Source organism: Rhodococcus sp. T9N (assembly GCF_024436645.1).
In the GTDB taxonomy this organism is placed as follows: domain Bacteria; phylum Actinomycetota; class Actinomycetes; order Mycobacteriales; family Mycobacteriaceae; genus Rhodococcus_F; species Rhodococcus_F qingshengii.
The window spans coordinates 1-57671 of the sequence record NZ_JAMSKS010000022.1 but is presented as its reverse complement, the minus strand read 5'-3'; the positions used below and the strand labels follow the sequence as shown (position 1 = coordinate 57671).

Here is a 57671-nt window from a genome sequence, read left to right as displayed (position 1 = left end):
TCTCGAGAATAGGTGAAGTTTTCGCTGGCGGCGGTGATCACCGGGGCCATAGGCTCGTACGAGACTCGGTTTTCTTCGTGAGTTTTCCCAGGCAGGAGTTCGAGTGTTATGACCGCCACTTCGGAATCTCGTTCGACGACCATCTGGCCGACGCTGCGCTACCTCGACGCCCGTGCGGCAATCCACTTTCTGGTGAGCACCTTCGGTTTCGTGGAGAAGGCCGTCTACGGAGAGGGAGACGTGGTGGACCACGCCCAACTCGACTGGCCGGGCGGTGGCGGCATCATGTTGGGTTCGCCGCGCACCGATTCGGCGATCGCCGGCCTGCCGCCTGGAATCGGTTCGGTGTACATCGTCGTGGACGACGCGGACGCCGCCGATGCACTCCACGAACGCGCTGTCGCGGCGGGCGCCACGATCACGCAGGGATTGCGCGACGAGGACTACGGTTCGCGGGGGTTCACCTGCCGTGATCCCGAAGGTGTGTACTGGAGTTTCGGCACGTACGCAGGGGAGTAGCCCCCCGCGACCTACCTGGTGGCCCAGTGCTCTGCCGGAACCACTTCCGACGGGATGGGCGGATGAGGTGGTGTGCCGTCCCCGAACGGTCGGCCACCCAACTGTTCGCGTCCGTGCGGTTCGAGCCAGTGTGTCAATTCCGGTCCCTTGGGCACGATTCCGGAGGGATTGATCTCGGAATGCACGATGTAGTAGTGCGCTTTGATCTGTGTGAAGTCGATGGTGTCACCGAATCCGGGGGTTTGGAACAGATCGCGCGCGTAGTCCCACAGCACCGGCATCTCGCTGAGTTTGCTTCTGTTGCACTTGAAGTGGCCGTGATAGACGGGATCGAACCGCGCCAGCGTGGTGAACAGGCGCACATCGGCTTCGGTGATGGTGTCGCCCACCAGGAAACGTTGCCGGGCAAGACGTTCGGTGAGCCAGTCGAGGCGGGCGAACAGCGTGTCGTATGCCTCGTCGTACGCCTGCTGTGAACCGGCGAAACCGCAGCGGTAGACGCCGTTGTTGACGTCGCGAAAAACGTACTCGGCCACTTCGTCGATTTCGTTTCGCAGAGGCTCCGGGTACAGATCCGGTGCGCCTTCGCGGTGGTACTTCTTCCATTGCGTCGAGAAGTCGAGGGTGATCTGTGGGTAGTCGTTCGTGATCACCTTGCCCGTGGCGATCTCCACCATGGCGGGCACCGTGATTCCCCTGGGGTAGTGGGGATCTCGGGCGAAGTATGCGTCCTGCAGTCGCGGGATCTTCAGTACGGGATCGACGCCGCCCGGGTCGAGATCGAAAGTCCAGCTTCGCTTGTCGTGAACCGGACCGCAGATGCCCATCGACAGTACGTCTTCGAGGCCGAGTAGGCGGCGGACGATGATGGCGCGGTTTGCCCACGGGCAGGCACGTGCCACGATCAACCGGTATCGCCCGGGTTCGACGGGGTAACCGTCGCGGCCGTCCTCGGTGATCCGGGTCGGGATGTAGTTGGTGTCGCGTTTGAATTCACGACCCTCTTCGACGAATGTCGGTTCGCTCGCGCCGTCTTCCGTACTCATCTGCGGTCCCTCTCGTTCGAGTGTCAACTGGGCAGGTGCACGTGTACCCGAGCGTATGCCCCCAGAACGTCGAATTTGGCTTTACGTGGAAGCGTCGCGCCGATCGCACTGCCGCGACTTGTGCGTAGCTGCGGGATCAAGCCGGAATCGAGAGCGTCCTCCGCAGCGAGAAGCGTTACTGCGCAGCCGATTCCGTGACGGCGATGCGCTGGAGCAGTCAGGGTCGTGAGATCTGCCACGAATCCCTGAAATTCGGAGTACGCCGCGCATCCGAGCACCTCGGTGGAATCGGTGAGGGCGGTGAACCACCGCGTCCGGTTCCCGAGGTCGGCTGTGGTGCTGTCGTCGGGTGGGCAGAGCGCAGCGACGGCGAGGGCATCGTCGATGTCGTGGGAAATCAGTAGTTGCTCGTCGGGTGGCGCGTCCGTGTAGTCGCCGAGGAAAGCGAGATCGACGGGGCCGGTGATTCGGCCGCCGTGATCGCCGGCGATCTCGAGCAGACGCGCCGGTTGCAGCAGGGCGTCGACGGAGATGTCCTCGGTGCGCTCGATGAACCACTGCGGCCCGACGATCGCACCTGAGCCTGCCAGATCGAGAACGTGGATGTCGTCGCCGACGACGCGGGCCGTGTGTGCCGGCCGAAGTGCCGAGTCGCCGAGGCCCAGTTCACGTGCCCAAGCGAGTCGGATGATGTCGAGGTGATGTTCGTCCACTCGCTACAGGCTAGTCCGATTCGAACGGGTTGATCGAGATGGACAGAGGTCGTATATTCCATGTGGACTATTTCAGGTGGAATAGTCAAGAAATAGTCAATTGCGGCTTGTCAGGGAGGGGGACTCATGGGTGACGTGTCTTTGACGCCTCTGGGAATCACCGTTCTGGGCCTGCTGTCCGAGCGTTCGATGCATCCGTACGAGATGTATCAACTGGCCTCGGTTCGCCGGGGCGATCAGTTGGTGAAGATCAAGCCGGGATCGCTCTATCACACGGTTTCCCGGTTGGAGAAGCAGGAACTTCTGGCTTCGATCGGGACCGATCGTGAGGGCAACCGGCCCGAACGGACGACGTACGAGATCACCGCCCGGGGCCGTGAGGCCCTCGAGCATCAACTACGTGAGATGTTGGCGGTTCCGGTGCGGGAGTATCCGCGGTTGCCGCTCGCGCTCGCCGAAATGCACAACCTCTCCGCGTCCACCGCGTGTCAGATGCTTCGAATTCGTCTCGCGCACCTCGACAAGACGATCGCGAAATTCGAGGCCGACTACGAAGCGCTGAAGGCGGCGGAAAAACCACGAATCTTCACGGTGGGCGCGGACTACGCCCACGCACTGACCGTCGCCGAAAGAGAGTGGATCGGCGCGTTGGTGACAGACATCGAGAGCGGCGAAATGCCCTGGCTCTCACAAGAACTTCTCGACCGGCTGGCCGGCTCCGCAGGCTCGTCCGCACTACCTAAGGACTGAAGATGGAAAAGCAGGTCAATCCCTGGCACGCGCTGTGGGCGCTGTGTATCGGGTTCTTCATGATTCTGGTGGACAGCACCATCGTCGCTGTCGCCAACCCTGCGATCATGGAGGACCTCGGCACCGACATCAACAAGGTCGTCTGGGTCACCAGCGCGTACCTGCTGGCGTACGCGGTGCCGCTGCTCGTCACCGGCCGGCTCGGTGACAGGTTCGGACCGAAGAACCTGTACATGATCGGCCTCGTACTGTTCACCGGCGCTTCACTGTGGTGTGGTCTGTCCGGCAGCGTCGAGATGCTCATCTTGGCAAGAGCTTTCCAGGGTCTGGGCGCCGCAATGATGACGCCTCAGACGATGGCCGTCATCACACGCACGTTCGCGCCGAACAAGCGTGGCGCCGCAATGGGCCTGTGGGGCGCGGTTGCCGGTGTTGCGACGCTGGTCGGTCCGCTTGCCGGTGGTGTGTTGGTCGACAATCTCGGCTGGGAATGGATCTTCATCGTCAACGTCCCGGTCGGTGTCATCGCATTCCTCCTCGCGTGGAAGCTTGTTCCGTCGTTGCCGACCAGCGAGCACAAGTTCGACATCCCCGGCGTGATTCTCAGCGCCGCAGGCATGTTCCTGCTCGTGTTCGGAATCCAGGAAGGCAGTTCGTACGACTGGAACGGATTCGTCTGGAGCCTGATCGGCGCCGGTGTGGTGTTGCTCGCGGTGTTCGTGTTCTACCAGTCACGCAACAAGAACGAGCCCTTGCTCCCACTCGAACTCTTCAAGGACCGCAACTTCTCGCTCGCCAACGTCGCCATCACCGCGATGGGCTTCGCGATCACGTCGATGGTCCTTCCGCTGATGTTCTACACCCAGGCAGTTCGCGGACTCTCCCCGACGCAGTCGGCGCTCCTCCTCGTTCCGATGGCCGTGCTGACCGGCATTTTTGCGCCGATCATCGGCAAGCTCGTCGACAAGACGCATCCGCGCTACATTGCGGGCACCGGCTTCCTGCTGTTCGCGATCGCCCTGGGCTGGCTGGCATTGGTGATGTCTCCCGACGTCGCGATCTGGGAACTGCTCCTGCCGATCGGCCTGATCGGCTTCGCCAACGCATGCATCTGGTCGCCGCTCGCGGCCACCGCCACACACAACCTGCCTCCGATGCAGGCCGGCGCCGGCGCCGGCGTCTACAACACCACCCGGCAGGTGGGTGCGGTTCTCGGCAGTGCCGCGATCGGAGCACTGATCACCGCACGATTGGCGGCTCAGGGTCTGACCGGCGGCAGTTCCGAAGCCGGAGTGGGTCACCTACCCGAGTTCGTCCGTGAACCGTTCAGCACGGCGATGTCGGAGTCGATCTGGCTGCCCGCCGGCGTGCTGCTCATCGGCTTCGTCGCTTCGGTGTGCTTCGCTCGGCCTCTGCGCGGCGACGCACACGACGACGCGATGGCCGTCAGTGCCGAAGCGCGTCGGGAAACATCACTGCACGATTGAGATAGTCGCTCGGGTCCAGGGCTCGCTTGATCGCCCACATCGTGGCTATGTCCTCCGCAGAGAGGGCCAGGTTCAGATAGTTGCGTTTGAGCGAGCCCACCCCGTGTTCGGAACTGACGTTTCCGCCGTGATCGCGAACCAGTTCGAGGACGCTGCGGTACACGGTGTCGGCGTTCGGGCAGTTCAGGACGTTGAGGTGGATATTTCCCTCGGCGACGTGTCCGAAGAGGATCGGAATTGCCGCGGGGGCACGACTCGCGATCACCGCCGCGGCGTCCTCGGCGAAGGTGGCAAGCGAGTCCAGCGGCAGCGCCGCGTCGAATTTCAGTGGGGGGCCGAACAGTCCGACCACTTCGGCGAAACACTCCCGCGCCGCCCACAAACGCGTCGAGCCGGGATCGTCGACCGCCACGGCCGGGGTCTGCGGTGGGTCGATGCGTTCGAGCAGCTCGGCCAGGTCTTCCAGCGGATCGTGGGCCGCGGACACCTCGGCGAGGAGGTACCACGGTCGCCCCGTCGGAACCGCGGCGTTCAAATGGTGGGCGGCCAGTTCGAGACCGCGCCCGTCCAACAACTCCAGTGCGTCGACGCCGTCGAGAGTGCGCAACACTCGCCCCGCCTCGACGACGTCTTGGAGTGTGTCGAAACCGGTCAGCGATGTGACGCGGTGAGTCGGTATCTTCCGTAATTTCAGGTCGACGGAAGTGACCACCCCTAGAGTTCCCTCGCTGCCCACCCACAGTGCGGGCAGGTTGTATCCGGAATTGTCGGACAACACTTTCGGTGACCGGCGCACCGTGGTCCCGTCGGGGAGCACCACCTCGAGGCCGAGCACCTGTTCGGCCATGTTCCCGTATCGAACCGTGTGCAGCCCACCGGCATTGGTGGAGACCATGCCGCCGATCGTCGCTGTATCCCGAGAAGCTATGTCCACCCCGAATTTCAGGCGGGCGGCGGCGGCCGCCGAATGTACCTGCGCGAGTGTCGCTCCCGCACCGACGGTGATCCGACCGGCGGCAACATCGACTTCGCCGATCGCCTCGAGGCGTTCGGTGGAGAGCAGGACGTCGTCGTGCTCGGGCACCGTCCCGGCGACCAGACCGGTTCGCCCGCCCTGAACGGTGACCGGTACGCCGCGCGAGCGGCACACGTTCAGCACTGCCGAGACTTCGGCGGTATTTCCGGGTCGGACCAGAGCGCTGGCGCGCCCGCTGTAGCGCCCTGTCTGGTCGGTGGAACGGGTCGCCAACACGTCGGCGTCGTCGACGACGAACCGGTGTCCCACAACGTCCGCGAGTGCATTTCTCAGACCGTCCACCCGACGATCGTAGGCCGGTTCGATGTGGCAGTGTGGCGGCATGACTGCTCCCGAATCGCATCCCACCCGTCTCGAGCGCTTCACCACCGATGGTGGTGCCGAGGTGGCTGTCCTGACGTTCGCGCACGGACCACTCAATCTGTTCGATCAGGCCATGTTCGACGCCGTCATCGCCGATGTTGCAGCGCTGACCGAAAACCCACCGCGCGCTGTGCTTCTGCGCGCCGAGGGCAAGGTCAACTCGGCCGGCGTCGACGTCCATGTGTTCGACGGACTGAACCCGGAGCAGGGAGCGGAATTGTGGCGCGAACTGTTCGCCCAGATCTGCCATCCGCTCGAGGCGTTGCCGTGCCCGGTCATCTACGCGGCGCACGGGCTGACGCTGACTGCTGCCTTCGAGATCTCCTTGGCCTGCGACATCATCCTCGCGGCGCCGAAGGCGAAGTTCGGACTGGTCGAGACAGTGGTCGGTCTGACGCCGTCCATGGGTGGACCGCAGCGTTTGGCCGAGCGCGCCGGTTCCGGACGGGCTCGGGAGTTGGTCATGACCGGCGATCTCTACGACGCCGCAACTCTGCACTCGTGGGGCGTCGTCAATGCCGTTCACGACGATGTCGATGCTGCGGCGCGTGCCCTGGCGGCCCGGTTGGCGGACGGGCCCACGCGAGCCCACGACGCCACCAAGCAGATCGTGGCGGCCTGGCGTTCCGGCGGGATCGCCCACGCTGATTCGGTGACTCCCGGGGTGTCCGGTGCGCTGTTCGCCACCGATGACCTACGCGGCGCTGTCCGCAGTTTCCTCGAGGTCGGACCGGGCAAAGCGGTCTACTCCGGAAAGTAAGTTTGCGACGATTATCGCCAGAGACCTCCACGAACTGTGATCCACGTCATATAGTCGAATGGCCGGTGGGTTGTCAGTGACGTGGAGGTATCGATGCGGTCGACGCTTGTGGAATACCCGTGTTCGACTCAGCTCCTCGCCGACGCCCGTGTCACCCGTGCGGGTGACGGGGTGCTTCGGTACAGCCAACTCGACCCGTCGCTGTCCGAACTCCTCGATATCGCCGTTCATCGATTCTCCTCACGCATCGCGGTGGAGGAGGTCGACGGCGAGCAGGTCACCTTCGCGGAGTTGTGGGCCGAGGCGTCGCGGGTCGCAGGCGGGCTGAAGTCGCGAGGCGTCGAGATCGGTGACCGTGTGGCCATTCGTGTCGCCGCCGGGGTGAGGTGGATGGAGGCGTGCCTCGGCGTCATTCTCGCCGGCGGTGTTCCAGTCTCCGTGGGTGTTCATCTGAGCGACGACGCGGCGGACTTCGTCATCGCGGACAGTGGCTCGGTGTTGGTGCTCGACGGGGAACTCCCACACGGTGTTCCGTTCATCGACGACGGTGCCGCCCCGGAGGAGATGGCGATCCTCGCGTACACCGCCGATTCTTCGGGTGAAATGCTGGGCGTCGAGTTGAGCAACGAGAACGTGCTCTCCGCCATCGTCGGCATTCTGCACTCGCGCGATTACGGCGTCGAAGGTGTGCGCAATCTGTTGGTGGACAATGACTTCAAGTCGGTACGGCAATTCGTGCACGTGCTCGCGACGTTGGTGGTCGGTGGAACGGTGGTCCTCGCCGGCGACTTCTGGCGTGAGAGTGTGCATACCGTCGACATCGTGACCGGGCGGCCCGAGGACCTGCTCGAGCCACGGTTGCTCACCCTTGGGCCGGCGGCGCGTGCCGGTTCGAGGTCGGTTCAGTGGATCGATTGCAGCGGGTCGCCGATCACGGCCGAACAGGAATCCAAGCTGCTGACCCTGTTCCCGGCCGCTCGGCATGTGATCGGGTGGGGCAAAACCGAGACCTGTGGGGCTGGTCTCATTCTGCCAACCGAGTCGGCACCCACCCACCTCGGAAGCGTCGGAATCGCTTTCGGTGGAATGGAAGTGGCGTTGTACGGCCCGGATGCTCCAGGTGGTTTCGGTGAGTTGCTGTGCCGTGGACCGAGTGTCACGCGTCGGTATTGGAACTCGCCGCAAGCGACCTCGACGAGGTTCACCCAGGGGTGGTTCTGCACTCACGACACCGCGCAGATCGACCCCGATGGCTTCGTCCGTATTGTCGAACGCAACGTCGCGTAGTCACGCGAGCGTGGTCGACAAACGAGAGGGACATCATGGCGGACGAGGTTCTCACCGAGCGGCGCGGGCGGACACTGATCATCACCATCAACCGGCCCGAGGCGCGTAACGCCATCAACTCGGCGGTCAGTCACGCATTGGCCGCTGCGGTCGAAGAGCTCGATGCGGACGACGATCTGTCCTTGGCGGTGCTGACAGGAGCCGGCGGAAACTTCTGTGCCGGTATGGATCTGAAGGCATTCGTGGCCGGCGAGAACGTACTCGTGCCGGGACGCGGTCTCGGATTCACGGAAGGGCCGCCGCGTAAGCCGATCATTTCGGCGGTCGAGGGCTTCGCGTTGGCAGGCGGCACGGAACTCGTGCTTGCCACCGACCTGGTGGTCGCGTCGTCCGAAGCGAAGTTCGGTATCCCGGAGGTCAAGCGAGGGCTGGTCGCAGGTGGAGGCGGATTGTTGCGCCTGCCCAAGCGGATTCCGTACCAGAAGGCATTGGAACTGGCCCTGACCGGTGACAGTTTCACAGCCGAGGAGGCCTACCGCTACGGCTTCGTGAACACGTTGACCGAGCCAGGTAAGGCGCTCGAAGGCGCGCTGGAGCTGGCTGATCGCATCACCCGCAACGGACCGCTCGCGGTTGCGGTCACCAAGGAGATCATCGTCAAGGCCGGCGGTTGGTCCGACGACGAAGCTTTCGCGAAGCAGTTGCAGGTCATGGCGCCGGTGTTCGCGTCCGAAGATGCACGCGAGGGCGCGACGGCGTTCGCCGAGAAGCGCGCCCCGGTCTGGAAGGGGCGGTAACACCGACATGGCTACACCTGTCGCAGAGCTGCACATGCACATCGAGGGTTCTCTGGAACCCGAACAGATTTACCGACTTGCCGAGCGCAATCGAATGGACTTGCCGTACAAGGACATCGACGATCTGAAGTCGAGGTACGAGTTCACCGATCTGCAGTCGTTCCTCGATCTCTACTTCGCCAACATGGCCGTCCTGCGCACCGCGGAGGATTTTGCCGACCTGACGCGAGCGTACTTCCGCCGCGCGGCTGCCGCCGGCGTCGCGCATGCCGAGTTCTTCTTCAATCCACAGGCGCACGTGGTCCGTGGTGTTCCGCTGACCGAGGTCCTGGACGGGATCATGGATGCGGTGGCATCGAGTGAGCGCGAGTTCGGGCTCAGCAGCGCGGCAATCGCCGCCATCCTCCGAGATCAGCCCGTCAAGGACGCCGAGGAGATCTTCTCCGAGATAATTCGCCTGCAGGCTCCGATCGTCGGGCTCGGACTCGACTCCGCGGAGGTCGGCAACCCGCCGTCACTGTTCGAGGACGTGTTCGCCCGCGCGCGTGCCGAGGGTTTGCACGTTGTGGCTCACGCCGGTGAAGAGGGACCGCCCGAGTACATCTGGCAGGCGCTCGACATTCTCGGCGCCGAGCGGATCGACCACGGAGTCCGGGCACTCGAGGATCCTGCCCTGATCGAGCGTCTGGTCGACGAGGAGATTCCACTGACGGTCTGCCCGTTGTCGAACGTTCGTCTGCGGGTGTTCGATTCGCTGTCGGATCATCCGCTTCGATCGATGCTCGAGATGGGTTTGATCGTCACGGTCAACTCCGACGACCCGGCCTACTTCGGGGGATATGTCGACGACAATTTCACCGAACTGGGCCGAGCCCTGGGTCTGACGGAGGCCGAGCGAGACACCCTCGCCCGGAACTCGATCAAGGCCTCGTTTGCGAGCGATGCGCGAAAAGCGGAACTACTGCGGCACTGACCGTCAGTCGCCGAGCACCTGACGCAAGTATTCGTTGTCGAACACACGATTCGCGTCGTACTTGTCTCGAACGGCGACAAAGTCGTCGAGTCGGTCGTACGTCGGACGCAGGTCGTCGACGGTCCGGTTGTGCATTTTTCCCCAATGCGGCCGGCCGTCGACGGCGCGCGCGATGGCTTCCACCGCGGCGAAGTACTCCGTTTCGGGTCGGCGGTGGTACTGGTGTACCGCGATGTATGCGGTGTCGCGTCCGTGAGCAGTGGAGAGCCAGAGGTCGTCGGCGGCAGCAAAACGTACTTCGACGGGGAAAGCGACGTTGGTTCCGGACTTCTTCATCCAGCGATCGATTTCGTGAAGTGTCTCGGTGACGTGTTCGCGGGGAATCGCGTATTCCATCTCCTTGAACTTCACCCGGCGCGAAGACGCGAATACCCGGTAGCTGCGATCGGTGAACTCGCGGGCGCCGAGCAATCGGGACGACACGTTGTTGATTCTCGGGATCGCGGCCGGTGCCAGGGTGGCAACGCGGTTGACACCTTCGAAGAGTGTGTTCGAGAGGAGTTCGTCGTCGACGAACGCGCGGACCTTGCCCACCGGATCGGGTTCGGTATCTCCGGGGAGTCGCGTATTGCTCTTCGTCAGGACACGATCGGTGTGCGGGAACCAATAGAACTCGAAGTGATCCAGGCCCAGACGATCGCTCTCGAGGATGTCCAGTATGTGAGACAGCGTGTCGGGTTCCTCGATTGCGCGAAGTGTGAATCGCGGAACGCAGGCGAGAGTGATCTTCGAAATGATGCCGATTGCGCCCAACCCGAGGCGGCCCGCTTCGAACAACTCGACGTTTTCGTCGGCGCTTGCGGAAACGACGGATCCGTCGGCGAGAACGACCTCGATTCCGCGAATCTGTGTGGCGATGCCGCCGAATCGTGCGCCGGTGCCGTGCGTGCCGGTGGACGTCGCGCCGGCCAGTGACTGGACGTCGATGTCACCGAGATTTGCCATCGCATATCCGCGTTGCCACAAGGCGTCGTTGAGAGCATGAAGGCGAGTGCCTGCAAAAACAGTGACCAGCGCACCGTCGTCGGTCGGTGTGATCGAGTCGATTCCGCTCAAGTTGTCCAGGCTGACGAGGACACCGTCAGTGACCGCGACACCGGTGAACGAGTGGCCGGCGCCGACGGCCTTCACACGTTGGCCACGCGAGGCGGCCTCGGCGACCAACGACGAAAGTTCACGGGTATTTGTCGGCGTCGCAAAGCGACGCGGCGCGGCGCTTTGAGTGCCCGCCCAGTTCTGCCAAGTGTCCGAAGCCATTACGCAATAATGTACTTGGACGGTCGTCCAGGCAAGTATTGCGCGAAGATTTTGTCATTTGCGTTCTACGATCATTGGATGCTGAACAGGCTCCCGGCGGACGAACGCCGCACACAATTGGTCGAGTCCGCCTTGTCTATTGCGGAACAGCGCGGTGTCAGTTCTGTGACGGTAAGGGCGGTGGCAGAGGAGGCCGGGGTATCGCTCGGCGTCGTTCATTACTGCTTCGAGAGCAAGGAAGCGCTGATCGCGGCAATGGGTGAAACGCTCATTCTGCAGCTCAGTGCGTCGATGCAGTATGCGTTCGCGCAGGTCCGCCATGCGCCGGATCTCAGTGGCGTGCAGGGGCTCAGGGAATTGCTGCACATCGGCCTGACCGGAATGTGGCCGACCATCGAGGCAACCCCGGATCGCCAGTTGTTGACCTACGAAATTACCGCGCAAGCACTGCGTAGTCGCAATCTCGGAGCCGAACGTGCTGGGGCGGTTGCATTTGAGCAGTACCGAATCATGGATGAGCTCGCGGTGTCGTTTCTCGAAGAGTGCGCCAAGATATCGGGCACGGTGTGGACGGAGCCGTTGAGTTCGATTGCGCGACTGAGTCTTGCAATGATCGACGGCCTTGTTCTGCGATGGCTGGTCGATCGTGACTCCGACGCGACTATTGCCGAGTTCGGAGAAATGGTTCAGGTAATCGCCAACAAAGCCGTGGTCGCGCCTCAGTAGAACCGCCATCCTGGACATACGTCCAGGATTGGTGATTGACTGGTCGCACGCCGCGACGATTGGATCATCTGTGACCAGGACCCTTGATCGACTCACTGCTGCCACGCGAGAACTCGACCCGCCTCTGGCTGCTCTGGATCTGACCACACTGCGCAGTAATGCAGCCGACCTGGTGCGCCGCGCCGGTGGAACCCCGGTGCGAGTGGCGAGCAAATCGGTTCGTTGTCGGACGGTTCTGGCTGAAACTCTCGGCGACACACTGACCGCGTCCGGCGGATTCCGCGGAATCATGGCGTTCTCACTGCGCGAGGCTCTGTGGCTGGTCGGGCTCGGCGCACGGGACATCCTGATGGGGTACCCGACCGCCGATCGTGGCGCCATCGCGGATCTCGCTGCCGACGACACCGCTCTCGCATCGATCACCTTGATGGTCGACGACGATGCGCAGTTGGACCTCATTCGTTCGGCGTCGACGGGGGATGCGCCTGTCCGCGTGTGTCTCGACGTCGACGCGTCACTGCGGATCGGCCCGATTCATCTAGGCGTACGACGCTCGCCGCTGCGCGAACCTGCCGCGGTCGCCGCACTCGCGGCGCGTGCGCGCCAACGCGGATTCTCCGTCGTCGGAGTGATGTTCTACGAAGCCCAGATCGCCGGCCTCCCGGACACCAGCGCTCCGATCGGTTGGGTCAAGAAGGCCTCTGCCCGCGAATTGGCGTCCAGAAGGGGCGCTGTGGTCGCGGCCGTCACCGATGCCGTGGGTGCACTCGAGATCGTCAACAGCGGCGGTACGGGGTCGCTGGAGGTCAGCTCGGCCGATCCTGTGGTGACCGAGGTAACAGCAGGCTCCGGACTGTACGTACCGACCCTGTTCGACCGCTACCGTGCCTTCCGTCCCGATCCGGCGCTGTTCTTCGCGCTGTCGGCCGTGCGCAAACCGACGCCGTCGGTCACGACCCTTTTCGGCGGCGGATACATCGCGTCGGGACCTGCCGGAGCCACCCGCGTTCCGTCACCGGTCTGGCCCGCTGGTCTCAAACTGCTCCGCAACGAAGGAGCCGGCGAAGTCCAGACGCCGGTCACCGGGAAGGAAGCCGGAAACATCGCGATCGGCGACCGCGTGTGGTTCCGTCACGCCAAGGCCGGCGAGCTGTGCGAGCGCTTCGACCGCGTGTACGTGGTCGAAGCCGACGGCACCCGAACCTCGGTTCCCACCTATCGCGGCGAAGGGCAGTGCTTCGGGTAGGGCAGTGCTTCAGGTAAGACAGGCTTCGGCTAGCTCGTCAGCCTCATGAATGCACCCAGTTCGACCAATCCCGCAGGCGTACTGGGCATGTACTGCGTCAACGCGTGCGATCGAACGATGATCGCGCACCACTTGCCGCGTGAGACAGCAACATTGAGACGGTTTCGCGACAGCAGGAACGACATCCCTCGCGGGACGTCCTCGACGGCAGATGCGGCCATCGACACGATTGCCACCGCAGCCTCGCGGCCCTGGAACTTGTCGACGGTCCCGACCTCGACCTCCGTGAGACCGGCCTCGGTGAGATCGCGCTCGACGGTGCCCACCTGGGCGTTGTACGCCGCGACCACGAGAATGTCCGACTGCTCCAGCGGCCTGGTTCCCTCGAACTCGCTCGGGTCGGTCCAAGGCGTACCGAGAAGGCCCTGGATCTGGCGAACGATTTCCTGGGACTCTTCCGGGGAGTAGGTGGAATTGCCGCGGTGATCGACGAACACCGTGTGTACTCCGGCAGCGAGTCCGTCGAGTTTTCTTGCCGCACTCACGGTTTCCTGGGAATGCAGCTTGCCCTCGTACGACAATGCGGACACGGGCGCACACAGATCCGGGTGCATCCGCCACGTTTTCTCGAGGAAGTAGCCGAATTCGGGTGGCAGTGCGCCGTGTCCCTCGGCGAGCCAACCGAGTGCCGATTCGTCGACCGGTTCGGGGTGAGTACCTTGGCTCACCTGCGGCAACTGCTGCGGATCGCCCAGCAGCAACAGGTTTCGCGCGGAAATCGCGACGGCAATGGTGTTCGCCAGCGCGAATTGGCCTGCTTCGTCCACGACGAGCAAGTCCAAGCTGCCCGCTGGAACACGATCGGTGTTCGAGAAGTCCCACGCAGTGCCGCCGATGACACAGCCGACGCCTTCGGCCTCGGCGATGAATCCCGCATATTCTTCGGATGCGATGTCCTGCCATTCTGCGGTCTTGCTCCGGCTGCCCTTCTTCGCGACCAGTGCAGGGTCCACGCCGGCTTTCAGAATGCCGCCGAGCATGTTCTCGACCACCGAATGTGATTGTGCCACCACGCCGATTCGCCACTGATGTTGTTCGATCAGTGTCTTGACGACACGAGCGCCCGTGTAGGTCTTGCCCGTACCAGGGGGACCCTGTACTGCCACGTAGGAATCATCGAGGTCGAGAAGTGCGGCGGTGATGGCGTCGGCGTAGTTGTTGTCGGTGCCGACAGGTGGCAGCGGTGAACCCGAGAGGGTTCTCGGGGTGCTGCGCCGGAGAATGTCGACTGCCGCGATGTGTGGCAGTTCGGGCAGGCTCTCGCTGGCGTCGGATGCGGCAGCGGCGATCGACTTCTCCATACGTCCCGTGGGAATCGGACGACCAGGTGCCAATGCGACTGGGGTATCGAGGTATTCGTCACCGCCGAGCAGTTCTTCCACGGTGACCACGTCGAGCCCTTCGGACTTGACCACGGCGGTGACCTTGACGCTGCTGGTGCCGCGTTGGGTGGGGTTCTCGCTTGCAACGGCATCGGGGGAGGGGGTTGCGTAGAGCGCGAAAAGATCACTGCCCGGGCTCAAAGACGTTCCGGTGCCGAAACTTCCGGTCAACTGGATGTGGCGACGAAACTTCTTCTGCCGCGCGGTGCTCTTGTGCCAGTCCGTTTCGATTTCGGACTGCTCGACCACCATGACGTCGCGGATGTCCACGAGGTCTTCGATCGGTGTGACCAATCGGTCGAAGTGGGCCCACCAGTACGGCTTCCGCTCGCGATTGTGGTAACCGACTGCTGCGGCCAATAGAGCAGCAGCCTGCTGATCGGGGGTGCGTGTCGAACCGGCCTTGTGGCCGGCGAAGTCGCGGAGTGCGATTTCCGATTCGGTGAGTTCTTCGAGTGGAATCTTGATCTGTCCGGTCGGCTCTCGAAGTTCGACACCATGTTCTGCGGCGCGCTCGGCGAGCCAATCGCGCAGGCGGAGAGTGGATTCGCAGTCGTACTCGTTGTAGTCGGAGATGCCCTGAAGAAGTTCCCGGGCCTGGTCGGCTTGTCCGCCGTCGCGCAATTCGCAGTAGTCGGCATAGGCGACGACCGAGGCGGCGGCGTTGGTCACGTCACCGTCACGGCCGTGCTCACCCATGTAGAGCGGCTCGAGTTTCTTGATGCTGTACGAGCGTTGTCCGATCCGCAGGCACGCGCGGACGATCGGGTACAGGTCGACGAGCACGTTCTCGCTGAGCAGGGTGTCCACGGTCTGCTCGCCGACACCGTGACGTGCGGCCAAGCGCAACAGCGCCGATTTCTCGTACGCGGCGTAGTGGTAGATGTGCATGCCTGGATGAGCTTCTCGACGCGCGGTGACGTAATCGAGGAAGTCGAGGAGCGCCTGGCGCTCACCCTCGCGATCGTGTGCCCAGAACGGCTTGAACACGTAGTCGTCCGCAGGCCCTTCGACCACACCGAACAGATACTCCAACCCCCAATCGGTGGACCCGTCCTCGGCCCAGAGCGGATCGCCCTCGAAGTCGAAGAAGATGTCGCCGTCGTCGGGGATGGGGAGTCCGCCGAGCGCCGAGGGTTCGTAGACCTCGAATTCGGCGTCGCCGGACAGTTCCTGGCGTAGTTGAACCGCTGCCTGTGCACGGAGCTTGTCGAGTGTTTCCCGGCGGATTCCCTCGACTGGGCCGGTGCTCGCGGCGAGTTCGTCAATTGTCGTGATCCCCGAGACGATCAGCTGTTCACGCTGATTGCCGCGGACACCCGCAACCAGCAGCAGGTCTCGATGGCTTTCGACCTCGACGCTGCAGGTGTCGCATCGACCACAACGCAGGTACCGATCGTCGAGCCACTGTGTCGGTTTCCCCTCGGCGCGGTGCTCGTCGAGGACTCGTTCGAGTTCAGCTCTACGTGCCGCGAATACCGGCGCGATGTCTCCGATGTCGTGCGACGACGTGCTGCCGTCGCCTAGCAGTAGATGAACTTGATCGGAGGCGGCAATTGCATTGCGCTCCAACGCATCCGCGTATGCGGCGAGTTGTAGAAGTGCCGACACCTTGGCGTGCCGGGAGAGCTTGCTGTCGTAGACCGCGTAGGTGTCGCCTTCGCGGACGAGGAAATCGCAGAACCCGAGGAATCGGCCGTCGAAAAAGGTTCCCTGATAAATGACCGGCGCGCCCGATCGTGCTGCCTCGACGGTGGCCAACGTGGCAGCGGTCAGGCCTGCGCGTGAGTGTTCCGGTCGCGGCATGACGACGACGCCGTCTCCGTGCTGATCGATGAACTTCTGAAGCTGTTCGCGCTCGTGCGAGTCGCCGAGGCTCGACGTCCGTTCGAGCATCGGATCCGCCTCGGCGGCCTCGGCCGCGATCAGACCGGTTCGGGCGTCGAGTTGCCGCAGCAGTGCGAACTCGCACGAGGCCGCAGCCGAGAGGTCGCTGGCGCTGTAGACGATCTGATCATCGAGTAGGAACACAGGGCGATTGTGCCATCGCTCACCGACAAGGCAACCCACCAGTAATCGCTCACGAGCCGCGGATATCGGTAGCGGCGTGCAGAATGACGATCATGCCTTTCTTCGACGGACGAACCGGTCAGGTGCACTTTCGGCATTGGCCGGCGGCAGGGGGTGCGGTGCCCACGGTGTCACTGGTCTTTCTGCACGGTCTCGGCCAGCACAGCGGCCAGTATCACCGCTTCGCGGGCGCAATGACGGCGTCGGGGATCGACGTGTGGGCGATCGATCACACCGGGCACGGTTTGTCAGAGGGTGATCCGGGAGTCGGGGCTCCGCTCTCCGATCTTGCTGCCGATGCAGCCGCGCTCGCTGACATCGCTTTGGCGGAACTGCCCGAAGTCCCGCAGGCGGTGATGGGCCATTCCTTGGGTGCGGTGACGGCGCTGACGATGCTGGCTCATCGCGATCACGATTTTGCCTCCGCAGTGCTGTGCGGCATTCCGCGCAGTGCGGTCGAGCAACACGGGTGGGCGGAACTCTCCGACGCGGGCATCCCAGTCCTGGTCGTTCACGGTACCGACGACCGGATCGCCCCGGTCGATCCCGTCCGGGACTGGGCGCGGACGCTGCGCAACGTCGAGATGCGCGAGTTCGAGGACGCCGGTCACGACCTGCTGCACGAGAAGGTTCACGCCAGTGTCACCAACGTCAGCCGTGAATTCCTTCTCGCGCATTCCAGGTAGTCCTCTCAGGAGAGCGCGCCGAGCACCTCTTTCGACGTGACGGGGTGCGAGAACATCGGGTAGTCGTAGGTGATCGCGTTCTCGTGTTCGGCGACCGAAGTTCCGGCTACACAATCGGTGAGTGTGATGACCCGGTAGCCGTTCTCGTATCCGGTGCGCATGGTCGATTCGACGCAGCAGTTGGTCAGGAAACCGCCGAGAAGTATCGTGCGAATTCCTTTGCTACGCAGAATGAAATCGAGGTTGGTGCTGGCAAAAGTGTCGAGTCCACGCTTGCCCTCGATGACGATGTCGCCGTCTTTCGGAGTGAGGTCGTCGACGATCGCAGCTCCCCAGGAACCCTTCACGAAGGCCTTTCCGTCGACGACGCCCTTGAGGATTCCGTACGGATGCGAGGTGATTTCGTTGTACCCCTCGGCGAAGGTGATCGGTGCGTGCATCACGGTGACACCCGCCGCACGGGCCGCATCGACCAGCGCGGCGGTGTTCGCGAGGAGTCCGTTCGATTCCATGACTGGTGCGACGGCCTCGTGAAGAACACCGCCCTCGGTGGTGAAGTCGTTCTGGTACTCGATGAGCACGACGGCGGTGGTCGCGGGATCCAATTCGAGCTTGTCGGTCATGGTCGGCACCTTCTCTGTTGTGGTCCGGGTCACGAATCTCCTCAATTAAACAGTTTGTCAGACAAGCAGGCAAGGGGTGGTAGCGTCGCGGCATGGATACGACTCCGTTGTCGCGCATGCCGCTCAGCCTTGCCGTGTCGGGACGAATCCGCGCTGCCATTCTCGACGGTTCACTCCCGGTCGGTGAGGCATTGCCCACCGAACAGGAACTTGCACAGACGTTCTCGGTGGGTCGATCGACGGTCCGTGAGGCCCTTCGGGTCCTGCAAGCGCAGGGATTGTTGACCGGCGCGGACACCACTTCTACTGCCAGGCCTCGGGTGACGCACGAGCATACGGCCGATTCCGCGGCCACAGCTCTCAGCACGGCGTTGCAGGTGGGTGCAGTTCCATTGGGCGATCTTGTCGAATTGCGAGTGCTGCTCGAAGCTGCTGCGCTGCGCACTGTCGTCGCGGTGCCGAACGGCGCCCGGGATGCGATCGAGCGGATGCGCGTCGCAACCCTTGCCGACGACTCGGTCGCATTCCACGACGCCGATGTCGACTTTCACGTTGCGCTGGCCGGAGCCGGCGGGAACAAGGCGTTCGGGTTGGTCATGACGGTTCTCCGCGACAGCATCGCCGGCTACCTGCTGAGTGAACTCGACTCGCGCGAGAACTCGGCGGCCACGCTCGGCGCACTGCTGGCAGAGCACGAGGGTATCGCCGACGCGATCGAGCGCGGTGCAGTTGACGAGGCTGCCGTTTTGGTCGAGCGCCATGTGCGCGGATTCTACGAAGGACGAACACAATGACCACGAGTATCGATCTGTTGGGCGAGCGTCTGCAGAAAGCGGTGGGGGACAGGGCGACAACCGATCCCGACCGAATGGCTGCGTACGTCCGGGATCAATCACTGCTCACCGCAGCCGGAAGGCCCGCCGCGCTGGTCAAGGCGAAGACGGTCGACGACGTCGTTGCGGTCATGGCGGTGGCCCACGAACTCGCCGTTCCGGTGGTGACTCGAGGGGCAGGTACCGGGTTGGCCGGCGCCGCCAACGCACTTGACGGATGCATCGTCTTGAGCGTCGCGGGCATGGATCGAATTCTCGAGATCGATCCTGCCGCGCGCACCGCCACGGTGGAGCCCGGAGTGATCAACGGTGACCTGGCGGAAGCTGCTGCACAGCAGGGTCTTTGGTACGTACCGGATCCGGGAAGCCGGTCCATCTCGAGTATCGGCGGCAATCTGGCGACAAATGCAGGCGGCATCTGTTGCGCCAAGTACGGCGTCACCGGTGATCACGTTGCGGCCCTGACGGCGGTACTCGCCGACGGGCGTGTGATCCGTACCGGTGCACGGACGCGCAAAAATGTTGCGGGGCTGGACCTGACACATCTGCTCGTCGGGTCGGAGGGCACTCTCGCGGTCATCGTCGAAGCCACGATGCGGTTGCGTACGGCGCCCACTGCCGCGACCACTGTGGTCGCCTTCTTCGATTCCGCGGAGTCCGCGATCGATGCCGTCCTCGCCGTGTCGGCAGTGGCCGAACCGTGTCAGATGGAGTTGATGGACGACGTCACCATCGGCGCCGTCAATCGGCTGACCAAGATGGGGCTGGACGAATCGGCCGGGGCGATGCTGCTCATCCAGTGCGACGGTAGGTCGGCGGCCGCCGAGGCAGCGGACTGCGCCGCGGCGTGCGAAAGTGCCGGGGCCCGAGAGGTTTTCCACACCGACGATCCGGTGGAAGGTGAAGAGTTCACCGCCGCGCGCCGCATGGCCTTGCCGGCTCTCGAGGCGTTGGGCACGGTACTTCTCGACGACGTCGCGGTGCCGGTGCCGGCGTTGCCGTCCATGTTGGAATGCATTCGTGAAGCGGCCGATCGCCACGGCGTCACGATCGGAACCTTCGGTCACGCCGCCGACGGCAATCTCCACCCGACCATCGTGTTCGACGCTGCCGAATCGGGTGCGCAGGATCGTGCGCGCGGAGCTTTCGACGACATCGTTGCCGGCGCACTGGCGTTGGGCGGAACGATCAGCGGTGAACACGGTATCGGGGTTCTCAAAGCGCCGTACATGGCGGACATGGTCGGCCAGACCGAACGCGAAATGATGCTTGCAGTCAAGGCCGCATTCGATCCGAAGAACGTTCTCAATCCCGGACGAGGTATCTGAGCGGTTCGTCCGTGCCTCAGTCGCCGGAAATTGCGCTACCAGACGAACGTGTTGCCGCACGACGCTTTTCAAGCGACGATGGCCCTCATGAAGCTGTTGATGCTCGGAGGAACACGGTTCCTCGGCCACGCTCTCGTCGATGACGCTTTGGCTCGGGGCTGGGAAGTGACAGTGCTCCATCGTGGGCTCACCGGAGCGCCACCACCTACAGCGGAGGTCCTGTTCGCGGATCGCACCGATCAGCGTGCGATGGTTGATGCGCTCGGTGATCGTCGATGGGATCTTGTCGTCGACACCTGGTCGGGTAGCCCCCGAGTGGTCGGTGAGAATGCACGCGTTTTGCGCGGTCACGTCGACCGGTACGCATACATCTCCAGTGGATCCGTCTACCAATGGGGCTTGCACGTAGACGAGACCTCACCAGTGGTGGCCGCATCTGCGACCTCCGATGACTACAGCGATTACGCGTCCGCCAAACGCGGGGCCGAACTCGCTGTCCTGGAATCCTTCCCGGACGCGTTACTCGCGAGGGCAGGTTTGATCCTCGGCCCGCGCGAGGACATCGGGCGGTTGCCGTGGTGGCTGCAGCGCATCGCGGCGGGCGGACGTGTCGTTGCTCCCGGAGTGCCGACCAGACCGTTGCAGTACGTCGATGCCCGCGACATCGCAACCTTTGTCCTGGCCGGACTGGCAGCCGGGATCAGCGGGGCATACGACGTCATCAGCCCGTCCGGCCACACCACTACCTCCGGACTCCTCCAGGCGTGCGTGGTTGCCACCGGTTCGGACGCTGAACTCGTGTGGATCGACGAGGACAGGCTGGCGGCCGCTGGAGCGCAGCCGTGGACACAACTTCCGTGTTGGGTGCCGCAGGAGGGTGAGTTCGCGGGCTTCCTCGAAGCCGACACCGCCAAGGCGGGGCAAGCAGGGCTGCGGTGCCGGCCCGTCGAAGACACCGTGCGCGATACCTGGGAGTGGATGCAGCGAGAAACTCTGCCGACTCAGCGGGAGGATCGTGCGGTGCACGGCCTTCCATCCGAGATCGAAGAGGAACTACTCTCCGCCGGACAGTGAAACGAGTCTGGCCCGGTTCGCATTCGAACCGGGCCAGACTCGTGAAAGACGATCGATCAGGCGTACAGGTCGCTGATCTTGGTCTTGTGAGCTTCGTGAATGATGTTGCGCTTGAGCTTGAGCGTCGGCGTCAATTCACCGGTCTCCTGGGTGAAGTCGACCTCGAGGATCGTGTACTTCTTGATCTGCTCGGGGTTGGAGACCTTCTTGTTCGCGTCGGCAACGGCCGAGTCGATCTCGGCGATCAGGTCGGCGTTCTTCACCAGATCGGCAATCGGGGTGCCGGCGGGCAGGCCGTTGCGCTCGACCCAACCGGGCAGTGTCTCCGGATCGAGGGTGATCAGTGCACCGATGAACGGCTGACCGTCGCCGACGACGAGGCACTGGCTGATCAGAGCGTGCGCGCGCAGGGAATCTTCGAGGCCTGCCGGTGCGACGTTCTTGCCGCCCGCGGTGACGATGATTTCCTTCTTGCGTCCGGTGATGGAGACGTAGCCCTCGTTGTCGATCGAGCCGAGGTCGCCGGTGTGGAACCAGCCGTCGACGATGGATTCGGCAGTGGCCTTCTCGTTGTGCCAGTAGCCGGCGAACACGACCGGGCCCTGCAGGAGGAGTTCGCCGTCCTCGGCGATCCGTGCTGCATGGCCGTTGATCGGCTTGCCGACGGTGCCGACGCGCTGCGCGCTCGAGGTGTTGACGGTGATTGCGGCGCTGGTCTCGGTGAGTCCGTAGCCCTCGTAGATCGGGATGCCGACGCCGCGGAAGTAGTGGCCGAGGCGCGCGCCGAGGGCTGCGCCACCGGAGACTGCACGCTCGCACTCGCCACCCAGAGCTGCACGCAACTTCGAGTAGACGAGCTTGTCGAATACCGCGTGCTTGAGCTTGAGTGCCAGGCCGGGGCCACCCTTTTCGAGGGATTCGCTGTATTCGATGGCGGTGGCAGCAGCCTTGTCGAAGATGCTGCCCTTACCGCCGTCGACTGCCTTCTGGCGAGCCGAGTTGTACACCTTCTCGAACACGCGGGGCACCGAGAGGATGAAGTTGGGCTTGAAGCCGGCGAACTGCTCGAGCAGCGTCGTCAGGTCCGACGTGTGGGCGACGGTGACCTTGGCGTCGAAAGCGCCGAAGGAGATCGCCCGCGCGAATACGTGGGCAAGCGGCAGGAACATCAGAGTCTTCTTGCCGGGGACCATGGACTCCGGCATCGCCAGGCGGCAGGCGTTGGACTCGGCGTAGAAGTTGGAGTGCGTCAGCTGGACACCCTTGGGGCGTCCGGTGGTTCCGGAGGTGTAGATCAGGGTCGCGGGCGAGGCAGCGGTGACCTGGTGACGACGAGTGTGCAGTTCTTCGTCGGTGATTGCCGAACCGCGACTGGACAGCTCGTCGATCGCACCCGACTCGATGACAAGAACCTCGCGGAGGGCTTCTGCGCCGTCGGTGACTTCCTTGTGAGTCTCCGCGTGCTTGGCCGTTTCGACGACCAGAAGTGTCGTCGCTGAATCCTCGAGGATCCACTGCGCCTGATCAGGGGAGGAGGTCTCGTAGATCGCGACGGTGCATCCGCCGGCAGTCCAGATGGCGTAGTCGAGAACGACCCACTCGTAGCGAGTCGCGGACAGGATAGCGACGCGGTCGCCGAGCTCGACACCTGACGCGATCAGGCCCTTGGCAACTGCGGAGACCTGCTTCGCGAATTCAGCTGCAGTGACGTCGACCCATCCACCGTTCGACGGCCTCTTGAACGGCACGAATGTGGGGTCTTCTTCGGCGTGACGGAACACGGAGTCGGCCATGGATACGTTCTCCGGAATTGAGAACGACTGTGGAACTGAGAACTCGCGCACTATTGACCCCTCCAGTGACTACTGACATTTCTGATGTGCATTGCATCACATTAGTCGTCATTTTGCACTGTCGTTACTATTCGGTAGAACTGGTCGGGCGCTGACCTGCAGTTTAGTGTGACCGCCTGTTTACAGGTACTCAGGCGACGTGTTGGAGCGTGCGACCGTGCACGGACAGCCACCGCCGAATTGCGTAGTCCAATCGGTCCGGATCCACTCCGAGTTGCTCTGCAGTAGCTGCAAGGATCTCCGAGGTGTCTCCCGGCAACTCGGTGGTGCCGAGTGTCGCGCTGATGAAGGTGTCGGCAGCGGTCCCCAGATCGGTGTGCGGAATTCCGGCCAACATCAACAGGTGGGCCCAGGTCACTTCGGAACCGTCTCCGCACGCGTCCACCCAGGCATGGTGAACGGCTTCGAGAGCGTTGTCGGAATCGGCGGCCGACAGCAGGTCCTCGACGCTGTTGATCCGCAAGTGATGGAGTTTCTCGGCGACCTGTTGGATGTGCCGTGCCTCGATCGGGACACCCGTCGCCGTGTAGCGACGCTTGTACGAGCCGATCTTGCCTGCCCACTGGTCCGAACTGCCGGCTTCCTCGAAGGTGCGGAGTAGTTCACGTGCGCCATCCGTGACGGGTTTGTCCTCGCGGGCTTTCCGGTACGCCAGGTAGCGATCGACGACGGTCACTTCGCTGTGACCCGACGTGGACTGAACGGATTCGATGATGCACAGGGCGAGGCTCTGTCGATAAGCGTCTGACGCAACCCAGGCGGAAGGGTCGCCCAGGCGGTCACGGCACGCAGCTGCGACGGCGTCGACGGTATCGGTCGAGATGGTCACGGTTCCTCCAGAAAGCCGAATTCTTTTTGTTCCATTTGGGCTATCGGCACCGAGGAGCGAAATGTTGCACACATCACAAATTCTCAGAGATCTCTTGGACTGTGCTCAGGCTGGAGAGGTGTGCACTCAGGCGAGGAAGGACAGCACTTCGTCGTCGCTGAGTTGATGAAAGTCCTCGAATGCAGCACCGACGCCGCCTAACAGGGCAGGAACGAAGGGGCAGACGACCCGATCGGCGGAGCACGCGATCACTCTCATGGCTTCGGGGGACGCTACTGGGACAGCGACGATCACGGCGGCAGCACCCGCGGTGCGCGCGCATCGGCAGGCAACGGCGGCACTCGCGCCCGTAGCCATTCCGTCGTCGACGATCACCGCAGTGCGTCCGTGGAGGGAAACCGGGGTCCGCCCCTCGCGCAGGAGATGCGCCCGCCGTTCCAATTCGGTTCGCTCGTCGCGTTCGACGGCGACGAGTTCTCTTTTCGAGACGCGAACCGCTGCGATGACGTCGTGGTTGAGGACCCGCACGCCGCCCTCACCGATGGCGCCCATCGCCAGTTCCGGGTTGTACGGACTGCCGAGCTTGCGCACCACCACGATGTCGAGCGGAGCCTTCAGTGCCGCAGCCACTTCGGCTGCGACCGGAACTCCGCCGCGCGGGAGTCCGAGAACGACGGGCTTGTCGATACGCAAGGTCTCGAGCCGCCCGGCCAGAAATTTGCCGGCGGAAGATCGATCCCGATACTGGGTCACTGCGTTGTCCTCGAGAAGCTCGAACCCCGACCAGTTCGACGCTACTCGCTGCAGGTCACCGCGACGAGACTGTGAACCTCCGCAGCGCGAGAGCGGGATTCTTCTCGCGTACCTCGGCGATGCGAGCAGCCGAAACGAGTGCGGTGGCGACCCCGACCTGCTCGCCAAGTGAACACATCACGACGCCCATCGGGTCCACGATCATGCTGGCACCCGCGCCGCCGCGCGCGCTCTGATCTGCCGCTGCGATGTACATCGTGTTCTCGATGGCCCGGGCGCGCACGAGAGTGGTCCAGTGGTCTTCCTTGAGCGGCCCCGGCACCCACTGGGCGGGCAGGAGCAAGATGTCTGCGCCGACGTCGACGATGCGCCGGGTGACTTCCGGGAAGCGCAGGTCGTAGCAGGTCTGGAGGCCGAAGGTCAGGCCGTCGCACCCGAAAGTCTGCGGTTCGGTGATCTCGCCCGCGCGGATCACGGCCGACTCTTGGTAACCGAAAGCGTCGTAAAGATGCAGTTTCCGGTAGGTCGCCACCAGTTCGCCGTTCGGGTCCATCGCGACGAGGGTGTTGGAGATTCTGCTCACGTCGTCGATCCGCTCGTTCATTCCTGCCACGAGGAAGATTCCGAACTCCGCGGCGACCGACGCCAGCGCCGAACCGAATTCGCCGTCCAGGTCCTCCGCGGACTCGATCAAACGCTCATCCGTCTTCGGTGCGGTGAACATCGAGTATTCCGGCGCCACGACAACTTTCGCGCCGCGTGCTGCTGCATCGGAAGCCAGTGATCGCAGTGATTCGAGGTTGGCTTTCTTGTCCGTCCCCGGGGCGAATTGGGCAATCGCGACAACGGTCTGGGAGGGGGTGGCTGCGGTGGCTTCGGTCATGCTTCCTACGCTAGGCGAAACCCGCTGGGAGGGTGGATCTGTCGTAAAAGCACCCCCGGTATGTCGTCGTGTCTATACTCTATCCGCTAAACTGCTGGTCAAATGAGTGATATTGAGCGTGACCCCGAACCCCCAACATTTGCCGACCTCGACATCGATGATCGGGTACTGAAGGCACTGTCAGACGTGGGCTACGAGTCGCCCTCGCCCATTCAGGCTGCCACCATTCCGCCGCTGCTCGAAGGCAAGGACGTCGTCGGTCTCGCACAGACCGGTACCGGCAAGACCGCAGCCTTCGCAGTTCCAGTCCTGTCGCGGATCGACACGTCGATCAAGCAGACCCAGGCGCTGGTGCTTGCTCCCACGCGTGAGCTGGCGCTTCAGGTTGCCGAGGCATTCGGCAAGTACTCCGCGCACATCCCCGGACTCAACGTGCTGCCGATCTACGGTGGCCAGAGCTACGGCGTCCAGCTGTCGGGCCTGCGCCGCGGCGCACACGTCGTCGTCGGTACCCCGGGTCGTGTCATCGACCATCTCGAAAAGGGCACCCTGGATCTGACCAATCTCAAGTACCTCGTTCTCGACGAGGCCGACGAGATGCTCAAGATGGGGTTCCAGGAGGACGTCGAGCGCATCCTCCGCGACACCCCCGGCGACAAGCAGGTCGCTCTGTTCTCGGCAACGATGCCCGGCTCGATTCGCCGGATCTCGAAGCAGTACCTGAACAATCCGGTCGAGATCACCGTCAAGTCCAAGACGTCGACCGCCTCGAACATCACGCAGCGCTACATTCAGGTTGCTCATCAGCGCAAGCTCGATGCACTGACCCGAGTCCTCGAGGTCGAGGCATTCGAGGCGATGATCATCTTCGTCCGTACCAAGCAGGCCACCGAAGACCTGGCGGAGAAGCTGCGGGCCCGCGGGCACTCGGCTGCCGCGATCAACGGCGACATCGTCCAGGCACAGCGTGAGCGGACCATCGGTCAGCTCAAGAACGGCGCCCTCGACATCCTCGTCGCGACCGACGTTGCCGCTCGAGGCCTCGACGTGGATCGAATCTCCCACGTCGTCAACTACGACATCCCGCATGACACGGAGTCGTACGTCCACCGCATCGGTCGTACCGGCCGCGCCGGTCGTCAGGGTGACGCGTTGCTGTTCGTCGCCCCGCGTGAGCGTCATCTGCTCAAGTCCATCGAGAAGGCGACCCGTCAGCCGCTTGCGGAGATGCAGCTTCCCAGTGTCGACGACGTCAACGCCCAGCGCGTGGCCAAGTTCGGTGACTCCATCACCGAGAGCCTGGCCTCGGAGAATCTCGCGATGTTCCGCAAGATGATCGAGGACTACGACCAGGAACACGACGTTCCGCTCATCGACATCGCTGCCGCTCTGGCGTTGCAGTCGCGCGACGGCGAAGCATTCTTGCTTTCTCCCGAGCCGCCGGCACCGCCGCGTCGTGAGCGCGAGCCTCGTGAACCACGTCCTCCCCGTCGTTTCGACGACGGCCCGGCCCCGCGCTCGCGTGGGCCCGAGGGCCAGGAGCTGGCCGCGTACCGCATTGCAGTCGGCAAGCGTCACCGCGTCGTTCCGGGTGCCATCGTCGGTGCCATCGCCAACGAGGGTGGGCTTCGTCGAAGCGACTTCGGGCACATCAGCATTCGCCCGGATCACAGCATCGTCGAGCTGCCGGCCGACCTCTCCAACGAGACTCTCGAAGCTTTGCGTCGCACACGCATCTCCGGCGTCCTGATCCAGCTGCAGCCTGATTTCGGGCCGCCGCAGGGACGTCCGAGTGGCCGTGGCGACCGTGGTGGCCGGGACGATCGTGGTGGACGTGACGACCGCCGCGGTGGCGGACGCGATCGCTACAACGACTGACCTACAGCTTCAACGACTGTCATGAAGACTGAAACAGGCGCTGCCCTCCGCGAGGAGGACAGCGCCTGTTTTCTGTGTGGGGGGCAAGGCGCTGCGCGGTATCAGATCGGCGTCGGTGCGAGGGCGCCGTTCTTCCGGGCGTTGGTGTCGAACTGCGTGCGGTACAACTCGGCGTAGCGGCCGCCGCGCGCGAGCAGTTCCTCATGGTTGCCGCGCTCGACGATCTGGCCTGCCTCGACGACAAGGATCAGGTCCGCGGAACGGATCGTCGACAATCGGTGAGCGATCACCACCGCAGTCCGCCCGGCGAGTGCTTCGCCGAGTGCTTCCTGAACCGCAGCTTCCGACGTCGAGTCGAGATGCGCGGTGGCCTCGTCCAAGATGACGACGCGAGGCTGGGCCAGGAGCAGGCGTGCGATGGTCAGGCGTTGACGCTCGCCGCCCGAGAGGCGGTAACCGCGTTCACCCACCACGGTCTCCAGTCCGTCGGGCAGCGACGCAACCAGGTCGGTGAGCCGTGCGCGCTCCAGAACCTCACGCAGATCTTCTTCGGTGGCATCCGGTCGCGCAAGGAGCAGGTTGGATCGAAGGCTCTCGTGGAACAGGTGCCCGTCCTGCGTGACCATGCCGACGGTCTCCCGGATGGAATCGGCACTGAGGTCGCGGACGTCGACGCCGCCCAACTCGACCGAACCGGAGTCGATGTCGTAGAGGCGCGGAATCATCTGCGCCACGGTCGACTTTCCGGCACCGGACGTGCCGACCAAGGCGACCATCTGTCCTGCTTCGGTGCGGAACGACAGGTCGTGCAACACGTCCTCGCCGCCGCGGGTGTCGAGGATCGCGACTTCCTCCAGGGACGCGAGAGACACCTTGTCCGCGGATGGGTAAGCAAAAGTGACGTTCTTGAACTCGACGGACACCGGGCCCTGCGGCACCGTGCGTGCATCGGGCTTCTCGGTGATGAGCGGCGCCAGATCGAGAATCTCGAATACCCGCTCGAAGCTGACCAGGGCGCTCATGACGTCCACCCGGGCGCTGGCCAGTGCGGTCAACGGTGAGTACAGCCGCGTCAACAACAGTGCCATCGCCACGACGGCGCCTGCGTCCAACTGTCCGCGCAGCGCGTAGAAGCCGCCGAGTCCGTAGACGAGGGCAAGAGCAAGGGCCGAGACCAGCGTCAGTGCTGTGACGAAGACGGACTGCAGCATTGCGGTCCGGACTCCGATGTTGCGCACACGCCTGGCGCGAACCGCGAACTCCGCAGATTCTTGCGACGGGCGGCCGAACAGCTTGACCAGAGTCGCGCCGGGAGCGGAGAACCGCTCCGTCATCTGGGTGCTCATGAGCGAATTATGGTTGGCTGCTTCACGATTGAGTGCTGCAAGTTTGGCGCCCATGCGCCGTGCGGGGATGACGAAGATCGGGAGAAGTAGCAGCGCGAGGACGGTGATCTGCCAGGAGATCCCGAGCATGACGATCAGCGTGATCACCAGGGTGACCAGATTGCTGACCACTCCGGACAAGGTGTCGCTGAAGGCGCGCTGAGCGCCGATGACGTCGTTGTTGAGACGGCTTACCAGTGCTCCGGTTCGAGTTCTGGTGAAGAACGCGATGGGCATCTTCTGGACGTGATCGAAGACGGTGGTGCGCAGATGCAGGATCAGGTCTTCGCCGATGCTGGCCGAGAGCCACCGGGTCAACAGTCCCAGAGCGGCTTCGAGAAGTGCAACCAGTGCGATCAGGGCGGCAAGTTTGACGACCACGTCGACGGCGTCGCCGCCGACTATCGCGTTGACCACGCGCCCGGCCAGGACAGGTGTTGCCACGGCAAGCGCAGCAGTGACGACACTCAGTACGAGGTACCAGCTGAGGTTGCGTTTCTGTGGAACTGCGAACGTCGCGATCCGCTTCAGTGTCGCCTTCGAGAACGGGCGCCGATCTTCTTGCGCGTGCATCGCGTTGTACATCGCGTTCCACGCGGTGACTTCCATACTCATGACTTCGCCCCTCCGGTCGCCGGCCACGAAGATTACGTGGCCGGTACGACACGAAGGTAGAACCTCAACCAAACTTCAGGTCAAGTGCGGCCTCAGCGGGCCACGTCGACCACCACGCGAGGAGGGTCGCTGAGCGTCGTGACCGTGAACGGCTGCTTCTCGGTCACGCCGATGAACGACTGCGTGACTCCCTCGAAGACGTTGGACCCGTTGACCTCGGTCACGACTCCGCCGACGCCGGGGACCGGGTTGGGGCCGGAGTACTGCTCGACTCCGCTGTCGAAGGGATATGCGGAACCGTCGATCAGGACCTGGATCACTGCGGCACCCTTGATGTCCACGGGCTTACCGCTGCCTTCCTGCGTCGCCGCGTCGACGTACTTGACGCGCCAACCGGGTGTGCCGGTTCCGCCCATTTCGTAGACGACACGATCGAATCCGTCGTGCTCGCCCACTCGGATGTCGACGACGGTGAGCTTGGATTCGGTGCCCGCAGCCGACGTCTTGTCGGAGCTGTCCGTCGGGACTGGTTCTGTGGTCGACGCTGCTGCACTCGAGGTCCAGGTCGAGGTGACGGCCGAGGTGGCTGCCGTGGGAGTGGTCTCCGCGTCCTGCGAACAGGCAGTCAGGCTCACGCCCACTGCGATGGCAGCGACAGCGGCAAATGATCTCGTCCGGTTCGTTGTCATGACTCGATCGTAGGGCTCGCGTTATCGGGATCCGCGGCGACGGTGCCCGGAGTTACCTAACCGATATCGCCGTCGACATAGAGCCACTTACCCTCTGTTCGCGCAAATCGACTGCGTTCGTGGAGCATTCCCCGCTCGCGTCCGAATGTGTAGTGAGCGCGAAATTCCACGACGCCGTCGGAATCGAACAGCCCGCCCCGTTCGGTGTCCAGGATCTCCAACCGGAGCCATTTCTGGTCGGGGTCGAGATCGAGTTGGGCTGGGCGATGGTCGGGATGCCAAGTCTGCGTGAGATATTCGTCGTCCATCACAGCGAAAGCCGTGTAACGCGAACGCATCAGGGTTTCGGCGGTCGGTGCGTGCGCTACTCCGCTGATGTACTTGCCGCAGCATTCGGCCAACGCGTTGCCGCTGACGCACGGGCACGGATCGGTCGGATTGGGTGTGGTGGGGCGGCGCGAAGTCACCGCCCCATTACAGCACGCGAACTCAGACCAGTTTGTGTTCGCGGTTCTCCCAGTACGGTTTGCGGAGGTCGCGTTTGAGGATCTTTCCGGTGGGATTGCGGGGAAGAATCTCGACGACGTCGATACTGGTCGGGCACTTGAACTTTGCGAGGCGTTCCTGTGTATAGGTGATCAGTTCGGCTTCGTCGATCTGCGCTTCGGCAGTGAGAACCACGACAGCCTTGACGGTTTCACCCCAACGGTCGTCGGGAACGCCGATGACCGCGACCTCGGCGATTGCCGGATGCTCCACCAGTACTCGTTCGATCTCGGGGGAGTAGACGTTCTCGCCGCCGGTGATGATCATGTCCTTGAGGCGGTCCTCGATGAAGACGAACCCGCCGGAGTCGGCGCGGCCCATGTCGCCGCTACGCAGCCACCCGTCTGCGGTAATCGTTTCGGCCGTCGCCTCGGGCTTACCCAGGTATCCGGGTGTGCACTGTTCGGATCGCCACCACAGCTCACCGGTCGTTCCGGTGGGCACGTCCTCGAGCGTGACGGGGTCCACCACGCGCATCTCGACGCCGGGGATCGCCGTACCTGCTGATGCCATGCGCTCGACCTGCGACTCGTCGCGGTGAACGTCCGGCATCAACGCGGTAATGACGCCTGCCATTTCGGTCATGCCGTAGACCTGCACGAATTCGGTGTCCGGCCACGCTGCGAGTGCCGCGCGCAACAGCGGGAGCGGCATGGGGGCGGCGCCGTAGGTGATGCGTTTGAATGCTTTGAAGGCGGCGACCGCCTGCTCGCCTGCGGCCAGGACTCCGGCAATGACCGGTGGGACGAGAAAGGCGATGTTGGCTCCGGCGGCGAGACCGGCGAAGATCGACGGTCCGTCGGCTTCTCTCGTGAAGTAACAGCGGCCACCGGTGTGAATTGCCATGATGGCGTAGCACGTTCCGCCGACGTGGAACATCGGCATCGCGATCAAGAATCGGTGATCCTCGTGGGCCGGCAGGATTTCGAGGACATTGTTGCTGTGCGCGAACAGGTTTCGATGCGTGAGCTGGACACCCTTGGGGCGACCGGTCGTCCCGGAACTGTAGAGAACCAGAGCGGTGGCATCGGGGCTCACCTCGGGGCGGGAGTGCAGCGGTGTGACCTCGTCGATCCACGGCTCGAATTCGTCGTGTTCACCGCCGACGGCGAAGATCGATTCGACGGCCGTCAAGCGGTCTCGCATCGCGACGACCTGGGGGAGTAGTTCGCTGCCGACGAACAGAATGCGAGCGCCACAGTCCGCGAGAACGTAATCCAGCTCTTCGCTCGAAAGTCGCCAGTTGGGAACGACATTCGCGGCGCCGAGTAGTGAGGCGGCGTAGGTGACTTCGAGACAGGACAGATGATTCTTGTCGACGAACGCGACAGTGTCGCCGGCACCGATGCCTGATTCGGCGAGGGCGGCGGCGATACGCAAGATGCGGTCCCGCCACTGAGCCCACGTGAATTCGGTCCCTTGGAAGGTCATCGCTGCTTGATCAGGCTTGACCGTCGCCCAGTGCTCTAGCCGATCGAAAATGATTCCAGCGGTGGCGTCGGACATTCGGCCGCCTCTCTCGTGTGATTGGTGTCACAAGGTTAATGTGCGCCAGGTCTTCGTATCGCTGTTTCCAGTCAATGCGCACAAGCAGGAGGGGGCGCATTCCCCCCACCCTGACCGGCTCGGCCGCAGATATCAGGGTGGTCCCCGATGGCGGGCGCGCCCGCCACCCGACAGGATGGAACCAACCATTGCGGGCGTCCGTGTTTTCACGGGCGCCCGTCACGCCCGCAAAGTAGCACTGAAGTGAACAGGAAAGGCGATCATGAGTTCGCACGCCCAGGATGTCGCGGCCCGCGCAGTCGGCCTGTCCAAGACCTACGGCACCGGAGATACCCAGGTGCACGCCCTCAGTTCGGTGTCCGCAGATTTCGCCCGCGGTGAGTTCACGGCGATCATGGGGCCGTCCGGTTCCGGTAAGTCGACGCTGATGCATTGCCTCGCCGGTCTGGATTCCGCCAGTTCGGGTTCTGTTCTCATCGGTGACACGGAACTCACGACGCTTTCCGACAAACAGATGACCCAATTGCGACGCGATCGCATCGGTTTCGTTTTCCAGGCGTTCAACCTGGTGCCGACCCTGACGGCGCTCGAGAACATCACGTTGCCGCTCGACATCGCGGGACGCAAAGCGGACCCGAACTGGCTGAACAGCGTCCTGACCAAGCTGGGTCTCGGGGATCGCCTCGATCACCGGCCGGGAGAGCTCTCGGGTGGTCAGCAGCAGCGTGTGGCGTGTGCGCGTGCGCTGGCGGGTCAGCCGGAGATCATCTTCGGCGACGAGCCGACCGGAAACCTCGATTCGAAGTCCTCCGGGGAGGTGCTCTCGATCCTGCGGGCGGCCGTGGACGAGTTCAACCAGACCGTGGTGATCGTGACGCACGATCCGCGGGCAGCGGCGTACGCCGATCGTGTCGTGTTCCTCGCGGACGGCAAGATCGTCGACGAATTGCGTGAGCCTACGGCGGATTCGGTCCTTGATCGTATGAAGCGGCTCGACGCTCCGCAGGCGGTCGTGAACGTGGAAGCCGGGGCTTGAGCACATGGCTTCGGTAAGTAACTCGCCGATGCGCAAGGTTTCCCTGCGCAACCTGGCGGCACACAAGGTGCGACTTGCGCTGACGGTTCTCTCCGTGGTGCTCGGCACGGCTTTTGTCGCGGGGTCGTTCGTTTTCACCGACACCCTCCAGAAGACTTTCGATTCGATCTTCGAGAACACCGCCCAGGGCGTCGACGTCCGGGTATCGATGGAAGAGCGCAACACCAGTGGCGTTCCGGTCGAGGATGTCGACAAACTTGCCGCAGTCGACGGTGTCCGAGCGGTGGCGCCGGCCGTCAGCGGACAGATCGTCCTGATCAACGCAGACGGCGGCGCTGTTCAGACCGGCGGCGCGCCGAGTATCGGGCAGTCCTACCTACCGCCGGGCCAGGCGATTGCCGAACCCGACACCTTCGTCGAGGGCGCGCCTCCGACGCAGACCGGTCAGGTCGCGCTGAACACCAGCGCCGCCGAGCGAGCCGGACTGAAGGTGGGGGACTCCGCCAAGGTTCTGGCACCGGCCCGCGGAATCGTGGACGTGACGTTGTCCGGCATATACGAGGGGGCGGGCAGTGACACCGGCGGGTTCATCGGCGCGCTCTTCACCGACGAGCAGGCCCGTGGACTCTTCACCGACGGCCAACACGTCGAGTACATCGACGTCGCGGGCGACGGGGTGTCGCAGACGGAACTGCAGCAACGCGTCGAGCAGGTTTTCCCCGATCTCAAGGTGCAGACCGGCGACCAGGTTCGTGAGGAGACCAAGGCCGAGGTCGACTCGGCGCTGAGCTTCATCAACTACTTCCTGTTGGCGTTCGGCGCGATTGCTCTGCTCGTCGGAACGTTCATCATCTACAACACCTTCTCGATGATCGTGGCGCAGCGTCTTCGTGAGCTGGCGCTGCTGCGTGCGATCGGTGCGAGCCGAGCGCAGGTCGGCCGTTCGGTGGTCACCGAGGCGCTCGTGGTCGGACTCATCGGCAGCATCATCGGTCTGCTCGGCGGTATCGGTCTCGCCTACGGATTGCGCAGTCTCCTCAACACATTCGACGTCGGTCTGCCGGAAGGCCCGCTCCAGGTGGGTGCCCGCACGATCATCGTCGCGTTGGTGGTCGGCGTCGTCGTCACGACGCTCAGCGCTTACGCCCCGGCTCGTCGTGCGTCGAAGATCCCGCCGGTGGCGGCCATGCGTGAGGAGTTCGCCTCCACCGGTGACTCACTGCGAGTGCGGACGTTGATCGGTGCGATTCTCGGCGTGATCGGTGTGGCACTGCTCGTGTTCGGCTCTCGCGGTACCGGTGGTGGCGCGGCGCTGATCGTCGGCCTCGGTGCGTTCTCGTTGATCATCGCGGTGCTTCTCGGGGCTCCCGCGCTGTCGCGGCCGATCGTCGGCGCGCTCGGTGCCGTGTTCGCCAAGCCGTTCGGTGCCATAGGGCGATTGGCTCGTACCAATGCGGTGCGCAATCCCCGTCGCACGGCCGCAACGGCATTCGCGTTGACTCTCGGTCTGATGCTGGTGACGGTCATCGGAGTGTTCGGTTCCTCGGCCAAGGCGAGCATCAATGCTCTTGTCGACGTGGGTGTTTCGGCCGACTACATCCTGACCGGTCCCAACGCGATCGGCGTGCCGCGAGGTGCGGCCGACGCAGTCCGACAGGTGCCCGACGTGCAGAGCGCGACGTCGTTGCACGGAGTGCGTGCGAAGGTCGACGGTGAGGACGAGCAGGGCGCTTCGTTCGACGGTCCGATCGAAGGCGTGCTCGAATACAAGATCCTCGAGGGCACGGTCGATCTGACCGGCAACAACATGCTCGTCTCGAAGTCGACTGCGGACGACAAGGGTTGGACTGTGGGTTCGACCCAGACGTTGACCGGTCCCGGCGGCGTCGAGTACCAGACGGTTGTCGCGGGAGTGTTCGAGGACAACCAGCTGATCGGCTCGTGGATCGTCTCGGACGAGGCGTACAGGAAGCTGATGCCGGCCGAGAGTCTGCCGGACTTCGTGGTTCTGGTGAAGGCGAAGCCTGGCGCGGATCTGACAACGCTGCGATCCGAGCTCGAAACGGCCACGGAGAAGTACGTCGTCGTCCAGGTGCAGGATCGTGAGGAGTTCAAGGGAACTCAGGGCCAGCAGATCAACACGTTGTTGGCGATCCTCTACGGACTGCTTGCACTCGCGGTCGTGATCGCAATCCTGGGCATCATCAACACCCTGGCACTCTCGGTGGTCGAGCGGCGACGAGAAATCGGAATGCTGCGAGCTGTCGGCATGCAGCGCGGACAGATGCGACGCACGATCTACCTCGAGTCGGTGCTCATCGCGGTGTACGGCGCGGCGGTCGGAGTTGTTCTCGGCATCGCGTTCGGTTGGGCCTTCGTGAGCACTCTCGCGGATCAGGGCCTCGACAAGATCACGATCCCGTGGGGTCAGGTGGTCGGAATGCTGATCGGCTCGGGTGTGGTGGGTGTCTTGGCGGCGCTGTGGCCGGCCAACCGAGCGGCCAAGACGAAGCCGCTCGAGGCGATTGCAGACATGTAGGGCCTTCGGCCCCCGTGCGCACTTTTGGTAGCGGTAACAGCCGAAAGTGCGCACGGTACCGTTGCCACATGAGCACCCTTCAAGAAGTCGGCGAACGTGAATCCTGGCGCTGCTGGCTGTGTGACGAACCGGTCGATCCCGATATGTCCGTCAATGATCCGCGCGGCCCGAGTATCGACAGCATCAACACCGCAAAAAAGGGTGGCAAGACCAAAGGTGGCGTCGAACGCTTGGCGCACCGCGCATGCAACACCAAGAAGGGTGCGGTCAAACCTGTTGTGGAATGGTCAGATCGGCTGTTCGTCGTGGATCCCGCCCCGATCATCGGGGTCGTGGAGCAGCTCGAGCGAAAGGGTGGCCGCGTCGCCGTCGCTCGCTGCCCCGGCAAGGACGACGCCCAGGAAGCGTCGGATTGGTTGATCGATCGGTTGTCGCGTCTGGCTCCCGCGTTGAATGTCGAAACAAGTATCGACGCCGCGGGCGGGGGTTACCTGTTGGTCCTGAAAACCGTGTAGGAGGTCGGCCCTGAGTGCCGTCTTTTGCGGTACCTGTTCCGCCTCCATAGCTGTCGGGGTACGGTCGAACCGAACATGAATCCGGTTTCGAGTGCGAAGGAATCCCGATGAACCTGGCATTGACCGACGAGGAACTAGCGTTCCGCGACGAGATGCGGACGTTCTTCCGTACGCAAATCCCCGCGGACATCAGGGAGGCGTACGCCCACGGCGAGGAGTTGGGGCGCGACCGTATGGTCGAGGCGCAGCAGATCCTCAACGCTCACGGTCTGGCGGTACCGCACTGGCCGGTCGAGTGGGGCGGCAAGGACTGGACCCCGGTCCAGCACAACATCTGGCTCGACGAACTGCAGCTTGCGTCGGTTCCCGAACCTTTGGCGTTCAACGCCAACATGGTCGGTCCGGTCATCGCGGCCTTCGGCTCGCAGGAGCAGAAGGAGAAGTTCCTTCCGGCGACTGCGAACCTCGACATCTGGTGGTGCCAGGGATTCTCCGAACCCGAGGCCGGTTCCGATCTCGCTTCGCTCAAGACCCGTGCGGTCCGCGACGGCGACGACTGGGTCATCAATGGTCAGAAGACCTGGACGACGCTGGGACAGTACGCCGACTGGATCTTCTGCCTGGTGCGCACCAATCCCGATGCGCCCAAGCGTCAGGCCGGCATCTCGTTCATCCTTGTCGATCTGAAGACGCCTGGCGTCACGGTCCGCCCGATCAAGCTGATCGACGGCGGCTACGAGGTCAACGAAGTGTTCTTCGAGGACGTCCGCGTTCCGGGAGAGAACCTGGTCGGTGAAGAGAACCAGGGCTGGGGCTACGCCAAGTTCCTGCTCGGCAACGAGCGAACCGGTGTCACCCGCGTCGGGTTCTCGAAGGTTCGTCTGGCCCAGGCCAAGGCCCGCGCTGCCGAGGTCAAGGTCGGCAACGGAACACTGCTCGAAGATCCGCTCTTCGCTGCTCGCCTCGCCGAACTCGAAAACGAATTGCTTGCCCTCGAGCTCACTCAGCTCCGGGTGGTCGCCAGTTCCGCTGACGGCCAGCCGAACCCGGCGTCGTCGCTGCTCAAGCTTCGTGGCTCCGAATTGCAGCAGGCGAGCGTCGAACTGCTGATGGACGTGGCCGGCCCTGATTCACTGCCGTACGACGCGGGCAGCGACATCGCCTCCGCGAGCTGGGCGCAGCACACTGCCCCGACGTACCTGAACTACCGCAAGGTATCCATCTACAGCGGATCGAGCGAAGTGCAGCGCAGCATCATCGCCTCCTCGATCCTCGGATTGTGAGGCGTGGCATGGACTTCGAACTCAACGACGAACAAAAACTTCTCCGCGACACCACCAAGGATCTCCTCGCGCGTAGCTACGACGCCGAGAAGCGCAACGCGATCATCGACTCCGATCCCGGGTGGAGCCCGCAGGTCTGGAAGCAGTTGGCCGAGGTCGGCTTGCTCGGCCTGACATTCTCCGAGGACGACGGCGGCATGGACGCCGGCCCAGTGGAAATCGGCGCGGTCATGACCGAGATCGGTCGACGCTTGGCACCCGAGCCGCTACTCGACGCGGTCGTGACGCCGGGCGGCCTCATCTCCGAAGGTGGCAGTGCAGAGCAGCGTTCGTCGATTCTTCCCGGAGTGGCCGAGGGCACCACGTTCCTCGCGTTCGCCGACCAGGAACCCGGAATCCGTTGGCCGGCAACCGAACGGGCCACCGCGGCGGCCCAGGTCGACGGCGGCTGGACCATCACCGGTATCAAGAATCCCGTCGGCCACGGCGCGACGGCGGACAACTTGGTCGTGAGCGCTGCGCTCCCCGGCGGTGGCGTCGGACTGTTCCTCGTCAAGAGCGATGCCTCCGGTTTGGTACGCAAGTCCTACGCCACTCACGACGGGTTGCGCGGGGCGCAGATCGAGTTCACCGATACGCCGGCCGAAGCACTCGGTGAGGGCGGTGACGCTACTGCTCTGATCCAGGCCGCGCAGATCCGTGAGCAGGCCGCGCTGTGCGCCGAGGCTGTCGGAGCGATGGAAGAGGCGCTACGCCTGACCACCGAATACCTCAAGACGCGTAAGCAATTCGGGGTTCCCCTCGCAAAGTTCCAGACACTGACACACCGCGCCGCCGACCTGTACGTCTCGCTCGAGTTGGCACGCAGCATGAGTCTGTACGCAACGATGTCCCTTGCCGACGGCGTCGTCGATCCAGTGATCGCTTCGCGGGTGAAGTTGCAGATCGGGCGTTCGGCTCGGCTCATCGGCCAGGAGGCGATCCAGATGCATGGTGGTATCGGTATGACCGCAGAGTACCCGGTGGGGCACTACGTGAGCCGACTCGTCGCCATCGAGCACACCCTCGGCAGCACCGAAGATCACCTTCGGGTGTTGGCCGCCGGTGTGGCTGATCACGAGATGGTCAGCGTGGTCTGATCTTTCACGAACGACGAAGGGGCCGCATTCCGTTCCAAGGATGCGGCCCCTTCGTCGTTCAGCGGTGATTGCGCAGGACGTCCAAGCGGAGTCGGCGCTGCTCGATGTTGACGGCGCTGTCGGTGAATGCGTGTTGCCACCCGGGGTCACTCGTTCGGGCCGCCGCGTCCTGCAGAAGCGGTACGGCGTCGAAAGGGAAGCGCGCCTGCACGCTTCGCAGGGTGGAAAAGTGACTGTGACGCGAGTGGATGCCCAAGTCCTCACCCGTCGCAGCATGCTCCATCGCTTCGTTCTCCAAGGCGTTCAACAACTTTTCGGCGACGGCCAGGGGCCATGGGCGGTCGATGCCGTCGAGTAGTGCGCTGCCGTCGACGCCCAGAAGGTACTCGTCCGCGTGGCCGGCAACGATGTACTCGACGCGCTCGCGTGGGTCCGCGATGGCGACGATTCTCCGGTCGGTCGTGCGCCCGTCCCGCTCCAGAAATGCCGACGCCCACGCGGTGTTCTTCTGGAGAACGGTTGCAGCAGTCCATGATTCGATCATCACTGCGCGCCATTGCTTCTCGATGGGGATGGTGAGGGCCTCGCGTGGCGAACCGGCCATAGATTCCCACAGCGTCAGCGGAGTGGCGGTCACGACTTGCCGTAACCACCAGCGCCGGATGCCCTTGTTCTTGTAGTGGACGTCTTCGATGCCGTCACGAAATGCGAGGTCGTCGAGCGAGCCGGGCAATCGGACGGCAAGGCGCGGCCGCAAGGGCTTCGTCTCGAGCCGCACCCAGGACCGAGCCCGAGTGACCATTCGAGAGGCAAACGGAGATCGGGGGAGTTGCCGTAGTAGTTGAATTGCACGCTCACGGACCCGCACGGCTGGATCGTCGAGTGCACGCTCGAGGAGCGCGTAGTCGTGTTCACCCAGCCCGACGTCGAGATGGTCGAGGAAGTGCAGCCGGCTTGCCGTGGCCTCGTCGTCCCAAGCGATCTCGAGCTCTTCGCTCGCCAGTTCCGGGTCGACCGTACGTATGTAATCGAACCAGGCCGTACGGTCGTCCGGATCGGGCGAAAGCCACAGCTCGTCCCGGCGTGATCCGATTCGTCGTAGCTGGGCCCAATCCGGGTTCTGCTCCGCCAGGTACTGCCCGCGTCGACCGGCGAGGCGAAGTAGCGCCTCGCGGTGCTCGGGATACTTCAGCGCGGCTTCCATGAAGAGCGGAACGCTGGCAGCGGGCGCGAGGAATCCGCGTTGGTCGGCCATCGCGAACCATTCCGCGAGAGTCCAGGAACGAACCTGCAACAAGGAGTGAAGTTGTTCGATCGCGAGGTCGGGAAGCAGCGGTTGAACTGCTGGATCAGTCTTCGATGCGCGCGAGTGACCTGCGTGCGCGTCTGATCGCAGGGAGGTCACCCGCCTACGGTATGGCAGGGGTGCGTCGAGCTGGGTCGCAGGGGTCGGGCGCGTGTCGGCAGATTCTGGAACAGTGGTAACCGGCACCCAGCAGGAGGCGTGAGATGACGGATGGCCGTGAGATGAGAGACGGAACTGACGACGTCTTTGTCGTGGCATCGGTGACCGAACGGCGAACGCTCATCTCCACCCGAGTGAGGGAGTGGTGTGCGGCGGGAACCGTCGAGTCGAACCGGCCGGAGTTGTCCGATGATGTCGCGCTGCTGATTGCCGGGGGGTATGGGGACGAGTCGACGCGATCGATCCTGGCGAACCGGCGCAGTGTCGGACGTTCGTTCCCGGAGATCGGCGGCTTCTCGGAGTTGCGGTATCTCACCGACGAGCTGGCCCGCACCAGACGTCGACTGCTCGCGACTCGCATCGGCCCTGTTCAGGTTGTCCTCGAACGACGGGTGCAGGCGCTCGAGAAGCGCGTTCAGTCGATGCGATCGGCGATCGTGCATTCCAATCGTCACTTCGCGAGCAGTGTCCGTGCCATCCGCAAGGACCGGCGCGACGGCCTGCATCTCGACGTCGAGCAACGCGAGGCTCTCTTTGCCGGGCTCACCCGTACACCGGTTCCAGCCAAGCTGCCGGTGGGGCTCGGTGTCGTGGCCAGCAGTGGAAACGCAGCACTCGACAAACTTGCCGCCCAGTTCGGGAAGGTCCAGGGAACCGGTGTCATCGCCGATGCCGGAAGGCGCATCGCGGAAGTCCTCGACGGACTGGTCGATTCAGAACCCGAGGGACGCGCCGGTGAGTACGACGCCTTGCTTTAACTCGCCGGGAATCTGTTCGACCGGATCGAAAGCTCCAGCGCGTGGCATTCCGACCACTTCGTCATTCAACGCAACCAACTCGACCTGGCCGACGAGATCACCCAGATCGCGGTCGACACCGTCGCGCTGCGTTCGATTCTTGCGGAGTTGGACGACGCGGCTGCACTGGCACGCGACGAGGGAACCCGAGCCGGAATCGCTTCGCGCAGGGAAGCGCTCGGCGCGGTCTGGGACCAGCTGGTCGAGCGCGTGGCGGCCCTCGCGCGGATCGGTGACCTGGTCGCACGGGCCGAGGATCAGTTGAGTTCGCAGCGCGCGGTTGCGCATGCAGCGAGCCTCGACAGCCGGATCGACGACCTACTTGCGCGCTCCGGCTCACGTGAACTTTCGGCTGCAAACACGCACTACGTCGGGGATCAATTCGACGGTGTGGAAGAGCTGATGTTCGCTCACCGGGCGGCGCTTTACGGGGACATTGCACTGCTGACCTCTGGGAACGAGCGTCGGGCGCCGTAGTCAGGCCGTCGCCGGAGCTGTAAGGTCGGGGGTACTGACCGGCCACACGATCGAAGTAAAGGCCGGGATTTCGCTCAATGCTCGACCCCGATGCCGATCCGGTGATGCGGGCGTACCCGCTCGAGACAGGTCGATCATGGAAGACACCGCAAGCCGCGGCATCAATGCGTTCATTTCCGAAGCTACGCAGCGTGGGGGCAAGGCTGTCCGTCTCACGCACTCACGTCGTAATCCCGTCGAGGTGACGGGCGCTGACGGTGTCAGCCGAATCGTCCGCGTGCGGTCCAAGCTCGACGGTGACTGGCAGGCCAGGCGTCAGGACGAGTCGCTCGAGAGTGACGACACCCGCTCCGAGTTCTGGGTGTTCGTCGACCTGGCAGCAGATCCGCACGAGTTCTACATGTTGCCCTCCAACGAGGTCGCCGACGACATCCGCGCCGAGGTCGACCTGTGGATCATGGACAGCCCCGGACGTAATCGCACCGGCCATCACGCGATTCCGCGTGGGCGCGTCGTGCACGGTCACGATCGTTGGGATGCGCTGGGCTTGGCCGCGGTCAAGGATCCGAGCATTTACGTCGAGACCCCGGTTGCGACCAAGCGTAAGACGTCGCCGGTCGCCGCGAAGAAGCGTCGCGCCAGCGGTGTCGAGGAGATCGAAGTCGTCGACAATCGCCTCGAGATGACAGCCGATTGCCACGGATATCGCTGGGTCGGGCGCTTCGACGAAACCACCGAGGTCGTCGAGATCATGCGCGGACCGATGGAAGGCCGCCGATTCCCAGATCCGACCGCGGCCGCAAATGCCGTCACCGGTCACATCTCAGGCGACACCGAGAGCCATGACGGTTGGTCGTTCTGGACGATCAACAACACGGCCCTCGGCGCTCATCTCAAAACTGCCTGATCTCAGGCTCCGACTGCCGCCGACACCCGTTCGAGAGTGTCCAGTTCGTTCGACGAGAGCACCAGATTCGGGGCGTCCAGTAGCGCCGGGAGCTGCTCGGGCCGGCTGACGCTCGCGATCGGTGCGGTGATGCCCGGTCGAGTCAGCAGCCAGGCCAGCGCGACGGTCGAGATCTCGCTGTCGTGTGCCTGCGCGATTGTCGCCAGTTCCGCGACGACGTCGAGTCCGGCGTCGCTGAAGTATCCGGCGGTCAGTCGTTCGCGGGAGCTGCCTTCGATATCCGCGCGGGTCTTGTATTTTCCGGTCAGGAAGCCGGAAGCGAGAGCGAAGTACGGGAAGACGCTGATGTTGTTGTCGGTGGCGATCTGGGCAAGTTCGGGTTCGTACGACTTGCGGTGAACCAGGTTGTAGTGCGGTTGCAGGGCGATCGGCGCGGCGTAACCGTTCTCTTCGGTGATTCGCAGCCACTCCCGGACGCGATCGGGGCTGTAGTTGGAGATTCCGAGATAGCGAACCTTGCCCGCGACGACCAACGCATTGAAGGCTTCGAGAGTTTCCTCGAGCGGAGTCTGCGGGTCGTCGAAATGCGCGTAGTACAGGTCGATGCAGTCCGTCTGCAGGCGCTGCAGCGACGCCTCAGCTGCGGCCGCGATGTTGTCGGCCTTCAGGCCCTTGAAATCGGGATGGCTACCCACCTTGGTGGCGACGACGATGTCGTTCTGCAGTCCCCGATCGGTGATCCATTTCCCGATGATCGTTTCGGATTCCCCGCCGGAATTGCCGGGAGCCGACGCCGTGTACGAGTCGGAGGTGTCGATGAAGTTTGCACCGGCTTCGGCGAACGAATCGAGGATCTCGAAGGACGTCTTCTCGTCTGCTGTCCATCCGAAAGGGTTGCCGCCCAAGCTAAGTCGGAAGATGTCGAGGTCCGAATTTCCGATGATCGCCACTGTGTGGAACTCCCGTCGATGAAGGTGGTCGCTGCATCCCGCACCGTACCCTCTCACGGCGCTGGCGATGGCGCGCCCTCGCCAGGTTCGCCGAAAAATGTATCGGATCGTGATTGCCGCCGTCAGCGTTGGGTATGGCCTCAAATACTGAATTCTTCGATGGACTGCTGATAGGAGCGTCCGATGATGATTGTGGACGAAGCCACCCGCGTCGTTCGTGGGGTGGCAGACGCAACGACGACGGTGGCCGGAGCCGTCGGTGGTGGAGTGATCGGTGGAGTGACGGGCGGGATACGCGGATCGGCGGAGGGTGTCCGAGACGGAATTCGTGCGGGTAGTTCCTCGACGCCGACGGCGGTTCTCACGATGGCGGCCGTGGGTGCGGCGGGATTGGTGGAATGGCCGGTGATCTTGGCAGTCGGCGGCACGGCCCTGGTACTCCACGAATGGGATCGCAAGAGCGGTCGGACGGATCGCGAGGTCAAGGCGGTTGGCCGCACGAGCAAGCCAGAACAGGTAAAGAAGGAATCGAGCGGAAACTCCCACAAGGCGGCCGGCCGGTCACAGGATCGAACTCACAGTTCTTCGCACACTCGATCCACTCACTGATGTTCTCAGCGATGGCCCGGCGTGCGGTGTCGGTGGCAACTTTGCCGCCGCGCCTGGCGTTGTCGGGACTCGCGTTGGTGGGCGGTTCGACGATTCCGCGAACCGCTGTCAGTGACGTGGCGTTGCGGACCGGCACCCTCGCGTTGGCGGGTGTGGGGATGATTCCTGCAGCAGCGGGATCGATATTCGGTGCCCCGCGAATCCCAGGTTCCGCCTATGTCTCGGCGGCCGCGTCGGCGATCAATTATCAACCCCGGGTGCGTCGGCGAATCGAACAGCGCCTTGGCCGTTCGCTCACCGACTTCGCATTGGAGTCGGCGACGTCGTTCGCGGACGTTCTGACCTATGCGCCTGCGTCATTGGCCGTGGATTTCGGGCTGCGGACGATGCTGCTACGCGAAACTCTGGCGGCGCGACACTCTCGGCGGGTGTGGTCATTCGAACCTGGCGGTCGCGGTGCTTCCACGAGGCCTGAACCGAGTGGCTCAGGTGAGCGTTACGCAGACAGGATCGCCGGGGTTCAGCTGGCGGCCGGGGCTGCACTGGCTACCGTCTCTGCCGGCGGTGACACCGTCGCGACGAGTATCAAGGTTTCGGCGCCGCGACCGCTTCGGATGTCGCGCGAATCATTCGCTGCTGGTGTGTCATACGGTCTGTGGCGGACGCACCACGTCGCCGTTTCGGACCCCGCGGCTCTACGCATGCTCGATCGTGTCGATACCGTCCTCGTCGATCCGAGTGTCCTTTTCGACGACTCGCTCCGGGTTTCCGACATACGAGAGGTGTCCGAGTCGGACCGCGTCGTGGTGTGGGCACAAGCCAGGAAAGCTCTGAACGACGGAACTGTCGGAGTGGGAAGGCACCGCATCGGCGGCGCCGAAGTGGTCGTGCGACCCGTGCGAAAAGGTCTGGCGGAAACACTGATAGGCGAAATACGTGCGGCCGGGGTCGCAGCCGTCACGATCGACGACGACGGGCTCGGATCACTGCGAAGTGGATTCGACGAGCTCTATCCGGCGCAATCGACTGCCGAAGCCGGCCTGCGCGAGGCTCTCTCGGCGTTGGTGGCCGAGGGTCGGACAGTTGCGATCGTGTCGAGTAGGGCGATAGCGGGGCAGGCAGTGCTACGCATCGGGATTTCACCACCGAGTGGCGAGCACGTGAGTGCCGACATCCACACCGACTTGGCCGGGGCGTGGCGGGTTGTCCATGCGCTCCCGGCTGCTCGAACAGCGACGAGGCGCGGTGTCGAACTCTCCTCAGGTTCTTCGGCATTGGGTGCCTTGATCATGCTTCCGGGAGTTCGAGGGGCTGGGCCGGGGCCGATCACAGCTGGTTCGGCCGCGGGACTGTGGACCGGATACACCCTGTCCCGATCTGTGATTAAAGCGCCCGTCCCTGTCGGTACTCCGAGCGATACCTGGCATGAGATGGACGGTGATGCTGTCGTTCGCGAACTATCCGAATCCATCCGACATACACCGCACCGTGCGGAAGCTCGTGTGCGAGCGCCCGCACGGTTCAGGTTGATCCGTGACGGATTGTCGGCGTTGCGAACAGAATTGGCGGATCCACTGACGCCTGTGTTGGCGACCGGCTCCGCTGCCAGTGCAGTCCTCGGTTCACCGGTAGACGCCGTCCTGGTCGGCTCGGTCTTGGTCGGCAATGCCGCGATGTCCGCTGTTCAACGGCTTCATTCGGAGCGGGCGGTGCAGCGGCTCTTGCGGACTCAGGAACCGGTAGCTCGGCGAGTAACCAACGACGGCACGGTCGAGACAGCGGCCGACGCGCTCGAACTCGGTGACGTCGTGGCAATCGAGTCCGGGGACATCGTGCCCGCAGATTGTCGCCTGTTGAGCGTCGAATCGCTGGAAGTCGACGAGTCGTCGTTGACGGGAGAGTCCCTGCCCGTCGACAAGCAGACCGACCCGACCCCTGGGATGCCACTGGCCGAGCGACGGTGCATGGCCTACGCAGGGACAACAGTGCTTGCCGGATCCGGTCGTGGCGTGGTCACGGCCATCGGAGCCCGAACGGTGACCAGGCGTGCCGATGTCGGTGTGTCCCGATCCGGACCTGCTGTGGGCCTGACCAACAGACTTCGCGAACTCACGAGGGCGACCCTGCCGGCCAGTATCGGCGGTGGGGCGTTGGTGACAGTCGCGGGTCTGCTTCGTGGTACCGGTCTGCGCCGCGCCGTCACCGGAGGTGTGGCCGTGGCTGTGGCTGCCGTGCCGGAGGGGCTGCCTCTGGTTGCCACTCTGGCTCAGCAGGCCGCAGCGCGAAGGCTCACTGCAGCAGGAGTGTTGGTTCGTGCGCCACGATCGATAGAAGCGCTCGGTCGTGTCGACGTGGTCTGCTTCGACAAGACCGGAACCCTCAGCGAGAACAAGCTACGGGTGGCCGCGGTCGAACGCGTCGACGGCTGGGACGAAAGCGAGATTCTGGAAGTTGCGGCGCGCAGTGCCCTGGGAAGTCGCGACGATCGCGTGTTTCATTCGACGGATGCCGCCGTCGTCGATGCAGCCCAGCAAGCTCTGGACGATGCTTCGGTTTTCGGTGACGTCGAGGCGAACAACCTCGTTCCGTTCAGGTCGGGGCGGCCGTACTCGGCAGCTTTGCTCGGCAGGCGGATCGCACTCAAAGGTTCGCCGGAATTCGTGACCGAAGCAGGACGAGATCCGAATGCTGTGTCGGCGAAGCACGTTCAAAGCATGGCCGGACGCGGACTGCGGGTGGTTGCCGTCGCCCAGCGCGAGTTGTCGGAACACGACGCGCGACGCGCAGGCGAAGACTCGCAATTTCTCGAACAGTGTTGCTCCGAGGGGTTGGAAGCGGTCGGCCTTCTCGGACTCTCGGACACGCTGAGACCCGAAGCAACGCAACTTGTTCGAGAACTTCGAGGCGACGGACGGCAAGTGCGCGTGCTGACCGGGGATCATCCGACAACAGCGGCCGCGGTCGCCACCGAACTGGGGTTGGACGTCGCACGCGAGGACGTTGTCACCGGTCCTGACTGGGAGAACTTCTCTCGCGCCGAAAGACGGGATGCGGTCCGCGGCAGCAGCGTCTTTGCGCGCGTGACACCCGAGCAGAAGGTCGAGATCGTGCAAGCGTTGGAGACCGACGGGCGGGTGTGCGCCATGGTCGGTGACGGCGCGAACGATGCTGCGGCGATCCGAGTTTCCAGCGTGGGAATCGGGGTGGCGTCGACCGACAGTGATCCGGCGCGCGGCGCCGCAGACATCGTGCTCCTCGACGGCCGTGTCGGCGGACTGACCGACGCATTGGACGAGGGCAGTCAATTGTGGCGGCGGGTCAGATCAGCGGTAGGAGTTTTGCTCGGAGGCAACGCGGGTGAAGTCGCATTCGCGCTGATCGGTTCTGCGTTGTCCGGCGAATCACCGCTCAACGCAAGGCAGTTGCTACTGGTCAATCTGATGACGGACGCCTTGCCCGCTGCCGCGCTTGCGGTGAGCACCCCGTCCGAGAACGGATCCGAGAAGTCCGAACAGATGGACGCTCATGCGTTGTGGCAGACGATCGCTGTCCGCGGCGGTGCCACGGCAATCGGTGCGCTGGCAGCGTGGCTTCTGGCCCGGGCGAGCGGTAGGAGGCGGCGAGCGTCGACGGTGGCGTTAGTTGCCCTGGTGGGCACCCAACTGGGGCAGACGCTGCTCGAATCACGCAGTCCGCTGGTGGTCGCAACCGTTGCCGGATCCGCTGCGGCGCTGGCGACGCTCGTCAGCACACCCGTGGTGAGCCAATTTCTCGGTTGCACGCCGCTCGGTCCCATCGCCTGGGGCCAAGCGGTGGGCTGCGCGTCGGCGGCGACGCTGCTCGCGGCGCTGGCTCCGCGGGTGTTGGAGCGGATTGCCGCAACTGAGGAGAACGCGAACGGTCAATCGACGATTCGCAAGATCCCGACGCGAACGAGCACTGCGTACACCTCCCGAACCGAGGGAGTCAGCGCCCGCGACAGCGTGGAAATCAGCGACGTGGAAATCAAAGAAGCGGAAACCGGTGAATCGGACACGCTTGTGAGCGTCGCTGCTGGAAGTGACACGTCGCCGAACTCCCGGGCGACCCGAGATGAATCCTGAGGAATCGTGACATGTCCCAGAACACCGTCGACCACACGAACCCCGTCGATCACCGCGCGGTAGTGGAATCCGTCCGTTCGGCACGGAGCTTCGAGTTGGAGCTACCGATCGTCGGTGCCATCCCTGTTCCGAGACCCGAGCAGATCGCCTACTTTGCGGTGATGGGACTGATGGTCGCCTTCGAGATCATCGAGTGGCCCGTGGCAGTCACCATTGCAGCGGGGCATCTGCTCGCAACAGAGCAGCACAATCACGTCCTCGAAGAGATCGGAGAGGCGCTCGAGGGCGTCTGACGCAGGCGCTGCCTGGACACAAATCGAGCGGCCCCGCATTTCGCGGGACCGCTCGACGTGCGGAGAAACTTACTGCGCGAGTGCGCGCTTCATGCCGCGTTCGACTGCTGCGATGATCTGCGGACGCAGTTCTGCGGCAGGGACGATCTCATCCACCGAGCCGACCTCTCGGGCCCGCTGGATGTTGTGGATCGCTTCGAATTCGGATGCCACTTCGCCGAGCTTGTCGGAGCGGACGGCGATGCGCTGAGCGTTCAGTTCTACGCGCAGATGTGCTTTCTCCGTGTCATCCTTGGCCGCTGCCAAGTCTGCCTCCAGTTGCTGCACCTTCGGGTCGTTGTTGGTGCGGGTGTTCACCTCACGGGTGAAGACCACTGCGGCGGCGGGGGCGCCGCCGAGTACCGACGCGAACGAGCCTTCGACAGCAAGAACTTCCATGTTGTCGTTGAGCGCACCGGAGAACACGACGAACGCGCCGCCGTGGTAGCGGGAGACGACACAGAACACGATCGGTCCGTCGAAGTTGACGATGGCGCGGCCGATCTCGGCGCCGTACTCGAGCTGGATGTTGCGCAGCGACTCCGGGGAACCGTCGAAGCCGGACAGGTTGGCCAGCACCACGATCGGACGGTTGCCGCTCGCAGCATTGATCGCGCGAGCAGTCTTCTTCGACGAGTTCGGGAACAGCGTTCCCGACGTCCAAGTGTCGGGACCGTCGGCGGGGAAGTGCCCCTTACGTGGGATCGCGCGGGATTCGATGCCCACCACTGTGACCGGATGTCCGGCGAGGTGCGCGTCCAGAACGACCGAGGTGTCGGCGCCGGCCATGTCGGCCCAACGCTCGAGAACAGAGTGGTCCTGGTCGACCACCGAACGCATCACGGTGCGAATGTCGAAGGGCTTCTTGCGATCCGGGTTCTTCGCCGAGGAGAAGATGTCGCCGACCGTCTCGAAGTCGCTCGACGGGTGGGTGTGCGGGAAGCTACGCACGTCGCGATCGACGGGGTCCGTCGTCGCTGCGCGGCGCGGGAACCGTTCGCCGGGAGCGAGGTACGAGTGTGCGTAGTGACGGAACAGGATCTCGCACGCCGCAGTGAGGTCGGGGGCCCAGTACTGCGCCTGGCCGTTGGGGCCCATGACGCGGTCGTAACCACCGATACCGAAGTTGTCCTCGGCCGACACACCACCGGAGTAGTCGAGAGACTGCTTGCCGGTCAGCACCATCGCGCTGTCCGGGGTCATCACCAGAATGCCCTTGGTGTGCATCAACATGGTGGCTTCGGCGTTCCAGTAGGGCTGAGCGCCGACGTTGATGCCCGTGACGACGATGTTGATCTCGCCGCCGTTCTGGGTGAAGGTGATGATTCGGCGCAGGCCGCGGGAGACCCAGTCCATGTTCTCGGTGCCGCTCTCCATCGAGATGGTGGCACCGGAGGACAGTGCGAACCACTCGACCGGAGCGTTCAACTTCTCGGCCAGGTCGATGGCAGCGACGACGCGTGAGCATTCGGCCTCGGCGACGGTACCGAGCGCCTTGGTGGGGTCACCGAATAGCGCGACACGGGTCATTCCCTCGGGATAGCGCGGCGTCGGCGTGTTCACGAGGCCGACGACGATGCCGGCCTTGTTGAGACCGTACGGACGCTCGACAGGTGACAGGACGCCCGCTTCGTCGAAGTCGTGCTCGACGAAGGTGCCCTTGGTGCCGGTCAGGAGTGGAATCAGCTCGTACGGGTACACAGTTCCGCGTGCCCGCGAACTCTGGACCTTCTGGGCGTACGCGTCGAGGGGGAGCAGCGGTTCGGTGGGAGGTGTGGTCTTGTTGATGACCACACCGGCACCTGCGCGGTAGGAGAATCGCAGCGCAACTTCCTTGGGCGCGCCGCCCTTTCGGTCCTTGAGCCGAGTGATGAGCGTGATCTCTTCGAGCCCGGCGCCGACGGTCAGTCGGGCTGCGTTCTGAGCGATCACCGAGAAGCGCTCGCTGGGAACGTCGGCGACCGGCCACACGTAGAGCACGACGCGGTTGGCTGCGAGTCGACGCTTGTCGCCGCGCTGGGACTGCGCACGACGGATACCGTCGAGGCAGGCAGCGAGCGTGCGCTCGATGGCCGGGAGTGCAACCATCTGACCTTCGTCGTCGAGTTGCGGTGTCACGTCGCGGATTTCGGCCAGAGCGATCAGGCGCTCGTCCTTCGGATTCTCCTTGGCCGAGAGGTGGAACAGGTAGGTGTTCTCCGGAGCCGGGAGGCGCTTTCCGTTGAAGTTCTTCAGGCGCCACATGTCCAGACGCTGACCCGTGAGCGGATGCATGTCGCGGATGATGTGGTCCTCGACCAGTTCGCCGTCGACGGGGCGGAAGGTGACCCACCGGACCGGATCCCCGTTCGGGTTGCAGATGATCACCGTCGCGCGGCGAGACCGTGTGATCGTCTCGTTGCGCGAGAGTTCGGTGCGCAGCGTCTCGACGAGCGCGTCGCCGTCGGCGGGCTGATCAGGCCAGTCGAGGTAGATGTCGACTACGAGCCCGCGACCGGATGGAGCATCCTGCGCGATCGTGGCGACATCGTCGAGAGCCGTACCGAGAGCGTCGAATTCGGCCACCGTCGAGACCAGATGCAGCCCGTCGCCCTTGAGGTCGAAGTTGCCGGTTACGAAACGGCGGTCGACGTGCTCGAAAACTCGGACGTCTTCGAACGAGTGAATCTTGTAGTAGCGACGCGTGATGACCTCGAGCAGAGGGCCGCCATCGCGGTTGCCGAGGCCGATCTTTCGACCCAACAGGTCCAGGAGCGGTTCGGGAGTGGCGACGAGGTTGGCGATTCGCTCGTCGAAATCTGCAGCGTCCGGCTGCTCTTCGAGGTAGGCGAGGTTGCCGCGTACTCCGTCGTAGACGTCTTCGCGAACCTTGCGGATGCGCGGCTCGTCGAAGAACCGGAAGCGAAGGTTGCGGGCGACGTCGCCGATGACGGGGTAGCGGACCTGCGTCGCGACAATGAGTCGATCGAGAACCTCGTTGAGCTCCTGCGCCGAGCAACCGGGAGCCTTGTCGCCGACGAGCCAGCCTTCGAGAAGTGCTGCAATGACCGGGATCTGGGCTTCCATGCGCTGCAGAGCCAGGAAGAGTCGGTACACCGCTTCCTCGACGGCCTGGCGATCTTCCAGATCGGTGACGTCGTAGTGGCGAAGTGCCCGTTCGAGTCTCGTGCGGAACGACGCCGGCAAACCTTCGCGCTCGGAGTCGAGTGAGTGCAGGAAGGTGTGGAAGTGCTCGCGGGGGCTGTGGACGGATTCGTCCTTCGCGGACTCGCCCGAGGTGGGCTTGTTGCGCGAGAGTTCGCAGATGTCGGCGAAGGTGGTCAGCACAGCCAGTTCTGCCTGGACCAGTTCGCGGTCCTCGGATTCGAGTGCGCTGCGAAGTGCGTCGTATTCGGCCAGAACAGCGTTTGCGTGCTTGCCGCTGACGTCGTAGCCACTGATCATCGCGGTCAGTGCTTCCAGCTGTGCCAATGCATCTGCGCGGGTATCGGATCCGGAAGTTGCTGCGGGAAGATCGAATTGGACTCGCGGAGCCTTCTCCGTGACAGCTTCCTCACTGACCTGGTCGACGCGCAGGAGCGGTGCGCCGGCATCGACCTGGGAGTTGACGGTAGCGAGAACCTCACGCACTTTGCCCGCGTACGGAGCGCGAACCGCGGTCTCCATCTTCATGGATTCGAGCACGACCAGAGTGGATCCGGCTTCGACGTCGTCGCCGACCGCGACCGGTACTGCTACCACTACGGCGGGAGCCGGCGCGCGGACTACGCCGGCGTCGTCCTGGCTGATCTGGTGGCTGATGCCGTCGACCTCGACGAGATAGCGAGCCGGGCTCACGACGGAAACGACGTGGAAGCGGCGATCACCGATCACCAGCCGTGACTCGAAGTCACCGAGACGATCGACGTCGACCTCGATGTCTCCGGCGTCTCCGTCGACGCGGTAGCGGTGCGGGCCGATACGCCCGACGGTCAGTTTGTATGCCTGACCTTGGTAGTTGAGCTCGACGGTACGGCCGATCGCGTGATTGGCGCGTGGGCGGCCGCCACGTGCCGAGGCGAGGAAGGCCGCACGCTCGAGTGACTCCTCGGCGTCGTAAGCATCGATGGCGGTGGCGATCAGCGCGACGTCCGCGCGGCGAGTGGTGCCGGTGAGGGCGCCCGTGCGGTCGAGCCAGCCGGTATCCGCGGATGCCGAGATGACCTCGTCGCGATCGAGTAGATCGAGGAGGAACGACTTGGTGGTAGTGCCGCCGTCGAGTACGACAGTGGTTTCACGAAGGGCAGTGCGCAGACGCGCAAGTGCCTCGGAGCGGTTGCGGCCCCACGCGATGACCTTCGCGACCATCGAGTCGTAGTCGGGCGGAATGACGTCCCCGGCAGCGATGCCGGTGTCGACCCGGATGCCGGAGCCGAGCGGGAACTTGAGGAGCTGAACGGTGCCGGGTGCCGGCGCGAAATCGTTGTCGGCGTCTTCGGCGTTGAGGCGGGCTTCGACGGCGTGGCCGAATGCGGGCGGGCAGTCACCGACCAATTCGTCACCACTGGCGACCAGAATCTGCAGCTTGACGAGGTCGATTCCGGTGGTGACCTCGGTGATCGGGTGCTCGACCTGCAGGCGGGTGTTGACCTCGAGGAACGTGAAGAGCTTGTTCTCGGGCTGGTAGAGGTATTCGACCGTGCCTGCGCCCTGGTATCCGGCTGCCTTGACCAGTTCGGCGGACACCTTCTTGAGGTGGTCCGACTGTTCTTCGGTCAGGACGGGGGAGGCGGATTCTTCGATGACCTTCTGGTTGCGACGCTGAATCGAGCAGTCGCGAACGCCCGGAGCCCAGACATTGCCGTGGTTGTCGGCGATGACCTGTACCTCGACGTGGCGTGCATCGGTGACAAGGCGTTCGAGGAAGACGACGGGGTCGCCGAAGGACCGCTCTGCTTCGCCCTGCGTGCGCTCGAGTGCAACTTCGAGTTCGTCTTCGGCCCAGACCTTGCGGATACCGCGTCCGCCGCCGCCGCTTCGGGCCTTGATGATCAGGGGATATCCGATGGACTGAGCATGACGACGAGCGTCGGCGCGCGTTTCGACCGGTCCGCCGCTCCACGGGGCGACCGGTACGCCGACCTTCTCGGCCAGGATCTTGGCGGCAACCTTGTCGCCGAGCAGGCGCATCGCGTCGGCGCTCGGGCCGATGAACGTGATGCCCAGTTTCGCGACGATCTCCGCGAAGGCGGGATCCTCGGCCACGAAGCCCCAGCCGACCCAGACTGCGTCGGCCTTGGCTGCGAGCAGTGCTCGCTCGAGTTCGGCGTAGTCGAGGTACGGGCTACCGGTGCCGGTGCTGCGCAGGGTCACGCCCTCATCGGCCTGGCGGACGAACATGGCGCGGCGCTCGGCCTCGGTGTGCAGCGCAATGACGCGAATGCCGTAGTCGTGTTCGGCGTTCAGTTCGCGTACAGCCCTGATCAGCCGGACCGCGGCCTCACCTCGATTGACCACTGCGATTCGTTTGAACATTGTCACTGCCACCGTCCTTGATGAGATTCTTCGTCACGTACGTTGCGATATGAGCCGACCGTGTCCCACGTACCCGGATTCCCCGGTTCGTGAACTACGCCGCGATGCGCTGTGTTTCCCCCGGTTGCGCGTCGGCAAGTGATTGCCCTTCCGGTTCGTCGAGTCCCCTGCGCTGAAGCACTGTGTGCACCGAAGCGCTGTGTGCGCTGAGGCACTGTGTGCCTTGTGCGCCACCCTGCAGGCGTGGACTCAGAACCGCTCCAATCACGAATCAGCAACATATTGTGTCTGCTTCCAGGGAATCCCTGGTTTATCTAAGAATGCAGTATGTCGACGCTCATGTCACCTGGGCGAATTGAAGAATATTAGTCAACGTGAACCACGGTTACACATATGGCGTTAAATCATTGCGGTGCAATCGAATTCGGACTTGTGACACGGATCACGATGGTAATGAAATCGGCAAGAAAGTGAATACTCACTGGTAACAAAATCGCATATTCGGAGAATTCTCTGGGTTGCTCGATTATTACTGATCGGTACTACTGGCGAGTATTTTTTATGTCCGGTCGGACCGTATTCGAGAAATCGCCTTCGATGGTTGCGATGTGCTTTGCGATCGCGTCGAGTCCTGAGGGAGGGAGATGCAATCCGTTGCCGAGAGCAAGTGAAGTCCGCTTGAAGTGCTCCACGAGTGGTTCGTATTTCGTGACCAGTCTCAGCCTGTCGGTCTCGCTCAGGTACTTCACGCTTCCCGCGTTGTCGACGAAGTCACTGAACTTCACGAGGAACACTGCGGGATCCGCTATCGCGCGGATGACGTGATCCTGATATCCGGCGGTGGTGTTGTCGCATGGGTAGTCGATTGGATTGGTCACTGCCTCAACAAGTTCGGAGATTCTGTGGCCGAAGCGCGAGGCGATGAGTGTTGACGCACGTTCCTGCGCTTCGGATGCGGACATGTCGTCTGCAGTCTGGCCACCGAGGAGCGCGATGACGGCGTGTGGTCGGTCCTCGACCGTGTCGTGAAGCGCGGTTGCGCTCAGGATCTCGACATCGGAGCACCCGTACCGAAGCAGCCGCAATACATTTCGTAGGGGATGAACGATGTAGGGATCCTCGTCGGACTTGATCCCGTTCTTTCTGAACTGATCGAGGTGCGCAAGGGTCGCGACCTCCATGGCGAGCCGTAGGGTTTCACCCGAGATCGCCAGCTCGTCGACGGCGCTCTCGATGGCGAAGACCAGCGTTGCAGCGTCCATCTCCTTCAGGGGCAACTGGTCGAATGCAGACCTGATCGGGTCGGAGTTGCTCATGCCAAATAGCCTTCCGGTTGGTGAGGCGTCGCGACGAATGTCCTGGTGCAGATCTGCAATCGAGCCCTGATTGACGCCGGAAATACAGGTCGAGGTCAGAATCATCTTGATTCTATCCGGCGACTACGACAGCAAGTGTTCCTAGCGTTGTCATAGAGGTGGGCGGGGAGGTTCGTCCGCCTCCATCACAGGCAAATAGGGCAGGAAGAGGTTCGATGACCACGGAGGCGACCCTGGCGTCGTTTGTCGAGACAGTTGACACGGATGTCGACACCCATCCGCTGGACGATCCTGTGCGACAAGGACTTCGCGGACATCATGCGCAATTCGCTCGCTGGGCAGGGAGAGTTGCGCGATACGACCCGACGGTCGCGCCGTTTGTCGGTCATCCGCCCGAGTTGGACGCCGAGGACTGGGAGAACCTACTCACACTCGTAGGTCCTGGCGGCACAGTAGGTTTGCGAGGATTTGATCACCGCCCGCCGGAAGGGTGGCGCATTGTGGATCAGTTCGGCTCGGTGCAGATGGACGGATCCGCACTCGAAGTCTCCGTTGATCCGTCGGTCGAACTTCTCGGAACGGGCGACGTTCCCGAAATTCTGGCATTGATCGAGCGCACCAAGCCAGGACCGTTTCTTCCTCGTACCGTCGAGATGGGCAGTTACTACGGCATTCGCGTCGACGGAAGACTTGTTGCCATGGCGGGGGAGCGGTTGCACCCTCCGGGATGGACGGAAATCAGTGCGGTGTGCACTGACAGCGACTTTCGGGGTCGAGGCCTGGGTACGACGCTGATCCGTGCCGTCGCTGCCGGGATTCGCGAGCGCGGCGAGCTGCCATTTCTCCATGCAGTGCAATCGAATACGAATGCGATCAGACTCTACGAATCACTGGGGTTCGTTCTCCGGAAGAGATCCAGGTTGACTGCGGTGCAGGCGCCTGCCTGATCGAATTCTCGCCGACGCCTGTGTTTCGGGCGCTCGGCCACTAGTCTGAACAAATGACAGTCGATCAGGCGTTGGACAGTGATTTCCTCACTCTTGCCGATCCGTACCGCCGCGAGTTGCTGGCGCACTGCTATCGCATGATGGGGTCGATTCACGACGCCGAAGACCAGGTCCAGGAGACGTTCATCCGGGCTTGGCGCGGGTTCGACGGTTACAAGGGCCAGTCATCTCTGAGGACCTGGCTCTACCGCATCGCGACGAATACCTGCCTGACCGCGCTGGAGGGGAGATCGAGGCGTCCCCTCCCGACCGGCCTCGGCGCACCTAGTTCGGACCCGGCCGACGATTTGATCGAGCGCAACGAGATTGCCTGGTTGGAACCGATTGCCGATTCTGCGTTGGGCGACGTCAATGATCCGGCCGTCATGGTCGTCAATCGCGATTCGGTCAGGCTCGCCCTTGTCGCCGCTTTGCAGCACTTGTCCGCGCGCCAACGTGCGGTTCTGGTTCTACGTGACGTTCTCCAGTGGAAGGCGTCGGAAGTTGCGGAGGCGCTGGACACCACAACCACTGCGGTAAACAGCCTGCTGCAGCGGGCTCGCGCGCAGATCAATCACATCGGACCCACCGAGGACGATCTCGTGGAACCGACTACCGAGGCTGCCCGGAAGTTGCTTCGCGACTACGTGCACAGCTTCGAGAGCTACGACGTCGAGGCCATCGTCGAACTGTTCACGCGCGAAGCCATCTGGGAGATGCCTCCGTTCGAGGGTTGGTACCAGGGCCCCGAGGCAATCGGGCAACTCATCGGAACCAAATGCCCGGCCGACGGACCAGGAGCGATGCGCCTACTTCCGACCGCTGCGAACGGTCAGCCGGCGTTCGGCCTCTACATGCGCGAGCCCGATGGTGTTCACCGCGCTTTCCAGTTGCACGTTCTCGATGTCACCGAGTCCGGGATCTCGCACGTGACGTGTTTCTTCGATCTGAGTCTGTTCGCACGGTTCGGATTGCCTGCCGAGCTGTAGGGGCCCTGCCGAGTTGTAGGGGCAAGGAGTTGCGCGAGCCCTCCGGTATGGAGGGACCCGCGCGACTGCTCGTTACTGCTGTTGCTGTGCGTTACTGCTGGGGAACAGTCGCAGCCGGGTCCATCCACATGACCTCCCAGACGTGATTGTCGAGGTCGCGGAATGCGCGTCCGTACATGAAGCCGTGATCCTGGGGCTCCATCCACTTGCTGCCGCCGGCAGCAATCGCCGCGTCGACGAAGGTGTCGACTTCCTCCCTGCTGTCGGCCGACACACACATCAGTGCTTCACGAGCTTTCGACGTGTCGCAGATGTCGTCGGCGATGAAGTCCCCGAAACGCGGTTCGTTCAGGAACATGACGGTGGCGGAATCGCTGACGATCATCGAGACAGTGTTCTCGTCACTGAACATGTCGTTGAACTCGAAGCCGAGGCCACTGAAGAATGCACGGGTGGCGGCGACGTCCTTGACCGGCATGTTGACGAAGAGAAGACGAGACATTGGGTGCTCCTTGAACTCGGTTGATTGATTACTGAACGCTTCGGTTCCTGTTGGTTCCTGCTCATACAGACCGCAGTGGGCGCAGAAAGTCATCGCGAGAAGCAAAAATTCGAGAAAAGTATCGCCTGTTAACTGACTGCAGTGCTCTGACCTGGCGATTTGGTGTTGTGTTGATCTTCGCGTAACTTTGTCCAGGTCA

The 57671-nt window shown here is 63.5% G+C and carries 44 protein-coding genes and 1 pseudogene; 26 read left to right on the top strand and 19 right to left on the bottom strand.

Features of this window, described 5'->3' with window-relative positions; all coding sequences use genetic code 11:
• Window positions 1–108: 108 nt before the first annotated feature.
• On the top strand, window positions 109–519 hold the full coding sequence (locus M1L53_RS27420; RefSeq protein ID WP_003945129.1) for a VOC family protein: 411 nt from the start codon (window positions 109–111) through the stop codon (window positions 517–519).
• A gap of 11 nt (window positions 520–530) precedes the next feature.
• Here M1L53_RS27420 and M1L53_RS27415 read toward each other — a convergent pair whose 3' ends face one another.
• Window positions 531–1565, bottom strand: a complete 1035-nt coding sequence (locus M1L53_RS27415) for a glutathione S-transferase family protein (RefSeq protein ID WP_042450363.1) — start codon at window positions 1563–1565, stop codon at window positions 531–533.
• A 23-nt stretch (window positions 1566–1588) separates the two neighbouring features.
• Window positions 1589–2278 carry a hypothetical protein gene (locus tag M1L53_RS27410; RefSeq protein WP_003945114.1) on the bottom strand — a complete coding sequence of 230 codons (690 nt, stop codon included), beginning with the start codon at window positions 2276–2278 and terminating at the stop codon, window positions 1589–1591.
• A 126-nt stretch (window positions 2279–2404) separates the two neighbouring features.
• On the opposite strand from M1L53_RS27410, the gene M1L53_RS27405 reads away from it, so the two are divergent.
• Both M1L53_RS27405 and M1L53_RS27400 read left to right on the top strand, forming a co-directional pair.
• On the top strand, window positions 2405–3028 hold the full coding sequence (locus M1L53_RS27405; protein WP_007736146.1) for a PadR family transcriptional regulator: 624 nt from the start codon (window positions 2405–2407) through the stop codon (window positions 3026–3028).
• 2 nt (window positions 3029–3030) lie between these two features.
• Window positions 3031–4515 (top strand): DHA2 family efflux MFS transporter permease subunit, encoded by a 1485-nt coding sequence (locus M1L53_RS27400; protein ID WP_054187348.1) that lies wholly within the window; start codon window positions 3031–3033, stop codon window positions 4513–4515.
• Here M1L53_RS27400 and M1L53_RS27395 read toward each other — a convergent pair.
• A complete protein-coding gene (locus M1L53_RS27395; RefSeq protein ID WP_051720874.1) occupies window positions 4475–5875 on the bottom strand; it encodes an FAD-binding oxidoreductase in 1401 nt (466 codons plus the stop codon). The two genes, M1L53_RS27400 and M1L53_RS27395, sit on opposite strands and share 41 nt — an antisense overlap.
• On the opposite strand from M1L53_RS27395, the gene M1L53_RS27390 reads away from it, so the two are divergent.
• The 4 genes from M1L53_RS27390 to M1L53_RS27375 all read left to right on the top strand — a co-directional run bounded on the left by M1L53_RS27390 (window position 5874) and on the right by M1L53_RS27375 (window position 9731).
• Window positions 5874–6674, top strand: coding sequence for an enoyl-CoA hydratase/isomerase family protein (locus M1L53_RS27390; protein WP_007736151.1), 801 nt, complete (start codon window positions 5874–5876; stop codon window positions 6672–6674). The genes M1L53_RS27395 and M1L53_RS27390 overlap by 2 nt on opposite strands.
• A 93-nt stretch (window positions 6675–6767) precedes the next feature.
• Window positions 6768–7961 carry a class I adenylate-forming enzyme family protein gene (locus tag M1L53_RS27385; protein ID WP_030536925.1) on the top strand — a complete coding sequence of 398 codons (1194 nt, stop codon included), beginning with the start codon at window positions 6768–6770 and terminating at the stop codon, window positions 7959–7961.
• A gap of 35 nt (window positions 7962–7996) precedes the next feature.
• Window positions 7997–8758, top strand: coding sequence for a crotonase/enoyl-CoA hydratase family protein (locus M1L53_RS27380; protein ID WP_003945127.1), 762 nt, complete (start codon window positions 7997–7999; stop codon window positions 8756–8758).
• Window positions 8759–8765: 7 nt separating this feature from the next.
• Window positions 8766–9731, top strand: a complete 966-nt coding sequence (locus tag M1L53_RS27375) for an adenosine deaminase (RefSeq protein ID WP_003945144.1) — start codon at window positions 8766–8768, stop codon at window positions 9729–9731.
• 3 nt (window positions 9732–9734) lie between these two features.
• Here the strand turns inward: M1L53_RS27375 and M1L53_RS27370 are convergent, their stop codons facing one another.
• Window positions 9735–11048 carry a D-arabinono-1,4-lactone oxidase gene (locus M1L53_RS27370; RefSeq protein WP_054187347.1) on the bottom strand — a complete coding sequence of 438 codons (1314 nt, stop codon included), beginning with the start codon at window positions 11046–11048 and terminating at the stop codon, window positions 9735–9737.
• A 78-nt stretch (window positions 11049–11126) separates the two neighbouring features.
• Here M1L53_RS27370 and M1L53_RS27365 point away from each other — a divergent pair, with 78 nt between their 5' ends.
• Together M1L53_RS27365 and M1L53_RS27360 are read left to right on the top strand one after the other, a co-directional pair.
• On the top strand, window positions 11127–11774 hold the full coding sequence (locus M1L53_RS27365) for a TetR/AcrR family transcriptional regulator (RefSeq protein ID WP_020908434.1): 648 nt from the start codon (window positions 11127–11129) through the stop codon (window positions 11772–11774).
• A gap of 70 nt (window positions 11775–11844) precedes the next feature.
• Window positions 11845–13020 (top strand): amino acid deaminase/aldolase, encoded by a 1176-nt coding sequence (locus tag M1L53_RS27360; RefSeq protein WP_030536923.1) that lies wholly within the window; start codon window positions 11845–11847, stop codon window positions 13018–13020.
• A 29-nt stretch (window positions 13021–13049) separates the two neighbouring features.
• Here M1L53_RS27360 and M1L53_RS27355 read toward each other — a convergent pair whose 3' ends face one another.
• Window positions 13050–16493, bottom strand: coding sequence for a bifunctional RecB family nuclease/DEAD/DEAH box helicase (locus M1L53_RS27355; protein ID WP_030536922.1), 3444 nt, complete (start codon window positions 16491–16493; stop codon window positions 13050–13052).
• Window positions 16494–16576: 83 nt separating this feature from the next.
• On the opposite strand from M1L53_RS27355, the gene M1L53_RS27350 reads away from it, so the two are divergent.
• The gene (locus tag M1L53_RS27350; protein WP_003945142.1) at window positions 16577–17218 is read left to right on the top strand and encodes an alpha/beta hydrolase; all 642 of its coding nucleotides are present in this window, start codon (window positions 16577–16579) and stop codon (window positions 17216–17218) included.
• Window positions 17219–17223: 5 nt separating this feature from the next.
• On the opposite strand, the gene M1L53_RS27345 is transcribed toward M1L53_RS27350, so the two are convergent.
• The gene (locus M1L53_RS27345; RefSeq protein ID WP_030536921.1) at window positions 17224–17841 is read right to left on the bottom strand and encodes a cysteine hydrolase family protein; all 618 of its coding nucleotides are present in this window, start codon (window positions 17839–17841) and stop codon (window positions 17224–17226) included.
• 92 nt (window positions 17842–17933) lie between these two features.
• Here M1L53_RS27345 and M1L53_RS27340 point away from each other — a divergent pair, with 92 nt between their 5' ends.
• The 3 genes from M1L53_RS27340 (at window position 17934) to M1L53_RS27330 (ending at window position 21076) form a co-directional block, all read left to right on the top strand.
• Window positions 17934–18635: a FadR/GntR family transcriptional regulator gene (locus M1L53_RS27340; protein WP_030536920.1), complete on the top strand. Its 702-nt coding sequence runs from the start codon at window positions 17934–17936 to the stop codon at window positions 18633–18635.
• A complete protein-coding gene (locus M1L53_RS27335) occupies window positions 18632–20002 on the top strand; it encodes an FAD-binding oxidoreductase (RefSeq protein ID WP_054187346.1) in 1371 nt (456 codons plus the stop codon). Before M1L53_RS27340 ends, M1L53_RS27335 begins: the two co-directional genes overlap by 4 nt.
• 87 nt (window positions 20003–20089) lie before the next feature.
• Complete coding sequence (locus tag M1L53_RS27330) at window positions 20090–21076, top strand: NAD-dependent epimerase/dehydratase family protein (RefSeq protein WP_232319016.1); 987 nt, start codon at window positions 20090–20092, stop codon at window positions 21074–21076.
• Window positions 21077–21132: 56 nt separating this feature from the next.
• Here M1L53_RS27330 and M1L53_RS27325 read toward each other — a convergent pair whose 3' ends face one another.
• The 4 genes from M1L53_RS27325 to M1L53_RS27310 all read right to left on the bottom strand — a co-directional run bounded on the left by M1L53_RS27325 (window position 21133) and on the right by M1L53_RS27310 (window position 25394).
• The gene (locus M1L53_RS27325) at window positions 21133–22920 is read right to left on the bottom strand and encodes a long-chain fatty acid--CoA ligase (protein WP_042450345.1); all 1788 of its coding nucleotides are present in this window, start codon (window positions 22918–22920) and stop codon (window positions 21133–21135) included.
• A 139-nt stretch (window positions 22921–23059) separates the two neighbouring features.
• Window positions 23060–23758, bottom strand: a complete 699-nt coding sequence (locus M1L53_RS27320) for a hypothetical protein (protein ID WP_003945151.1) — start codon at window positions 23756–23758, stop codon at window positions 23060–23062.
• A gap of 126 nt (window positions 23759–23884) precedes the next feature.
• A complete protein-coding gene (locus tag M1L53_RS27315; RefSeq protein WP_054187345.1) occupies window positions 23885–24511 on the bottom strand; it encodes a phosphoribosyltransferase in 627 nt (208 codons plus the stop codon).
• 55 nt (window positions 24512–24566) lie between these two features.
• Window positions 24567–25394 (bottom strand): carbon-nitrogen hydrolase family protein, encoded by an 828-nt coding sequence (locus tag M1L53_RS27310; protein WP_050656184.1) that lies wholly within the window; start codon window positions 25392–25394, stop codon window positions 24567–24569.
• A 102-nt stretch (window positions 25395–25496) separates the two neighbouring features.
• Between M1L53_RS27310 and M1L53_RS27305 the strand changes: the two genes are divergently transcribed.
• Window positions 25497–27272: a DEAD/DEAH box helicase gene (locus tag M1L53_RS27305; RefSeq protein WP_003945121.1), complete on the top strand. Its 1776-nt coding sequence runs from the start codon at window positions 25497–25499 to the stop codon at window positions 27270–27272.
• A 101-nt stretch (window positions 27273–27373) separates the two neighbouring features.
• On the opposite strand, the gene M1L53_RS27300 is transcribed toward M1L53_RS27305, so the two are convergent.
• The 4 genes from M1L53_RS27300 to M1L53_RS27285 all read right to left on the bottom strand — a co-directional run bounded on the left by M1L53_RS27300 (window position 27374) and on the right by M1L53_RS27285 (window position 32013).
• Window positions 27374–29272: an ABC transporter ATP-binding protein gene (locus tag M1L53_RS27300; RefSeq protein ID WP_019749303.1), complete on the bottom strand. Its 1899-nt coding sequence runs from the start codon at window positions 29270–29272 to the stop codon at window positions 27374–27376.
• A 92-nt stretch (window positions 29273–29364) separates the two neighbouring features.
• Entirely contained in the window at window positions 29365–29961 is a 597-nt protein-coding gene (locus M1L53_RS27295) for a hypothetical protein (protein ID WP_054187344.1), read from the bottom strand.
• Window positions 29962–30017: 56 nt separating this feature from the next.
• Window positions 30018–30428 (bottom strand): YchJ family protein, encoded by a 411-nt coding sequence (locus M1L53_RS27290; RefSeq protein WP_054187343.1) that lies wholly within the window; start codon window positions 30426–30428, stop codon window positions 30018–30020.
• Between the two features lie 22 nt (window positions 30429–30450).
• Window positions 30451–32013: a long-chain-fatty-acid--CoA ligase gene (locus tag M1L53_RS27285; RefSeq protein WP_030536912.1), complete on the bottom strand. Its 1563-nt coding sequence runs from the start codon at window positions 32011–32013 to the stop codon at window positions 30451–30453.
• Between the two features lie 262 nt (window positions 32014–32275).
• Here M1L53_RS27285 and M1L53_RS27280 point away from each other — a divergent pair, with 262 nt between their 5' ends.
• The 5 genes from M1L53_RS27280 (at window position 32276) to M1L53_RS27260 (ending at window position 38525) form a co-directional block, all read left to right on the top strand.
• Window positions 32276–33049 (top strand): ABC transporter ATP-binding protein, encoded by a 774-nt coding sequence (locus tag M1L53_RS27280; RefSeq protein WP_054187342.1) that lies wholly within the window; start codon window positions 32276–32278, stop codon window positions 33047–33049.
• Window positions 33050–33053: 4 nt separating this feature from the next.
• A complete protein-coding gene (locus M1L53_RS27275) occupies window positions 33054–35588 on the top strand; it encodes an ABC transporter permease (protein ID WP_019749299.1) in 2535 nt (844 codons plus the stop codon).
• 68 nt (window positions 35589–35656) lie between these two features.
• Window positions 35657–36103, top strand: a complete 447-nt coding sequence (locus tag M1L53_RS27270) for a hypothetical protein (RefSeq protein ID WP_054187341.1) — start codon at window positions 35657–35659, stop codon at window positions 36101–36103.
• A gap of 107 nt (window positions 36104–36210) precedes the next feature.
• Window positions 36211–37386 carry an acyl-CoA dehydrogenase family protein gene (locus M1L53_RS27265; protein WP_007736177.1) on the top strand — a complete coding sequence of 392 codons (1176 nt, stop codon included), beginning with the start codon at window positions 36211–36213 and terminating at the stop codon, window positions 37384–37386.
• An 8-nt stretch (window positions 37387–37394) separates the two neighbouring features.
• Window positions 37395–38525 (top strand): acyl-CoA dehydrogenase family protein, encoded by a 1131-nt coding sequence (locus M1L53_RS27260; protein ID WP_054187340.1) that lies wholly within the window; start codon window positions 37395–37397, stop codon window positions 38523–38525.
• A gap of 58 nt (window positions 38526–38583) precedes the next feature.
• Here M1L53_RS27260 and M1L53_RS27255 read toward each other — a convergent pair whose 3' ends face one another.
• Entirely contained in the window at window positions 38584–39930 is a 1347-nt protein-coding gene (locus M1L53_RS27255) for a DUF5691 domain-containing protein (protein ID WP_054187339.1), read from the bottom strand.
• A gap of 104 nt (window positions 39931–40034) precedes the next feature.
• Here M1L53_RS27255 and M1L53_RS27250 point away from each other — a divergent pair.
• Window positions 40035–41264 (top strand): annotated as a pseudogene (locus M1L53_RS27250) (hypothetical protein).
• 136 nt (window positions 41265–41400) lie between these two features.
• Complete coding sequence (locus M1L53_RS27245) at window positions 41401–42171, top strand: hypothetical protein (RefSeq protein ID WP_003945109.1); 771 nt, start codon at window positions 41401–41403, stop codon at window positions 42169–42171.
• Between the two features lie 2 nt (window positions 42172–42173).
• Here M1L53_RS27245 and M1L53_RS27240 read toward each other — a convergent pair whose 3' ends face one another.
• Window positions 42174–43121, bottom strand: a complete 948-nt coding sequence (locus M1L53_RS27240; protein WP_007732210.1) for an aldo/keto reductase — start codon at window positions 43119–43121, stop codon at window positions 42174–42176.
• Window positions 43122–43304: 183 nt separating this feature from the next.
• On the opposite strand from M1L53_RS27240, the gene M1L53_RS27235 reads away from it, so the two are divergent.
• From M1L53_RS27235 to M1L53_RS27225, 3 genes are read left to right on the top strand one after another with little or no spacing between them, the layout of a single operon-like run.
• Complete coding sequence (locus M1L53_RS27235) at window positions 43305–43730, top strand: hypothetical protein (protein WP_050656660.1); 426 nt, start codon at window positions 43305–43307, stop codon at window positions 43728–43730.
• Complete coding sequence (locus M1L53_RS27230) at window positions 43730–47833, top strand: cation-translocating P-type ATPase (RefSeq protein ID WP_054187338.1); 4104 nt, start codon at window positions 43730–43732, stop codon at window positions 47831–47833. The genes M1L53_RS27235 and M1L53_RS27230 overlap by 1 nt, the downstream gene beginning before the upstream one ends.
• Before the next feature lie 11 nt (window positions 47834–47844).
• The gene (locus M1L53_RS27225; protein WP_030536904.1) at window positions 47845–48126 is read left to right on the top strand and encodes a hypothetical protein; all 282 of its coding nucleotides are present in this window, start codon (window positions 47845–47847) and stop codon (window positions 48124–48126) included.
• A gap of 69 nt (window positions 48127–48195) precedes the next feature.
• On the opposite strand, the gene M1L53_RS27220 is transcribed toward M1L53_RS27225, so the two are convergent.
• Entirely contained in the window at window positions 48196–53679 is a 5484-nt protein-coding gene (locus tag M1L53_RS27220; RefSeq protein WP_030536903.1) for a carboxyl transferase domain-containing protein, read from the bottom strand.
• A 542-nt stretch (window positions 53680–54221) separates the two neighbouring features.
• Window positions 54222–54995: a hypothetical protein gene (locus tag M1L53_RS27215; protein ID WP_225320093.1), complete on the bottom strand. Its 774-nt coding sequence runs from the start codon at window positions 54993–54995 to the stop codon at window positions 54222–54224.
• Window positions 54996–55210: 215 nt separating this feature from the next.
• On the opposite strand from M1L53_RS27215, the gene M1L53_RS27210 reads away from it, so the two are divergent.
• Window positions 55211–55942, top strand: a complete 732-nt coding sequence (locus M1L53_RS27210) for a GNAT family N-acetyltransferase (protein WP_007732221.1) — start codon at window positions 55211–55213, stop codon at window positions 55940–55942.
• Between the two features lie 53 nt (window positions 55943–55995).
• Window positions 55996–56970, top strand: a complete 975-nt coding sequence (locus M1L53_RS27205; RefSeq protein WP_003945115.1) for a sigma-70 family RNA polymerase sigma factor — start codon at window positions 55996–55998, stop codon at window positions 56968–56970.
• A gap of 91 nt (window positions 56971–57061) precedes the next feature.
• Here M1L53_RS27205 and M1L53_RS27200 read toward each other — a convergent pair whose 3' ends face one another.
• Window positions 57062–57472 carry a VOC family protein gene (locus M1L53_RS27200; RefSeq protein ID WP_003945103.1) on the bottom strand — a complete coding sequence of 137 codons (411 nt, stop codon included), beginning with the start codon at window positions 57470–57472 and terminating at the stop codon, window positions 57062–57064.
• Window positions 57473–57671: the final 199 nt, after the last annotated feature.

What these genes read in the sequence shown, in the direction of transcription:
- M1L53_RS27345 (WP_030536921.1), bottom strand. Translation starts at nt 17,841, where the DNA reads ATGACCGACAAGCTCGAATTGGATCCCGCGACCACCGCCGTCGTGCTC.
- M1L53_RS27265 (WP_007736177.1), top strand. Translation starts at nt 36,211, where the DNA reads ATGAACCTGGCATTGACCGACGAGGAACTAGCGTTCCGCGACGAGATG.
- M1L53_RS27395 (WP_051720874.1), bottom strand. Translation starts at nt 5,875, where the DNA reads ATGCCGCCACACTGCCACATCGAACCGGCCTACGATCGTCGGGTGGAC.
- M1L53_RS27385 (WP_030536925.1), top strand. Translation starts at nt 6,768, where the DNA reads ATGCGGTCGACGCTTGTGGAATACCCGTGTTCGACTCAGCTCCTCGCC.
- M1L53_RS27200 (WP_003945103.1), bottom strand. Translation starts at nt 57,472, where the DNA reads ATGTCTCGTCTTCTCTTCGTCAACATGCCGGTCAAGGACGTCGCCGCC.
- M1L53_RS27215 (WP_225320093.1), bottom strand. Translation starts at nt 54,995, where the DNA reads ATGAGCAACTCCGACCCGATCAGGTCTGCATTCGACCAGTTGCCCCTG.
- M1L53_RS27280 (WP_054187342.1), top strand. Translation starts at nt 32,276, where the DNA reads ATGAGTTCGCACGCCCAGGATGTCGCGGCCCGCGCAGTCGGCCTGTCC.
- M1L53_RS27405 (WP_007736146.1), top strand. Translation starts at nt 2,405, where the DNA reads ATGGGTGACGTGTCTTTGACGCCTCTGGGAATCACCGTTCTGGGCCTG.
- M1L53_RS27205 (WP_003945115.1), top strand. Translation starts at nt 55,996, where the DNA reads ATGACAGTCGATCAGGCGTTGGACAGTGATTTCCTCACTCTTGCCGAT.
- M1L53_RS27335 (WP_054187346.1), top strand. Translation starts at nt 18,632, where the DNA reads ATGACCACGAGTATCGATCTGTTGGGCGAGCGTCTGCAGAAAGCGGTG.
- M1L53_RS27260 (WP_054187340.1), top strand. Translation starts at nt 37,395, where the DNA reads ATGGACTTCGAACTCAACGACGAACAAAAACTTCTCCGCGACACCACC.
- M1L53_RS27305 (WP_003945121.1), top strand. Translation starts at nt 25,497, where the DNA reads ATGAGTGATATTGAGCGTGACCCCGAACCCCCAACATTTGCCGACCTC.
- M1L53_RS27270 (WP_054187341.1), top strand. Translation starts at nt 35,657, where the DNA reads ATGAGCACCCTTCAAGAAGTCGGCGAACGTGAATCCTGGCGCTGCTGG.
- M1L53_RS27230 (WP_054187338.1), top strand. Translation starts at nt 43,730, where the DNA reads ATGTTCTCAGCGATGGCCCGGCGTGCGGTGTCGGTGGCAACTTTGCCG.
- M1L53_RS27295 (WP_054187344.1), bottom strand. Translation starts at nt 29,961, where the DNA reads ATGACAACGAACCGGACGAGATCATTTGCCGCTGTCGCTGCCATCGCA.
- M1L53_RS27420 (WP_003945129.1), top strand. Translation starts at nt 109, where the DNA reads ATGACCGCCACTTCGGAATCTCGTTCGACGACCATCTGGCCGACGCTG.
- M1L53_RS27330 (WP_232319016.1), top strand. Translation starts at nt 20,090, where the DNA reads ATGAAGCTGTTGATGCTCGGAGGAACACGGTTCCTCGGCCACGCTCTC.
- M1L53_RS27390 (WP_007736151.1), top strand. Translation starts at nt 5,874, where the DNA reads ATGACTGCTCCCGAATCGCATCCCACCCGTCTCGAGCGCTTCACCACC.
- M1L53_RS27300 (WP_019749303.1), bottom strand. Translation starts at nt 29,272, where the DNA reads ATGAGTATGGAAGTCACCGCGTGGAACGCGATGTACAACGCGATGCAC.
- M1L53_RS27210 (WP_007732221.1), top strand. Translation starts at nt 55,211, where the DNA reads ATGACCACGGAGGCGACCCTGGCGTCGTTTGTCGAGACAGTTGACACG.
- M1L53_RS27340 (WP_030536920.1), top strand. Translation starts at nt 17,934, where the DNA reads ATGGATACGACTCCGTTGTCGCGCATGCCGCTCAGCCTTGCCGTGTCG.
- M1L53_RS27350 (WP_003945142.1), top strand. Translation starts at nt 16,577, where the DNA reads ATGACGATCATGCCTTTCTTCGACGGACGAACCGGTCAGGTGCACTTT.
- M1L53_RS27370 (WP_054187347.1), bottom strand. Translation starts at nt 11,048, where the DNA reads ATGGCTTCGGACACTTGGCAGAACTGGGCGGGCACTCAAAGCGCCGCG.
- M1L53_RS27220 (WP_030536903.1), bottom strand. Translation starts at nt 53,679, where the DNA reads ATGTTCAAACGAATCGCAGTGGTCAATCGAGGTGAGGCCGCGGTCCGG.
- M1L53_RS27275 (WP_019749299.1), top strand. Translation starts at nt 33,054, where the DNA reads ATGGCTTCGGTAAGTAACTCGCCGATGCGCAAGGTTTCCCTGCGCAAC.
- M1L53_RS27380 (WP_003945127.1), top strand. Translation starts at nt 7,997, where the DNA reads ATGGCGGACGAGGTTCTCACCGAGCGGCGCGGGCGGACACTGATCATC.
- M1L53_RS27415 (WP_042450363.1), bottom strand. Translation starts at nt 1,565, where the DNA reads ATGAGTACGGAAGACGGCGCGAGCGAACCGACATTCGTCGAAGAGGGT.
- M1L53_RS27375 (WP_003945144.1), top strand. Translation starts at nt 8,766, where the DNA reads ATGGCTACACCTGTCGCAGAGCTGCACATGCACATCGAGGGTTCTCTG.
- M1L53_RS27235 (WP_050656660.1), top strand. Translation starts at nt 43,305, where the DNA reads ATGATGATTGTGGACGAAGCCACCCGCGTCGTTCGTGGGGTGGCAGAC.
- M1L53_RS27365 (WP_020908434.1), top strand. Translation starts at nt 11,127, where the DNA reads ATGCTGAACAGGCTCCCGGCGGACGAACGCCGCACACAATTGGTCGAG.
- M1L53_RS27285 (WP_030536912.1), bottom strand. Translation starts at nt 32,013, where the DNA reads ATGTCCGACGCCACCGCTGGAATCATTTTCGATCGGCTAGAGCACTGG.
- M1L53_RS27310 (WP_050656184.1), bottom strand. Translation starts at nt 25,394, where the DNA reads ATGACCGAAGCCACCGCAGCCACCCCCTCCCAGACCGTTGTCGCGATT.
- M1L53_RS27225 (WP_030536904.1), top strand. Translation starts at nt 47,845, where the DNA reads ATGTCCCAGAACACCGTCGACCACACGAACCCCGTCGATCACCGCGCG.
- M1L53_RS27400 (WP_054187348.1), top strand. Translation starts at nt 3,031, where the DNA reads ATGGAAAAGCAGGTCAATCCCTGGCACGCGCTGTGGGCGCTGTGTATC.
- M1L53_RS27245 (WP_003945109.1), top strand. Translation starts at nt 41,401, where the DNA reads ATGGAAGACACCGCAAGCCGCGGCATCAATGCGTTCATTTCCGAAGCT.